The organism is Fulvimonas soli (assembly GCF_003148905.1).
Lineage (GTDB): Bacteria > Pseudomonadota > Gammaproteobacteria > Xanthomonadales > Rhodanobacteraceae > Fulvimonas > Fulvimonas soli.
On the sequence record NZ_QGHC01000013.1, the window covers coordinates 1155 to 55729 of the forward strand.

53 protein-coding genes, 1 tRNA gene and 2 pseudogenes (1 of these 56 only partly in view) are annotated in these 54575 nt (G+C 69.3%); 23 read left to right on the plus strand and 33 right to left on the minus strand.

Features of this window, described 5'->3' with window-relative positions; genetic code table 11:
• Nucleotides 1-213, plus strand: a pseudogene (locus tag C7456_RS14170) (DUF6094 domain-containing protein); the annotation flags it as partial.
• Nucleotides 214-380: 167 nt separating this feature from the next.
• On the opposite strand, the gene C7456_RS14180 reads toward C7456_RS14170, so the two are convergent.
• Both C7456_RS14180 and C7456_RS14185 read right to left on the minus strand, forming a co-directional pair.
• A complete protein-coding gene (locus C7456_RS14180) occupies nt 381-806 on the minus strand; it encodes a CopD family protein (RefSeq protein ID WP_201267304.1) in 426 nt (141 codons plus the stop codon).
• Nucleotides 806-1174: a DUF3817 domain-containing protein gene (locus tag C7456_RS14185; RefSeq protein ID WP_109724476.1), complete on the minus strand. Its 369-nt coding sequence runs from the start codon at nt 1172-1174 to the stop codon at nt 806-808. The genes C7456_RS14180 and C7456_RS14185 overlap by 1 nt, the downstream gene beginning before the upstream one ends.
• Before the next feature lie 157 nt (nt 1175-1331).
• Between C7456_RS14185 and C7456_RS14190 the strand changes: the two genes are divergently transcribed.
• Nucleotides 1332-2333, plus strand: a complete 1002-nt coding sequence (locus C7456_RS14190) for a GlxA family transcriptional regulator (protein ID WP_077181384.1) — start codon at nt 1332-1334, stop codon at nt 2331-2333.
• Between the two features lie 275 nt (nt 2334-2608).
• Here the strand turns inward: C7456_RS14190 and C7456_RS14195 are convergent, their stop codons facing one another.
• The gene (locus C7456_RS14195) at nt 2609-3223 is read right to left on the minus strand and encodes an MFS transporter (protein ID WP_211306330.1); all 615 of its coding nucleotides are present in this window, start codon (nt 3221-3223) and stop codon (nt 2609-2611) included.
• Between C7456_RS14195 and C7456_RS17580 the strand changes: the two are divergent.
• Nucleotides 3149-3487: pseudogene (locus C7456_RS17580) on the plus strand (alpha/beta fold hydrolase); the annotation flags it as partial. The gene C7456_RS14195 and the pseudogene C7456_RS17580 overlap by 75 nt on opposite strands.
• A gap of 209 nt (nt 3488-3696) precedes the next feature.
• Here the strand turns inward: C7456_RS17580 and C7456_RS14205 are convergent.
• The gene (locus C7456_RS14205) at nt 3697-4485 is read right to left on the minus strand and encodes an alpha/beta fold hydrolase (RefSeq protein WP_009618129.1); all 789 of its coding nucleotides are present in this window, start codon (nt 4483-4485) and stop codon (nt 3697-3699) included.
• Between the two features lie 147 nt (nt 4486-4632).
• Here C7456_RS14205 and C7456_RS14210 point away from each other — a divergent pair, with 147 nt between their 5' ends.
• The gene (locus tag C7456_RS14210; RefSeq protein WP_238603214.1) at nt 4633-5541 is read left to right on the plus strand and encodes a LysR family transcriptional regulator; all 909 of its coding nucleotides are present in this window, start codon (nt 4633-4635) and stop codon (nt 5539-5541) included.
• 141 nt (nt 5542-5682) lie between these two features.
• Here C7456_RS14210 and C7456_RS17660 read toward each other — a convergent pair whose 3' ends face one another.
• The 3 genes from C7456_RS17660 to C7456_RS17590 all read right to left on the minus strand — a co-directional run bounded on the left by C7456_RS17660 (nt 5683) and on the right by C7456_RS17590 (nt 7877).
• Nucleotides 5683-6258 carry a TetR/AcrR family transcriptional regulator gene (locus C7456_RS17660; RefSeq protein ID WP_024128187.1) on the minus strand — a complete coding sequence of 192 codons (576 nt, stop codon included), beginning with the start codon at nt 6256-6258 and terminating at the stop codon, nt 5683-5685.
• An 83-nt stretch (nt 6259-6341) separates the two neighbouring features.
• The gene (locus C7456_RS14220; protein WP_245889884.1) at nt 6342-7046 is read right to left on the minus strand and encodes a glutathione S-transferase; all 705 of its coding nucleotides are present in this window, start codon (nt 7044-7046) and stop codon (nt 6342-6344) included.
• Nucleotides 7047-7535: 489 nt separating this feature from the next.
• Complete coding sequence (locus C7456_RS17590; protein ID WP_245889885.1) at nt 7536-7877, minus strand: LysR substrate-binding domain-containing protein; 342 nt, start codon at nt 7875-7877, stop codon at nt 7536-7538.
• On the opposite strand from C7456_RS17590, the gene C7456_RS14230 reads away from it, so the two are divergent.
• Genes C7456_RS14230 through C7456_RS14240 form a run of 3 tightly spaced genes read left to right on the plus strand, consistent with a single transcriptional unit; the run spans nt 7869 to nt 11018 of the window.
• Nucleotides 7869-9140 carry an integrating conjugative element protein gene (locus tag C7456_RS14230; protein WP_425454639.1) on the plus strand — a complete coding sequence of 424 codons (1272 nt, stop codon included), beginning with the start codon at nt 7869-7871 and terminating at the stop codon, nt 9138-9140. The two genes, C7456_RS17590 and C7456_RS14230, sit on opposite strands and share 9 nt — an antisense overlap.
• The gene (locus C7456_RS14235) at nt 9137-9487 is read left to right on the plus strand and encodes a hypothetical protein (RefSeq protein ID WP_086071292.1); all 351 of its coding nucleotides are present in this window, start codon (nt 9137-9139) and stop codon (nt 9485-9487) included. The genes C7456_RS14230 and C7456_RS14235 overlap by 4 nt, the downstream gene beginning before the upstream one ends.
• A 13-nt stretch (nt 9488-9500) precedes the next feature.
• Nucleotides 9501-11018 (plus strand): conjugal transfer protein TraG N-terminal domain-containing protein, encoded by a 1518-nt coding sequence (locus tag C7456_RS14240; RefSeq protein ID WP_086071291.1) that lies wholly within the window; start codon nt 9501-9503, stop codon nt 11016-11018.
• A 17-nt stretch (nt 11019-11035) separates the two neighbouring features.
• On the opposite strand, the gene C7456_RS14245 is transcribed toward C7456_RS14240, so the two are convergent.
• The 3 genes from C7456_RS14245 to C7456_RS14255 are packed head-to-tail and all read right to left on the minus strand — an operon-like array spanning nt 11036 to nt 12101.
• Nucleotides 11036-11413: a DUF3742 family protein gene (locus C7456_RS14245; protein WP_062737770.1), complete on the minus strand. Its 378-nt coding sequence runs from the start codon at nt 11411-11413 to the stop codon at nt 11036-11038.
• 56 nt (nt 11414-11469) lie between these two features.
• Complete coding sequence (locus C7456_RS14250; protein ID WP_236081376.1) at nt 11470-11871, minus strand: putative toxin-antitoxin system toxin component, PIN family; 402 nt, start codon at nt 11869-11871, stop codon at nt 11470-11472.
• Between the two features lie 11 nt (nt 11872-11882).
• Complete coding sequence (locus tag C7456_RS14255; RefSeq protein WP_006489017.1) at nt 11883-12101, minus strand: AbrB/MazE/SpoVT family DNA-binding domain-containing protein; 219 nt, start codon at nt 12099-12101, stop codon at nt 11883-11885.
• 334 nt (nt 12102-12435) lie between these two features.
• Here C7456_RS14255 and mobH point away from each other — a divergent pair, with 334 nt between their 5' ends.
• A complete protein-coding gene (gene mobH / locus C7456_RS14260; protein WP_109724478.1) occupies nt 12436-14232 on the plus strand; it encodes a MobH family relaxase in 1797 nt (598 codons plus the stop codon).
• A 65-nt stretch (nt 14233-14297) separates the two neighbouring features.
• Here mobH and C7456_RS14265 read toward each other — a convergent pair whose 3' ends face one another.
• From C7456_RS14265 to C7456_RS14280, 4 genes are all read right to left on the minus strand, one after another.
• The gene (locus C7456_RS14265) at nt 14298-14972 is read right to left on the minus strand and encodes a class I SAM-dependent methyltransferase (RefSeq protein WP_109724479.1); all 675 of its coding nucleotides are present in this window, start codon (nt 14970-14972) and stop codon (nt 14298-14300) included.
• Nucleotides 14969-15892, minus strand: a complete 924-nt coding sequence (locus tag C7456_RS14270) for an NAD(P)/FAD-dependent oxidoreductase (protein WP_032958332.1) — start codon at nt 15890-15892, stop codon at nt 14969-14971. The genes C7456_RS14265 and C7456_RS14270 overlap by 4 nt, the downstream gene beginning before the upstream one ends.
• Complete coding sequence (locus tag C7456_RS14275; protein ID WP_109724529.1) at nt 15889-16338, minus strand: Rrf2 family transcriptional regulator; 450 nt, start codon at nt 16336-16338, stop codon at nt 15889-15891. The genes C7456_RS14270 and C7456_RS14275 overlap by 4 nt, the downstream gene beginning before the upstream one ends.
• Before the next feature lie 120 nt (nt 16339-16458).
• Nucleotides 16459-16758: a helix-turn-helix domain-containing protein gene (locus C7456_RS14280; protein ID WP_109724530.1), complete on the minus strand. Its 300-nt coding sequence runs from the start codon at nt 16756-16758 to the stop codon at nt 16459-16461.
• A 104-nt stretch (nt 16759-16862) separates the two neighbouring features.
• Between C7456_RS14280 and C7456_RS14285 the strand changes: the two genes are divergently transcribed.
• A complete protein-coding gene (locus C7456_RS14285) occupies nt 16863-17486 on the plus strand; it encodes a LysR family substrate-binding domain-containing protein (RefSeq protein ID WP_109724480.1) in 624 nt (207 codons plus the stop codon).
• A 27-nt stretch (nt 17487-17513) separates the two neighbouring features.
• Here C7456_RS14285 and C7456_RS14290 read toward each other — a convergent pair whose 3' ends face one another.
• Both C7456_RS14290 and C7456_RS14295 read right to left on the minus strand, forming a co-directional pair.
• Nucleotides 17514-19439 (minus strand): tyrosine-type recombinase/integrase, encoded by a 1926-nt coding sequence (locus C7456_RS14290; protein WP_109724481.1) that lies wholly within the window; start codon nt 19437-19439, stop codon nt 17514-17516.
• A gap of 239 nt (nt 19440-19678) precedes the next feature.
• Nucleotides 19679-19752 (minus strand) — tRNA-Gly (locus C7456_RS14295).
• Between the two features lie 227 nt (nt 19753-19979).
• Between C7456_RS14295 and C7456_RS14300 the strand changes: the two genes are divergently transcribed.
• The 5 genes from C7456_RS14300 (at nt 19980) to C7456_RS14320 (ending at nt 26632) form a co-directional block, all read left to right on the plus strand.
• Nucleotides 19980-22163, plus strand: a complete 2184-nt coding sequence (locus tag C7456_RS14300) for a FecR family protein (protein ID WP_109724482.1) — start codon at nt 19980-19982, stop codon at nt 22161-22163.
• Nucleotides 22164-22235: 72 nt separating this feature from the next.
• Nucleotides 22236-22436: a sulfur carrier protein ThiS gene (thiS, locus tag C7456_RS14305; protein WP_109724483.1), complete on the plus strand. Its 201-nt coding sequence runs from the start codon at nt 22236-22238 to the stop codon at nt 22434-22436.
• A gap of 45 nt (nt 22437-22481) precedes the next feature.
• On the plus strand, nt 22482-23282 hold the full coding sequence (locus C7456_RS14310) for a thiazole synthase (protein ID WP_109724484.1): 801 nt from the start codon (nt 22482-22484) through the stop codon (nt 23280-23282).
• Nucleotides 23283-23481: 199 nt separating this feature from the next.
• Nucleotides 23482-24177 (plus strand): tRNA (guanosine(46)-N7)-methyltransferase TrmB, encoded by a 696-nt coding sequence (trmB, locus tag C7456_RS14315; RefSeq protein ID WP_109724485.1) that lies wholly within the window; start codon nt 23482-23484, stop codon nt 24175-24177.
• Nucleotides 24178-24814: 637 nt separating this feature from the next.
• Nucleotides 24815-26632, plus strand: coding sequence for an SLC13 family permease (locus C7456_RS14320; RefSeq protein ID WP_109724486.1), 1818 nt, complete (start codon nt 24815-24817; stop codon nt 26630-26632).
• On the opposite strand, the gene C7456_RS14325 is transcribed toward C7456_RS14320, so the two are convergent.
• On the minus strand, nt 26613-26987 hold the full coding sequence (locus C7456_RS14325; protein WP_109724487.1) for a Rieske (2Fe-2S) protein: 375 nt from the start codon (nt 26985-26987) through the stop codon (nt 26613-26615). The two genes, C7456_RS14320 and C7456_RS14325, sit on opposite strands and share 20 nt — an antisense overlap.
• A 76-nt stretch (nt 26988-27063) precedes the next feature.
• Between C7456_RS14325 and C7456_RS14330 the strand changes: the two genes are divergently transcribed.
• The 4 genes from C7456_RS14330 to C7456_RS14345 all read left to right on the plus strand — a co-directional run bounded on the left by C7456_RS14330 (nt 27064) and on the right by C7456_RS14345 (nt 31083).
• Nucleotides 27064-27330: a hypothetical protein gene (locus tag C7456_RS14330; protein WP_109724488.1), complete on the plus strand. Its 267-nt coding sequence runs from the start codon at nt 27064-27066 to the stop codon at nt 27328-27330.
• A gap of 98 nt (nt 27331-27428) precedes the next feature.
• Nucleotides 27429-28322, plus strand: a complete 894-nt coding sequence (locus C7456_RS14335) for a methylated-DNA--[protein]-cysteine S-methyltransferase (protein WP_109724489.1) — start codon at nt 27429-27431, stop codon at nt 28320-28322.
• Nucleotides 28323-28431: 109 nt separating this feature from the next.
• On the plus strand, nt 28432-29349 hold the full coding sequence (gene yedA, locus C7456_RS14340) for a drug/metabolite exporter YedA (protein WP_109724490.1): 918 nt from the start codon (nt 28432-28434) through the stop codon (nt 29347-29349).
• Between the two features lie 318 nt (nt 29350-29667).
• The gene (locus C7456_RS14345; RefSeq protein ID WP_211306332.1) at nt 29668-31083 is read left to right on the plus strand and encodes a short-chain fatty acid transporter; all 1416 of its coding nucleotides are present in this window, start codon (nt 29668-29670) and stop codon (nt 31081-31083) included.
• A gap of 232 nt (nt 31084-31315) precedes the next feature.
• Here the strand turns inward: C7456_RS14345 and C7456_RS14350 are convergent, their stop codons facing one another.
• The 4 genes from C7456_RS14350 to C7456_RS14365 all read right to left on the minus strand — a co-directional run bounded on the left by C7456_RS14350 (nt 31316) and on the right by C7456_RS14365 (nt 35978).
• Nucleotides 31316-32632, minus strand: coding sequence for an ABC transporter permease (locus tag C7456_RS14350; RefSeq protein ID WP_109724532.1), 1317 nt, complete (start codon nt 32630-32632; stop codon nt 31316-31318).
• A gap of 10 nt (nt 32633-32642) precedes the next feature.
• Complete coding sequence (locus C7456_RS14355) at nt 32643-33809, minus strand: ABC transporter permease (RefSeq protein WP_109724491.1); 1167 nt, start codon at nt 33807-33809, stop codon at nt 32643-32645.
• Nucleotides 33810-33996: 187 nt separating this feature from the next.
• Nucleotides 33997-34683, minus strand: a complete 687-nt coding sequence (locus C7456_RS14360) for an ABC transporter ATP-binding protein (protein ID WP_109724492.1) — start codon at nt 34681-34683, stop codon at nt 33997-33999.
• A 50-nt stretch (nt 34684-34733) separates the two neighbouring features.
• The gene (locus tag C7456_RS14365) at nt 34734-35978 is read right to left on the minus strand and encodes an efflux RND transporter periplasmic adaptor subunit (RefSeq protein WP_109724493.1); all 1245 of its coding nucleotides are present in this window, start codon (nt 35976-35978) and stop codon (nt 34734-34736) included.
• Between the two features lie 203 nt (nt 35979-36181).
• Here C7456_RS14365 and C7456_RS14370 point away from each other — a divergent pair, with 203 nt between their 5' ends.
• From C7456_RS14370 to C7456_RS14385, 4 genes are all read left to right on the plus strand, one after another.
• Entirely contained in the window at nt 36182-36712 is a 531-nt protein-coding gene (locus C7456_RS14370; protein WP_139942949.1) for a hypothetical protein, read from the plus strand.
• Between the two features lie 74 nt (nt 36713-36786).
• Entirely contained in the window at nt 36787-37473 is a 687-nt protein-coding gene (locus C7456_RS14375; RefSeq protein ID WP_109724495.1) for a fumarylacetoacetate hydrolase family protein, read from the plus strand.
• 176 nt (nt 37474-37649) lie between these two features.
• Nucleotides 37650-38060 carry a large-conductance mechanosensitive channel protein MscL gene (mscL, locus tag C7456_RS14380; protein ID WP_109724496.1) on the plus strand — a complete coding sequence of 137 codons (411 nt, stop codon included), beginning with the start codon at nt 37650-37652 and terminating at the stop codon, nt 38058-38060.
• 109 nt (nt 38061-38169) lie between these two features.
• Nucleotides 38170-39606: a M20/M25/M40 family metallo-hydrolase gene (locus C7456_RS14385; RefSeq protein ID WP_109724497.1), complete on the plus strand. Its 1437-nt coding sequence runs from the start codon at nt 38170-38172 to the stop codon at nt 39604-39606.
• 120 nt (nt 39607-39726) lie between these two features.
• Here the strand turns inward: C7456_RS14385 and C7456_RS14390 are convergent, their stop codons facing one another.
• The 4 genes from C7456_RS14390 to C7456_RS14405 all read right to left on the minus strand — a co-directional run bounded on the left by C7456_RS14390 (nt 39727) and on the right by C7456_RS14405 (nt 45077).
• The gene (locus tag C7456_RS14390) at nt 39727-40116 is read right to left on the minus strand and encodes a hypothetical protein (RefSeq protein ID WP_109724498.1); all 390 of its coding nucleotides are present in this window, start codon (nt 40114-40116) and stop codon (nt 39727-39729) included.
• 71 nt (nt 40117-40187) lie between these two features.
• Nucleotides 40188-43295, minus strand: a complete 3108-nt coding sequence (locus tag C7456_RS14395) for an efflux RND transporter permease subunit (protein WP_109724499.1) — start codon at nt 43293-43295, stop codon at nt 40188-40190.
• Nucleotides 43296-43298: 3 nt separating this feature from the next.
• Nucleotides 43299-44417, minus strand: a complete 1119-nt coding sequence (locus C7456_RS14400) for an efflux RND transporter periplasmic adaptor subunit (protein ID WP_109724533.1) — start codon at nt 44415-44417, stop codon at nt 43299-43301.
• Nucleotides 44418-44618: 201 nt separating this feature from the next.
• On the minus strand, nt 44619-45077 hold the full coding sequence (locus C7456_RS14405; RefSeq protein ID WP_109724500.1) for a MarR family winged helix-turn-helix transcriptional regulator: 459 nt from the start codon (nt 45075-45077) through the stop codon (nt 44619-44621).
• A gap of 285 nt (nt 45078-45362) precedes the next feature.
• Between C7456_RS14405 and C7456_RS14410 the strand changes: the two genes are divergently transcribed.
• Nucleotides 45363-45887 (plus strand): O-acetyl-ADP-ribose deacetylase, encoded by a 525-nt coding sequence (locus C7456_RS14410; RefSeq protein ID WP_109724501.1) that lies wholly within the window; start codon nt 45363-45365, stop codon nt 45885-45887.
• Here C7456_RS14410 and C7456_RS14415 read toward each other — a convergent pair.
• From C7456_RS14415 to C7456_RS14450, 8 genes are all read right to left on the minus strand, one after another.
• The gene (locus tag C7456_RS14415) at nt 45874-47592 is read right to left on the minus strand and encodes a BatD family protein (protein WP_109724502.1); all 1719 of its coding nucleotides are present in this window, start codon (nt 47590-47592) and stop codon (nt 45874-45876) included. The genes C7456_RS14410 and C7456_RS14415 overlap by 14 nt on opposite strands.
• Nucleotides 47589-49481, minus strand: coding sequence for a tetratricopeptide repeat protein (locus C7456_RS14420; protein WP_109724503.1), 1893 nt, complete (start codon nt 49479-49481; stop codon nt 47589-47591). Before C7456_RS14420 ends, C7456_RS14415 begins: the two co-directional genes overlap by 4 nt.
• Nucleotides 49478-50461: a VWA domain-containing protein gene (locus C7456_RS14425; RefSeq protein ID WP_109724504.1), complete on the minus strand. Its 984-nt coding sequence runs from the start codon at nt 50459-50461 to the stop codon at nt 49478-49480. The genes C7456_RS14420 and C7456_RS14425 overlap by 4 nt, the downstream gene beginning before the upstream one ends.
• On the minus strand, nt 50454-50972 hold the full coding sequence (locus C7456_RS14430; RefSeq protein WP_109724505.1) for a DUF4381 family protein: 519 nt from the start codon (nt 50970-50972) through the stop codon (nt 50454-50456). The genes C7456_RS14425 and C7456_RS14430 overlap by 8 nt, the downstream gene beginning before the upstream one ends.
• Nucleotides 50969-51901, minus strand: coding sequence for a DUF58 domain-containing protein (locus C7456_RS14435; RefSeq protein ID WP_109724506.1), 933 nt, complete (start codon nt 51899-51901; stop codon nt 50969-50971). Before C7456_RS14435 ends, C7456_RS14430 begins: the two co-directional genes overlap by 4 nt.
• A complete protein-coding gene (locus C7456_RS14440; RefSeq protein ID WP_109724507.1) occupies nt 51898-52893 on the minus strand; it encodes an AAA family ATPase in 996 nt (331 codons plus the stop codon). Before C7456_RS14440 ends, C7456_RS14435 begins: the two co-directional genes overlap by 4 nt.
• A 119-nt stretch (nt 52894-53012) precedes the next feature.
• Nucleotides 53013-53450, minus strand: a complete 438-nt coding sequence (locus C7456_RS14445; protein WP_109724508.1) for a hypothetical protein — start codon at nt 53448-53450, stop codon at nt 53013-53015.
• A gap of 45 nt (nt 53451-53495) precedes the next feature.
• Nucleotides 53496-54575 carry the 3' portion of a type IV pilus secretin PilQ gene (locus C7456_RS14450; protein WP_109724509.1) on the minus strand. Its footprint extends 1065 nt past the window's final position, so the window shows 1080 of its 2145 coding nt (coding positions 1066-2145); the start codon falls outside the window, past its right edge — the gene reads right to left on this strand; its stop codon occupies nt 53496-53498.

Below are 54575 nucleotides of genomic sequence, written 5' to 3' on the forward strand. Positions count from 1 at the left end.
GCGCCTGGCGCGCAATTTCATCCGTAACGGCTACTTCCCCACCGACGAGCGACGCTGGAGCGGGCCTTGTCCGCACTGGCGCCGTCTCCCGGCGCCATGTCCATCCTCGATCCCTGCGCCGGCGAAGGCGTGGCGATCGCCGAAGCCGCCCACGCCCTCGGGCGCGAGCAGGTCAAGGCCTTCGCCGTCGAGTACGACGCCGAGCGTGGCCGTTTCCAGGTACCCGACTCTGATGGCCTGGATCGATGCCCATCCCGAGACCAGCCTGCGATGGCATCACCTGCCACTGGCGATGCACGATCTCGCCCCGCGTCCTGCTGGCCTGTGCCGGCAGACAGGTTCGCCACGTCCGGGGACATGAAGGACTTTCCGCTATCGTGCTAGACCGGCTTCACAAATGCCAACACAGCTATGGTTAGCATCGCAATCACGATGCCGAGATCAGCACCGGGAATTCTTCTTATAGCTGCTCCAGTTCGAATGCAATGACGTATTCGCCCGGAACGGAACCCATGCAAAGCCGAGAGCGCGACGACGAAAGCCAGCTTGACCAGCAACCATCGTGACGACAGCCATCCTGCGCTGAGCGCTAGTGATAACCCGAAGATCCAGGTCAACAACAATGCAGGTGTCGTGACAAGGAGATCAAAGCGCTGCAATGCAGCCAGCATCCCTGCTTGTTCTTCCGGTGGGGACTGCGAAATGGCATTTACTATCCTTTCTTGCGCAAGCAAGCCGCCTACCAGAAACACCACCGCTGTCACGTGCGTCGCCACCAAATAGGGATAGAGCGCCGCAATCATCATCAGGCCTGTCCGATATCGTTGAATATTCTCGCCCGTTCACGTAGCCACCGGATATTGAGATAGCCGCCGAATGGCAGGAACGCAACTGCGAACAATCGAAGCATTTCACGTTTATGCCAGCCGCCGCCGGCTACAGTTTGCAAGGCAGTCCATAGGTACGCCAAGAATGCGATCCCATGTATTGGCCCAAGTATCTTCGAGCCATACGGCCAATCCCCGAAATGCCTGAGAGGTGCCGCAACGAACACTAGCAGGATCAGAGTTGTCGCCTCGACGATCGACGCCTTCTCCAGGCGCCTCAGTTGTTTGGATTCAATACTTCTGATTTGATCGAGTGAGTTCTTTTCTGCCTGTGCGCTTGTGGTCATGACTCATCCGCTGGGTGGCTCAATATGTCAGAACAATCCAGGCGCCTGATTGATGCAGGCATGCCTCGACCTTGTTCAATGGTTATGTTTTCAGCGACTTTCCTCTCGCCGGAAGCGCAAGTATGTCGACATGTCGGAAGTTCGCCAATTGGCTAGAATGCCGTCTATCGAAGGATTCTCGCCAATCAAGGGAGCGAGTTCTGTGAAGCAAAGTGCAGTACACAGGGTAGCCATCCTGGCGTTTGATGGCGTTGTGCCGTTTGACCTGACGATGGCCTGCGAGATGTTCGGGCGCGCGCCCCTCCCGCCGGGGAAGATCCCATACGAGGTTCTCGTATGCGCCCAGTCGAATCGTATTCGAACAAAGTTGTTCGACATGCGTATCCGCTGGGGCTTGAGCCATGCCGTGAATGCCCAGACTGTCATCATTCCGGGGCTCGACGATGTCCTTTCCCCTATCCCCAACACCCTGCTGGAAGCCATCCGAGCAGCGGAAAAGAATGGTGCGAGGATCGCATCGTTGTGCAGTGGCGCCTTCATCCTGGCACGCACGGGGCTGCTAGATGGCATGCGTGCCACCACCCACTGGCGTGGTGTACAACTTCTGGCAGATCTCTTCCCACAGGTCACAGTCGACCCCAATGTTCTTTTCGTGGACAACGGTCGGATACTCACCTCGGCAGGCGCGTGCGCCGGAATGGATCTGTGCCTACACATGATTCGACAAGACTGCGGCAATGCCGTTGCAGCAGACACAGCACGATGTGCCGTCATGCCTCTTGCACGAGATGGCGGGCAGGCGCAGTTCATCGCTTACGATCCCCCAGACGCATCTTCCAATCTCAGCCCATTGCTGCAATGGATCGAAGAGCGGCTAGATCAAGATTTAACCCTGAAGGACATGGCTGGGCGGGCTGCGATGAGTAGCCGCACCTTGAATCGACGGTTTCAGGAACAACTGAACACTAGCCCTCTCCAGTGGCTTCTAAGGGCGCGTGTCAGGCGTGCGCAGACTTTGCTAGAAACGACAAACCTACCCGTTGAGCACATCGCTAGTGCAGTGGGCTTTGGAAGCCCCACCTCCCTGCGGGAACATTTCGGCCGGATCGTGGGAGTCAGCCCAACGGCCTATCGAAAATCCTTTAATCCTGTGCGCTGAACTGTCTGGACGAGTTCTCACTTGAACTCCGCACTGAACTTCCTTCGCTTCGACATGAACACTCCTCAGGGCCTTCATCGGCCTCCTTGTAAGTGTCCGTGATATCGGGGGTGAACCCGATCGGACGCGTCTTCGGACACGTCGAGCAGTTGGCCGATCACTCGGAAAGCGGCAGCCAACCGCAGGAACTTGGGCGGTCGCGCTATCGCCAGCTCATCAAGCCGCCTTGCTGTGTCCTCTATCGCTTCGATGGGTACGCAGTCCGGTGAAAATGGTCAGCGCGGCCACCAGCAGTACATCGTCGCGGCGAGACACACGCCACGCGCCCCGCTCGCGTCGAACACTGCGCCACCCGCCGCCGCACCCACCGCGATCGACAGTTGAATTATCGCTACCAGCAGGCCGCCGCCGCTCTCGGCTTCGTCCGGCACGGTGACTGTGATCCAGGTGGACCAGGTCACCGGCACTGTGCCGAAGGCCATGCCCCACAGCGCCACCAGCAGCCCGTCCGCCAGCGGCGCCTGGCCTAGGGCGACGAAGGCCAGCCCCATCAGCCCCATTGCCAATGGCATCAGCAGCAGGGTCAGCCGCAGGTTCCGCTGCAGCAGTGCGCCGGCCAGCGATGTGCCCGCGAAGTTGGCCACGCCGAAGCCCAGCAGGATCGCCGACAACCCGTTCACGCCCACTCCGGCCACGTGCTCGAGGAACGGCCGCAGGTAGGTGAAGAAGGTGAAGTGGCCGACGAACACCAGCAGCACCGCCATCATGCCGCGCGCCATCTGCGGCCGCCGCATCACTTCCAGTAGCGTGCCCAGGCTGCCCCCGATGGAGTGGTGCTGGCCGTCCAGGAAGCTGGTGATCCCGAGGGTTCTCCCATCATTTTCATTCATGGCCTGCTGGGTAGCCGGCTGAACTGGACTAAGCAATTACAGGACCCTCGACTCCAGCATTACCGATTGATCACTTACGACCTGCGCGGGCACGGCCTGTCGGGCAAGCCGGCCGAGGCCAGCTCCTACACCGACGGACGCCGCTGGGCCGATGACCTGGCCGCGATCATCGAATCGACACACGCGCGCAAGCCGGTGCTCGTGGGATGGTCGCTGGGCGGTGCCGTGATATCGAACTACCTGGCGGCCTATGGCGACAAAGGTACCCATCTGCGTGCCTGCAACTGGACCTCATCCTGACCGGCATGGCGAACGGCCGGGGCCACGAAGCGCAGCCCGCTGTGCAGGTGCTCGTGGTTGTACCAGTGCACGAACTGCGCCGCCCACGTCCGTGCAACGCCCTTCGGGGGGCGAGCTTTTCGCCGCGTATTAGCTGCGAGGCGCTTCGATTGCGCACCGCCGCGATGTCCGCTTCACCCCTTCCCTGGCAGTGAACGGCAGAAATTCTCAATCAATGGAGTCAATGCATCCGGTGTTTCTAACATAGGCAAATGCCCTGCATCTGGTACTACGGTCATGACGGCTTGCGATACGCGGGGAAGTAATTCTTTCCTCAGTACCTCGGGCGAATCCACGCGATCCCGCTCGCCTGCAATAACAAGCGTAGGTACGTCGATGGCACCTACCTGTCCAGTGATGTCTTCCAAGCTGGTCGCTCTGGGCCAAGCTAGCTTGGCCGCTGGCGCGCCACGCAAGCTGTCCGCGATCACTTGTTCGCGATCCTCCGCTGACAGTGGGAGGGCCGTCAGCACGTTGTCGATAGTCGCCTCCACTGTTTCGCGATTTGCGTAGGCTCCTGCCATCATTTCGCGTGCCTCTTTCGGCAAGATCATTGGCGATGGCGGTGAAGGAGCGATGAGAACCAGCCCGACCAGTCCGACAGGCCGCCGCGACGCCATAAGCTGAGCAACCTTGCCTCCCATAGAGTGACCGATCAGAACGTAGCGCTTCGGGTGCAGCGCTGCGATCACGCCCTCCGCATCGGCTGCAAGGTCTGCCAGCCCGTAGCCCATCGAAGGCGCGTCGGATTGACCCCAGCCGCGATGATCGAGAGCAAGCGTATGGAAGTTCGGCGCCAGCCTGGAGCAGACATGCTTCCAAGTGCGAGACGAGCCGCCCCAGTAATGCAGAAAAACGAGTGACGGATCGCCTTGCCCTTGTTCCTCGACATGGATCTCTATGCCGTTCGATTCGACCTTCATTGGAACATCCTTTTGCTAAAGCCCACCGGGGATCGGCTGGCTACAGTGCTAGGCTAGACCCATTCCGTTCGGCCGATAATTGGCCTAGATTTATTACCACCTGATAATCAGGATATCGAATGAGGTGGTATGGATAGATTGCTCAGCATGGCGGTGTTCGTCTCCGCAGTCGAAGAAGGCAGCTTGGTAAGCGCCGCTCGGCGGTTTGGCCTGTCACCCTCGATGGCGGGCAAGCACGTTTCCGCGATCGAGGGGCAGTTGAAAGTTCGGTTGCTTCAACGCAGTACGCGCAAGTTGACGCTAACAGATGTAGGGCGGTCCTACTACACGCGATGCAAGCGCTTACTGGAAGAGTACGAGGACGCGAATCGCGAAGCCCAGGACGCGCAACAGAGTGTGCGTGGAATGTTGCGCGTGGCTGCGCCGACAACCTTTGGGGCACTGCATCTTGGTCGCGTTGTATCGAATTATCTGGCTGAATACCCCGATGTCTCGATCGAGACCACGCTGAGCGATCGCTATGTCGATCTACTGGCAGATGGCATCGACATTGCTATCCGCATCGGCCGTCTGCAAGACTCCGATCTCGTTGCTCGGCGGCTCGCCTCGTGTCGCATGATGTTCTGCGCAGCGCCATCCTTTTTGGCACGACATGGCGAGCCGAAAACCGTCGAACAGCTCCGCCAGGCACCTCGGCTCGCTTTCTCCCAGGCGGTTTCAGCCGGAGACTGGAGCGTCACGGATGCTAACGGCCAGACCCATCACATTGATGGTGCGATCCGGCTCGCTGCAAACAACATGCAGATGCTGCTAGCGGCAGCGCTGACAGGGGCGGGGGTGGTCTACGGCCCCAGCTTCGTGTTCGAGCAGTCCATCGCCAGCGGTGCGCTTCGTGTCCTGCTGGCCGACCACAAAACAACTGATTTGGCGATTCATGCCATCTATCCGAGCAAGCGGCATGTGTCGTTGAAAGTTCGCCGCTTCATCGAGCATCTGAGCATGAGCTTCGGCGACACGCAGCCATGGGATCTCATGCATAGGAGCACTACGGCTTGAGGTTGCCCCTGAGCCCTGGAATGCATAGCCCCAGCCCTGAGAATGCCGGGCGTTGGACGCGCCCCAAACGTAGCGTGGCGGTTGCCTTGCTCAAACAGCAGTCGAGCGCTTGTCTTCGTGGTGCGTCCGCTGGCCTCGCCTCTAGGCCGGCAGAAGCCCGGTTGCCCTGTAGCTCGTGATCAACGTATCGAAAAGACTTAAGTCGGAACGCCCACGTGCCATCAGCTGCGCTCCTGTGATTGCAGCATAGATGGCCTGCGCGCGTTCTTTCGCGATGTTCGGATTGACAATCCCGGCGCTCGCCAAAACCTTAGCCAGCCATGTGATATGCACATCAGAGAATGTTCGAACTTCTTGCCTCACATTCTCGGGAAGGTCATCGTATTCAGCCGTCATGAAACTGCACAGGCAGATGCGGTTGTCGTTCTCCAGCGCCTTCCTGAACATATTGGGATATCTGCGCAAGCAATCTGTGGGGTCCGGAAGCCTATTCAACAGTTCTTCCAATTGCGTCGACGAATTTTCCCAGTATCGCCTGGCAACTGCAGCAGCGAGAGCCGCCTTGCTCGGGAAATGATGGTAAAGACTTGCAGGTTTGACACCGACTTCTTCGGCCAAGCGGCGAACGCTCAAGCCACCGTAACCGTGCGCCTGGGCGATTCGTGTTGCAATGGACAAGATCTTGTCACTGGAGTTCGTGTTTCTCTGACTCTCCACGGCTGTCGCCCTCGACTTGTGTAATGACGCTCCACTGCGGTATCTTGTCTTGCGACCGTCTGGTTACGAGTACGTCGAACGGCCTACCTGCGAGCAAATGCGGGTTGGCTCTTTACGCTGGGGCGCATTTTCATCCTTTCGTACCATGCCAAGAGCGCCGTGCATTCGGCGGGTACCGCCAAGTCGACGATATCAGCGAATATCAGTCCGGCGATGACCGTAATGTCGGCCATGGAGAACGCGTCGCCGGCAACATAAGCTCGCTTGCGAAGCACATCGTCGAAATAATGCATGCCTCGCAAGGCCTTGTCGCGCTGCCTGAGTCCCCATTCCCTGTTCTGGTATTGCTCCACCAGTGGCCCCAAACCCGGCGTTCCATGGTGGAAGTAAACACTGATGGCGTCAAGCAGCTCCAGTTCGGCGCGCTTGCTCATCATGTGAATCATTCCCCTCTCGAACGCTGTGGAGCCCGTCAAAACCGGACCGCCGACAAGCGCATCGAGATACTCCGTGATGGCGGTGCACTCGGCAATGCACGTTCCATCCGCAAGCTCAAGCACCGGAACCGTTCCGGAGTAGTTTTTATCCGAGATGAACCTGGGATCCTTGTGCTCCCCCTTGCGGAGATCAACCATCACGAACTCCACGCGTGACTGGAGGTTTTTTTCTGCTAGGGCGATCCGGACACGCGTCGGGTAAGGGCCCCGAGGGAAGTCGTAGATCTTCAGCGGAAATCCCGCCTCACCATCGACTGGTCCTGCAACCGCACTCATTCGAGAACTCTCCATGTGGTGAATTCGTATCGGTCAACAACCGATAACGATCCGAGAATACCTAACGATCGTTAGTTAGAATGCTATTCCGTAGCAATGGCGATGTCAACTGCATCGCCGTCGCACCTGCCGGTCAAGCCATGTGATCGTTTGCACTCCCCAGCGACACCTCATTCGCCTCCGACCGCTGGGTTGCATTCATGCGTGACCAAGCGCGCCGGGATGAGGTTCGTCAACGAGATTGTGCGCATCACAAATGAAGCACTGAAGTCCGTTGCCGCGGCTGTTGCTGGACTCTGGCGGCGCACCCTCGGCGAGGGCTCAAGCGCGATCTCGCCCAGCGCAGTCTGCTGCCGGGGATGGTGGAATCGGCGTTGTTGATGGGGCATTGCAACAGTGCCGATGTGTGATCCGCCTGGCATCGGCCTCTCGAGTGCGTGATCGCCTTTGGCGTCACGATGACTCCTCCCCTGGAAATGCTTATTGCTGCCTTTTGATGGCGTTTCAACTCGTCGCCAAGTATTTTGCCGTGAAGTCAAGAAACGCGCGCACTTTGGCGGACGACACCTCGCTGCGTTCCAGGTAGGTCGCGTAGATGTCGGCGTTGGGTAGCTTCCAATCCCCCAGCAATGGAATCAGTTCGCCCCGGGCCAGGTAGGGTGCGATTTCCCATGCTGAGCGGATGGCGATGCCATGGCCGTCCAGCGTCCAGCGCAGCACGGCGTTGCCATCGTTGCTCGATAGCACATTGTCGACTTTGACCGTCTCGGTGGACTTTCCGCGGCGGAAATGCCAAGCGCCGTAGGCCGCATCGTTTTCCCGAACGATCAAGCAGGCGTGACGCACCAAGTCGTGCGGAACGTTCGGCTTGGGGGCGGCCGCGCGGTATCCATGAGCGGTGCGGCCAACATGCACTCCATCGGTGTTGGCGTCGGCTGGAACAGCAACCTGATCTGTGGCGACATGAGCATCACCACCACGCTGCAGAACCAGTTGAACGGCATCACCAACGGCTTCCAGGCCATCATGTCCTCGGTGATCCAGAACGCCACCGCTGCCGTGGCGTCGCTGCCCGCGCTGATCATCCAGCGCGCCGATCCAGGGCTGTATAACCTGCTGACCAATGGGGTGCTGCAAGCCAGGCTGGATTTCGATCGCAGCAAGCTGACCTGCCGTGCCATCGCCAACCGCATGGCCGACATGGCGGGTGGGCAGCTCGGCTGGGGCCAACTCGCCGAAGGCATGGCGCTGAAGCAGGCCGTCGCGAGCACCGATGCGGTCTCGGCCATCGACGACGCCGAGGCGAACCGTGGCAACAATGGCGTACCGTGGGTCGGCGGAGACAACGCCGGCGGCGCGGGCCAACGTCCGGTGCGCGTGGTCGGCGACGTGACCCGCGCCGGCTACAACCTGCTCAATGGCCGTGGCGTCGGCGATGCCAGTTCGATTCCGCAAGCCAGTTGCGGCGGCAACATGGCCTGCCAGACCTGGAGTTCGCCCGATGCCGCCGCGGCCTGGGCCGTTCGCGTGCTAGGCGAGCAGGAACAGCGCACCTGCGATGCATGCACCAAGACCGTCACCACGCCGGGCGTTGGCCTGACCCCGCTGATCCAGGAGGAATACGAGGACAAGCTGCAGGCCCTGCAGGAGTTGGTCGCCGGCAGCCGTCCAACCACGGCGCAGAACCTGCAGGCTGCGGGCAGCGCGTCGCTGCCCATCACCCGTGGCGTGATCGAGGCGCTGCGCGACGAGACGGACCAGGACATCCTGGCTCGGCGCCTGGCCTCGGAGGTTGCGCTGGCCAGCGTGCTGGAGAAGGCGCTGCTGCTGCAACGCACGCTGCTGACCGGGCGCAAGGAGCCCAACGTGGCCGCCAACGAACTGGCCCAGAAGGCCGTCACCCACGAAAGCGACATCCTCGATCGCGAGATTCACAACCTGAAGGCAGAGCTGGAGCTGCGCCGCGAACTGGCCAGCAACTCGCCGATGGCGATCATCCAGCGCCACAGCACCCGCGCCGCCGGTGCGCGTGGCATCTACGAGGGCGACCCGGTACGCAATCGGGTCGATGAATTGCAGCGGCCGCCGTCCGGCGGAAGCCATCCATGAGTGCCGCAGGGCGGTGCCCGCGCTGGCTGTCCAGCCGGCGTGCCATCCGGGTACTGGTGTGGGCGGTGTCGCTGCTGATCGCCGCGACCGCCGTCAATGTGGTCGGCATCCGCATCGCGGGCAGCATCGAGGGCTGGCAGCGCTGGATGGCGGCGCAATCCGGGGCCTTCCTGGTCTGGCGGTTGTTGCTCTACGCCATCACTGCCTGGGGTTGGCTCTGGATGCGCCGTCGCCTGCGCACGCGGGAACCGGAGCGCGCTGCCGGGCAGCGACTGCTGCGCGCGGAGGTTGCGTCCATCGTCGCCGTGATCGCGCTGGAAGCCAGCCTGCTGATGCAGGCACGGTAGCGCGAGGTTCGCCATGACGCTGTTCACCACCGACTACCTGGAGTACTACCTGACGCTGGTGTCCTGGGTGGTCCACAACGGCATCTGGTCGGTGCTGGTCGCCAGCGGCATGTTCGCCGTCCCGTTCCTGGCGATCATCATCCAGGAATGGCTGAAGGCCCGCGCGGAAGGCGCGGACGAGGGCAACAAGGGGGTGCTGTCCTCGGCTCGCATCGAGAACCGCGTCTTCGTCGCCATCGTGGTGATCATGTTCGCGGGCATCCCCTTCATCGACGTCGATTTCAACACCATCAAGTACGACCGTTCGCGTTCGACCCAATGCCAAGTAAATGTGCCAGAGCCGACCGATACGGGCTGGTCGCAATCGTTCAGCACGATCAACAACCAGTCGGCCAAGGTGCCGGTGTGGTGGTTCGCCATGCACGCGATCTCGCGCGCGATCACCGGCGCCTCGGTCGCGGCCATTCCCTGCGGCACCGACCTGCGGCAGATCCGCATGGACATCGACGCGACCCGCATCGACGACCCGGTACTGGCCCAGGAGATCAGCGACTTCACCCGAGACTGCTACGGCCCCGCCCGCGCCAAGCTGTTCATGACCCGGCCCAGCCTGAGCGAGGAGCAGATGCACGACGTCACCTGGATCGGTTCCAGCTACTTCGTCGGCACCGCAGGCTTCTACGACAGCTACCGCTCCAGGACACCGCGCGATGCCTGGCCGTTCGACGCCACGCGCGACGCCGGCCTGGCCCAGGTGCCCGGCGGGGGCGGCTACCCGACCTGCCGGCAGTGGTGGGCCGACGGCAGCCAGGGCCTGCGGGCACGACTGCTGGCCCAGGTCGATCCCAGCCTGCTGACACGACTGGCCGGCTGGGCGGGCTTCCTGAGCCAGGCCGAGGTCAACGACTCGGTGATCCGCGCCGTCGCGAGCCCTCGGCAACAGAAGCTCAACCGGGGGGCGGTCTACACGGACTACGGTGGCCAGATCGACATGACGCTGCCCAACATCGTCACGCGCGCCGCCAGCGACGTGGGGCTGACCGTCGGATCACTGGGCTATTTCCCGGCGATGGACGTGGTGCGGCAGGCGCTGCCGATGGTGCTGTCCCTGCTCAAGATGGCGCTGGTCATCTGCATCCCGCTGGCGCTGCTGATCGGCACCTATGACCTCAAGACCGTGGTCACGGTGAGCGTGGTGCAGTTCGCGCTGTTCTTCACCGAATTCTGGTTCCAGCTCGCCCGCTGGATCGACTCGACGATCCTCGATGCGCTCTACGGCTGGGGGTGGGGCTGGAACCGGCCGCACACGAACTTCGATCCGCTGGTGGGCCTCAACAACACCTTCGGAGACATGCTGCTGAACTTCGTGATGGCGACGATGTTCCTAGTGCTCCCGGCATTCTGGATTGGCGCATTGACTTGGGCTGGGATTCGGGCCGGAACTGTCGCAAATGCTTTCTCGGCAGGCACCAAAGACGCGGGCAACGCGGGCGGCAAGGGGCCAGGCGTCATGTCGAGGAAGCTGAAATGACTCAGCGATGAACGGCTTCAATCTTCTTCGCTGTACATCACGTGAGAGGTGTCGTTGTAAAGGTTTGGATCGTAGCCAGGCGTTTGACGTAGTTCATCCAGACTCGCAGGAAATTGCAGGTCAAAATCGTCGTCGCCCCCCGGCGTCTGCTCCGCCATCCTGGCTGCCACAACGAGAGCGACCAGTATCAGCGCCACCCAGAATGCGACGTACAGCAACACCCCGAGGACCGCCAGCTTGATCACCCAGATCAGCACCGCTGCACCGCCCGCCGGCAGTGCCTGCGCCACCAGCCACCGATGCGCCCGACGCTCCGCGCGCAGGCAAACGCCCCATACACCGCCCAGCCAGCGGCCGAGTCGCGCTGCGGTGGTCATGCGTGCGGTGTGCTTCATGGTTGGCTACCTCATGGTCGTTCCACGGTCGTTGGGCTAGGCGGTGCCGTTCTCCTTCATGCCTGCCGCGCCGCGAATGCTTCGGCGGTCATGATCAAGCCGGGAAAGTCCTCTCGCATGGCGAGAATGTCCGCATCGCCTGTGATCAATGCATCCGCCTTGCCGACATGCGCGAGCACCAGGAACACCTGGTCCTTCTCGTCGCGGCAGGCCGGCAGGTCGGGCCATGGCATCGGCAGTTCCACCACATCGGCGTAGGGCAGGAAGTCCGCCAGCAACTCCTGCTGTTCCGAGGTCGACAGCTTGAACTTGGGAAAGGCCAGGACGCGCAGGAGTTCACTGGCCGTCTCCCGGCAGACCAGCGGCTGCAACTGCTGTTGCTGCCAGGCATGGCGTATCCAGGCCAGGCGTCCTGCATTGAAGACCAGCGCCGACAGCACGATGTTGGTGTCGAGCACGACCCTGCGCATCAGCGCCGCGCCCAGGCCACGGCATCCTCGACGTCCTGCTCGGTGATCCCGAGTTGCTCCAGCTTCTCGCGCACGGCCTGGGCCTTCTGGACCCGCACGGGGGTCAGGACGATCCGACCGCCTTCGACGGTCACGTCGAAGTACTCCGCCGCATCCACGCCGGACACGGCCGCCTTGGGCAGCGTGATCTGGTTTTTCGAAGTGAGCTTGGCAAGCATGGGAAGCCTCCGTAAGTTTCAAAGGAAATCTTACTTCCTTACTTCATTCCCGACAAGCATGCCTTCGGGCGCATGGATTTCAGGACCTGCCGTGCTTTCAGCGCCGGTTGAAGCGGCCTGATCCGGTGAAAACACAGCGCCTGTTCCGATCCCCGATCCTGGAGCGCATGGGCTCCGCATTGATTGCGGCACACGAAGCCAACTGCCCCTATACCAAAGGGCTTGTCGAAGGCCAAAGGGCTGGGGAAGGGGCAAGGGAATGGCCTCAAGGGGAAAGGCCCTACCCGAAAAGGCCAAAAGGCTCCTCCGGCCAGCCCATCACCAGGATGTCGCCATGCTTTCGCTGTTCCAGCGCAAACGGGTGCCGCTGGCCAACGCCGCGGCGCCGCCTCCCGTCGAGCCTGCCAAAGGGTTGACCCGGCCGCAGTCGGCCACATCGCTGCTGGCGGAGCCGCGCCGGCAGCGATTGCTGGAACACATCTGGCAGCGCACCTCGCTGTCGCGTCGGCAGTTCCGCTCGCTGTACCTGGCGCCACTGGAGCGCTACGCCGAGCTGGTCCAGCAGTTCCCGGCCTCGGAGGCGCATCACCATGCCTGGCCGGGCGGCATGCTGGACCACGGCCTGGAGATCGTGGCCTACGCGCTCAAACTGAGGCAGTCCCACTTGCTCCCGGCCGGCGCCTCGCCCGAGGCCCAGGCCGCGCAAGCCGAGGCCTGGACCGCCGGTACCGCCTACGCCGCGCTGCTGCACGACATTGGCAAGATCGCGGTCGACCTGCACGTCGAGCAGGCCGATGGCCTGGTCTGGCACCCCTGGCACGGGCCGCTGCGGCAGCCGTACCGCTTTCGTTACCGGACGGATCGCGAGTACCGGCTGCATGGCGCCGCCACGGGGCTGCTCTACACCCGTGTGCTCGATGCCGGCATCCTCGACTGGCTGAGCGACTACCAGGACCTGTGGTCGGCGCTGCTCTACGTCCTGGCGGGCCAGTACGAGCATGCCGGCACGCTGGGCGAGCTGGTCGTCAAGGCCGACCAGGCATCGGTGGCCCTGGCGCTCGGCGGTGATCCGGCCAGGGCCATGGCGGCGCCGAAGCATGCGCTGCAGCGCAAGCTGCTGGATGGCCTGCGCTACCTGCTGCGCGAGGAGTTCAAGCTGAACCAGCCCGGCGGCCCGTCGGATGGATGGCTGACCCAGGACGCACTCTGGCTCGTCAGCAAGACGGTCAGCGACAAACTGCGCGCGCATCTCCTGTCGCAGGGCATCGAAGGCATCCCATCGAACAACACCGCCGTCTTCTCGGTGCTCCAGGACCATGGCATCGTGCAGCCCGCCCCGGATGGGAAGGCGATCTGGCGGGCGACCGTCACGAGCGGCACCGGCTGGTCGCACAGCTTTACCTTCCTGCGCCTGTCGCCGGCCTTGATCTGGGAGTCGGGCGAGCGTCCCGCACCGTTCGCCGGCACGGTCACGACGGAAGAGCCCCTCCCTGGCGATGAGGCAGCGCCGGGCTCCGACGGCATCCCGGCCACCTCACCGCCCCCTGGGGTGGCGGATTCCCCGGCCGGGCTCGCGGACCCGGTCTCCGATCTGCTGTCGATGCTCGATGCGTCCGACGTAGCCACCGCCGGTGCATCGTCCGCCGGCGCGGAACCGCCGTCACCATCCGCCGCAGCAACCGCAGCAATTACTCATTTGGTGTCGACCGGTCCTGCCACCATGCCGGCTCCCGCGAAGGCCATGCCGTCCGGGGAAGACTTCATCGCCTGGCTCAGGCAAGGCATCGAGTCGCGCAAGCTCATCATCAACGACGCGAAGGCACTGGTGCATACCGTCGATGGCACGGCGTACCTGGTCAGCCCCGGCGTCTTCCAGCGCTACGTGCAGGAACATCCGGAGATCCAGGTGCTGGCCCGGCAGGACAATCTGCACGACTGGCAGTGGGTGCAGAAGCGCTTCGAGAAGCTGGGGCTGCACCGCAAACAGGGCAGCGGCCTGAACATCTGGACCTGCGAGGTCACCGGGCCGCGCAAGTCGCGGCGATTGCACGGCTATCTGTTGGCGGCGCCTTCGGCATTGTTCGCGGAAGTCCCCCCGGACAACCCCTACCTATCCTTGGCGCACGGCTAGGAGCCTCCTCGCTACACACGGACAGCGCACCAGCCGACCCTATGTCTTGCATCGTCGATACCCCTTCATGCTCGATGGGCGACCCAACCCTTGAAGGTGAACGCGCAATAGAAAAGGTCGATGTCCGTGAATCCAGCCTCGCGGAGCAGATCGACATCCTGCGCGGGCGAAAGCACGGGCAGCCGTTCCTTGATCGCCGCGATGCTGCCTTCGGCTTGACGCACGGGTACGCCGGAAATAGCCGCGAACACCGCATTGCGCGAGAGCCATCTGTCCCGACCGGGATCTTCGCCGGGAAAGCTGTGATGCGCGACGACAAGGGGCGCACCGGGCTTGAGTCGCAGGTGCATCTGCTGCAGCGTCTTCAGGCGCTCGGCTGGAGGCAGGAAATGCAGTGTCAGCAGGCAGGTCGCGCCATCGAAGGGCCCCTTGGGGGCGCTGTCGATATAGCCCTCGTGCAAGCGCACGTGAGGCGCCATCGGGCCCAGGATCGTGCGGGCGAGTTCGAGCATCTCTGCGGAAGGATCGACGCCGTCGAACTGCCAGCCGGGCTGCATTTCAGCGAGGGCCTTCAGTTCCAGCCCGCCGCCGGCGCCGAGCACCAGGATGCGCGCGTCGGCCGGTGCGCGTTCGGCCAGCAGCACGCCCGCCATCCGGTGCAGGTCGCACAGGCCCGGCACGATCCTCGCGGTTCTTTCCGCATAGCCCGATACAGCCGCCGGGTCGGAGAACGACGTCATAGAGCGCGGCTTTCCGCTTGCGCTGGCTCGATCGTCTCGGGCCAAAGCAGTGATCGGTGAATGTGAAATCCCGTCATGGCCCCGTTGCCCACGGCCAGCGACACCGAATGAGGAAACCGTGCCGCGTCGCCGCAGGCAAAGACCCCAGGCACCGAGGTCTTGCTCTCGGCATCCGTGCGGATCTGGATGCCCATGGGCGTTTCTTCCAGTGCACAACCGATTGTCTCGGCCAAAGGGCTGGAGGGGGCGGTTCGCGTTACAACAAACAGGCCCGCAAAGCTCAGTCGCCTCCCATCCACCATCGTCACGTCGGCATGTCCCTCGATCCTGTCGATGCGGGCCTCGTCGATGACCACGCCTCGGCGTTCCAAAGTGGACCTGATTTCCTCGTTGAGTTCCAATGCACCGTTGACGAGCAAGGTGACATCCCCCCAATCCGTCAGCAGCTCAGCCTGATGGATGGACATCGGGCTGGCACCGACGATGCCGATGCGTCCCTGTCCAAGTTCATAGCCATGGCAGTACGGGCAGTGAAAAACCGTCTTCCCCCAGCGTTGCGCGAGTCCGTCGATGGCTGGAAGCTGGTCGGTCACCCCCGTCGCCAATAGAATGCGTCGCCCCAGGTGCGACTCGCCATCGGCCGTCGTGACGGTGAATTCGTCCGCCTGCCCGGCGACCGCTTCCACCCGACCTTCAAGCCAGGTCAGCGTTGGATAGGCCTCGAGCTGGCGGCGTGCGTTTGCAGCGATTTCACCTGGCGGCACACCATCCTGGCCGAGAAATCCGTGTGAATGGCTGGCGAAGCGGTTGCGCCGCTGGCCCGCATCGATCACCAGCACTGACCTGCGTGCGCGCACCAGTTGCAGGGTCGCGGCCATGCCTGAGTAGCTTCCGCCGACGACGATCACGTCGTGATTCATGATTTATTCCTTGAGTGTCGTAAGGCCGAATGCCGGCGTGCGAAGTCAGAGGCCAGATCGGCAAGGGTGATTTCCGAAAACCGCGTGAGCAGCAGCGCCTCGGCTTCGGCAAACGTGCCTTCGAGTGCCGCATTGACCGTCTGCTCGACCAGACACTCCGGTGTCTCGTTGCGGTTGCCGATGGCAAACGTCGCCGGCTCTCCCAGGGCTTCGTGCAACTGACGCAGGGTGACGCTGCCAAGGTCGGCGTGGATACGCCATCCTCCTGCGTGGCCTCGTTCGGAGGTGACGATTCCCGCTTGCCGCAGGTATCCCATCGTGCGTCGAACGACGACCGGGTTGGTTCCCAGGCACAGCGCCAAGGTTTCCGAGGTAACGGGTCCATCCTGCTCGGCCATGTGCAGCAGCGCATGCAGGACAGACGAGAGGCGGCTGTCTCTTTTCATGAAACAAATGATGTTACGAAAAAGGCCGCGTGTCAAATGCGAGGTGGCAATGAACACCTGGCAAGTCACAGCCTTGACGTACAAGAACGTTGTTGACACCTCACCGCCATGACGGCATGGCTATTCGGTGCCGCTCTCTTCCTCGGACAGTTGCGCCTCGGTCGCGGCCATCAGCGTCGCGGCCGAGCACCCCAGCCCCTTCGCGATCCACAGGATCAACACCAGCGTGGGCATGTGCTCGCCGCGCTCGATTTTGCCCATGTGCGACCGGGCGATGCCCGCCTGTTCCGCGAGCACCTCCTGCGCCAGCCCCTGCGCGGACCGGGCCTCGCGCACGGCAACGCCGAAAGCGCGCGCTGGCTCGCTTTCATAGGTTCTTGTCCCTGCGGGTCTCCCGCGTTGCACCGATCGCTTCTGCATCAACAGAAGCGTCACGCGCAAAGCGAATCTAAACCACGTTAAACTTATCTCATCGACCGGTCGCGCCCGGTTTTTTCCAGTGTCGGCGTTGTGCAGGTGACACGATGATCGCTCCCGATCCCTTGAACATTGCCCTGTCGGACTGCCTGGCCTATCCCCGGTTGTCGGTGCCGATGGCGGAACATCGCCGGCGCCATCCGAACCACCCCATTCGCCTTCATGAAGAACGCCTGGAGGATCTGCATCGAGGACTGCTCACGGGGGCCTTCGAGGCAGGCCTCTGCCAGTCGCCCGCAGCACCTGAAGGCATCGATGTCCGCCCCGTCTGGCGCGACGCGCTGGCATTGGCCGTGTCGGCCCATCACCCCTTGCTGGCCTTTGCGTCAGTGTCCCTGGAGCAGGCGGCCGACCACCCTTGGATCGCCCTGGATGGGCGCGGCTGTGTGGGCTACTGCGGGCAGATCGACTCACTGCTGACGGCGGCCGGCGTCGTTCCCTCGGCCGTCACGACGGCCACATCGTTCGGGTTGATGATGACCTTGGTGGCCGCCGGCTACGGCGTCTGCCTCGCACCCGCCGCCCGCATCGAGGGTCATCGTTCCCTTGGCGTTGTCCAGCGTCCCTTGCAAGAGGGCGCGCTGACGCTCACCACGTACTTCCTGAGCCGTCGTAGTACGGACAGCACCCGCCTGGAGCCGTTTTTCCAAGCGCTCCGGGCAAGCGCCTGACCGAACCTCGGCGCGACCCTGGCTTGATCAATCTCCGGCCGTCGCTTCGGCGGCATCGGCAGCGACGGCTTCGCGCACCAGCCGCTGCACGCTTTGCCGGACCGGCTCAGGGAACTCGGTCGTCACGACTGGCTCGCTCGCCTGCATGCACTGTGCGGCCACCAGCCGCGCGGCAAGGTGCAGGTTCGTTGGGTTGACGGCTTCGATGGCCGGCCGTGTCCCGAGCGCCTCGTACGAGCGCAGGAGTGCGTGGTAGATGTCCCAGGTGTCGATGCCCCGTGGCAGTTGCTTCAGCACGGACTGGACCAGCCTGCGCTTGAGCGGATCGAGCTGCCAGTCCGGCACCCGCTGCCCGCGATGCCCCATGTGGATCGACAGCAGGTTGCCGGCCTGGATCTCGTAGGTGATCCAGCGGCGCGACTTGCCCGCGAGCCTGGCGTAGTCCGCCACTGAGAGGTTGTGCGGCGCCTCGAAGGTCTCCAGCACTTGCTGGCGTTCGCGCTGCGCCTCCGACAGGCGCGGCCGTGCGTACTCGGGCATGCGCACGGCCGACAGCCGCTGCACCGATGCCGGCGCTTCGGGTTGGCCGGGCGTCGGCGCGGTCACGATCAGTTGCGGCGCGGTGAGGTCGACCACCGGCGGCTGCACAGCCGCCTGGCCGGCGATGGTCGGCAGACCCTGGAGCGTGATGGTCAGATGCCGGCTGGCAACCTCGACCTGGTTCTGCTCGAACAGGTCCAGGCGATCGGCCCAGTCCTGCATCATGACGCGGCGCTGCTCGACGTATTCGGCATGGTTGTAGGTCGCGCTGATCCTGTCCGGGTCGGCATGCGAGAGCTGGGCGTCCACCCATTTCTTCGGGTACCCGAGTTCGTTCAGCGCCGTCGAGATCGTGGCACGGATGCCATGCCCCGTGAGTTGGTCCTCGTAGCCCATGCGCTTGAGCGCGGCGTTGAGCGTGTTCTCGCTGATCGGGTTCTTCAGGCACCAGTCGCCGGGGATGAGATAAACCTGGGCCGGCTTGAAGTTGTCGAGCAGGTGGCGAACGATCTCCTGCGCCTGCACCGACAGCGGCACGATGTAGGGCGGGATGTCGATCAGGCGCTTGCGCTTCTTCCTGGTGAGCAGCTTGCGCTGCTTGAGCCTGGCCACCGGGATGATCCACAGGCCCCGGTCGAGGTCGAACTGATCGGGCGTGGCGAAGCGAAGCTCGCCGGTACGCACACCGGTGAGCATCAGCAGCCGGACGCCCAACTGCGTGTTCAGGCGCCCGCGGTACTTGCGCAGTGTCTGCAGCATGACTGGCAGCTCGTGCATGCGCAGGAACGGGTTGTGTTCGACCGGCGGCAATGGCAGCGCGACCACTTCCAGGTCCCTGGACGGGTTATCGCCCATGTTGGGAATCGCCACCGTGGCGTAGGTGAACAACTGGGTGAACCAGGTCCTCAGCTTCTCGGCCACCGACAGCGAGCCGCGCTTTTCCACCTTGCCGATGATGTCCAGCAGGTGTGCGCGGGTGATCTCGTAGATGGTCAGGTGCCGCAGCGAGGGGAACACGTCTTTCTTGAAGACGCGCCCGATCTGTTCAAGGCTGGTCTGCCGTCCTTCCTCCAGCGAGAGCCGGCGATGGGCCAGCCATTGCTCGTAGACGGCCATGAAGGTGTGCTCGCCGGCCAGGACGATCGCGTGCCGCTTGCGCTTGCGTTCGCTGTGCGGATTGACGCCCTTGGCGAGCAGCGAGCGGGCTTCATCGCGAAGCGCACGGGCGTCCTTCAGCGAGAGCGCTGGATACGTGCCGAAGGACATGCGGTCGCGCTTGCCGCCCCACGAGAAGCGGAAGTGCCACGCCTTTGCACCGGTGGCTGAAACAAAGAGGGAAAGGCCGTCTGTGTCGGCCAGGGTGTACGGTTTGCCGGTCGCCTTGGCCTGGCGAACCGTGAGGTCCGAAAGCATGATCCCAACTCCTTGAAAGCGAGTTGAGTGCCATGTTTCCCATCGGGCCCCGGCTCCCCCAGCAACAATGCGGAACTGGGAAGCTCCGCATTGCGATGTACCACCTAATGTACCGGTTTTGACCGGCTGTCAGTGGATTTCGCTGGACGTCACTGGATCGAAGATTCTTAAAAAATCGAACCGTGACAATGACTTGCAACACTCCATGGACGTCCCTGGAACACCATGGAAAGTTGAAGTGGAGCGGGTGAAGGGAATCGAACCCTCGTCAGTAGCTTGGGAAGCTACAGCTCTACCATTGAGCTACACCCGCATCGCCGGACGATGGTAACCCGCGCTGCGGCGGCTTGGGAATCACCCGCCGCCGAACGCCGGATGAACCGCGCATGGCGGTCAGCTGAACCGCCCGCGGGTGCGGGCGTCCGCCGCACCGCCGATGAACGGGGCGCGTGCCAATAATGCGACGCAGGTCATCCTGCCGGGAACCGGGACCGTTCTCCGCTCCCGGCAACCGTCGCCCATCACGCCGCGAGGAACCCCATGTCCAGACTCCGCCCCGTCCCGCGCATGCTCGCCGCCGGCTGGCGGCTGGCGTTGCCGCTGCTGCTGTGCGCCTGCGCGACGCTGGCGCACGCGCAGTCCGCGCCCGCGGGCGCGGACGACGCGGCGGCCGATCCGCCCGACCGCGTCGCGCGCCTGTCCTACCTGGCCGGCGACGTGGCCCTGCTGCCCGCCGGCGCGCAGGACTGGAACGACGCCGTGCTCAACCGGCCGCTGACCGGCGGCGACAAGCTCTCCACCACGCCCGGCGCGCGCGCCGAGCTGGAGCTGGACGGCGGCGCGCTGCGCCTCGCCGGCGGCACCGACCTCGGCCTGCTCGACCTGGGCGACCACCTGGCCCAGGTCGAGCTGACCCGGGGCGCGCTCAGCCTCTCGGTGCGCTCGCTGGACCCGGGCGAGAGCTACGAGATCGACACTCCCACCGTGGCGCTGGTGGTGGACCGGCCCGGCACGTTCCGCGTGGACGTGGACCGCGACAGCGGCGCCACCACCGTGGGCGTGCTGGCCGGCAACGCCACCGTCTACGGCGAGAACGACGCGCAGCGGGACATCGTTGCCGGCCGCAGCTACCGCTTCGACGACTCCGCGCTGGCCCGCGTGACCGTGGAGGACCTGGCCGGCGGCGACGAGTTCGACCAGTGGAGCGCCGACCGCGACCGCCGCTACGCCGCCGCGACCGCCACCCGGTACGTGGACGAGGACGTGGTCGGCTACCAGGACCTCGACCAGTACGGCAGCTGGCAGGCCGACGACGAGTACGGCGAGGTCTGGTATCCCGCCGTGACGGCGGCGGACTGGGCGCCGTACCGCTACGGCCACTGGGCCTGGATCGGCCCCTGGGGCTGGACCTGGGTGGACGACCTGCCGTGGGGCTTCGCGCCGTATCACTACGGCCGCTGGGTGTACCGCCCGCGCGGCTGGTGCTGGATCCCCGGCCCGCGCGGCGTGCGCCCGGTCTACGCGCCGGCGCTGGTGGCCTTCGTCGGCGGCGGGCGCTGGAGCGCGTCGGCCGGCATCCGCCACGGCGCCCCGGTGGGCTGGTTCCCGCTCGGCCCCGGCGAGATCTACAACCCCTGGTACCGCGCCAGCCATGGCTACTACGCGCGGGTCAACGCGAGCAACCTGCGCTGGCGCGGCAATGAACGCGCCCGCGAGATGGCGCGCATCGACGAGCACTACCGCTACTACCGCGCCGGCGCCGTGCCGCCGAACGCGCGCTACGCGAACCGCCAGGCGCCGCGCGGCTTCACCGCGGTGGCCGGCCAGCACTTCGCCGACGCGCAGCGCGTGCAGCGCCACCTGCTGCCGGTCGACGGCCGCCAGCTCGGCGTGGCGCCGGTGCTGGCGCGCGGCAACGGCCTGCCCCCGACCCGCGCGGGCAACCCGGCGGCGCGCGGCCCCGGCCGGCCGCCGGCCGCGGACTTCCGCCGCGAAGTGGTCGCGCGCCACGACCCGGCTTCCCGCATCGCGGCGGCCGGCCACGCGCCCGCGGGCGCGGTGCGGGCCGAACGGCCGACGAACGTGCGCCTGCTCGGCGACCACCGCGCCCCGCCATCGCCCGCGGCCGCCGCCCCGCGCGCGACCGCGGCGACGCCACGCCCGCCGGACATGCGGGCGCCGGCGGCGGCTCCTTCCTTCCGCGGCGAACCGTCCACCCCGCGCCCCGGCGAGCTGCCCTCGGCGCACTTCGCCCACCGCCCGCCGTTCGAGCACGACCGCGCGCCTGCGACACAGCCCGCCGCGCCGCGCCCGGATGCGACGCCGCGCGCCGCGCCGGACCGCACGCTGCCGCAACCGCCGCGCCTCCAGCGCCTGCCCCCGGCGGAAGCGCGGCCGCGCGAGCGGGCGGGCGGATCGCCCGCCACGCTGCCGACCCCGCCGCGCTTCGAGCGGCCGGCGCCGGCGCGTGAAACGGCGCCGAGGGAATTCCGCTCGCCGCCTGGACCGCGCCTCGAGCGCGCGCCATCGTCCGAGCGCGCCGCGCCGCGCAGCGAGAGCCGCGGCTTCGCGCCGCCGCGCGAGGCGCCGCGGCCGATGCCGTCCTACCGGCCGCCCGAACCGCACGCCGCGCCCGCGGCGCGCGAGCACGGCGGCGGGAACGGCGACCATCCGCACGCCACCGCCGCCCCGCACGGCAGGAACGACGACCATCGGCATCCTTGAGTCCGCCCCGCCGGACGGGCGAGCGCGCACGGCGCGCCGACCGTCCCGGCGGGGGCACGCTACAATGGCGCCATGCAGATCACGCTCAACGGCCGCCCGCTCGACGTGGCGGCGTCCACCACCGTCGCCCAGTTGCTGACGCAGGCCGGCTACGCCGGCCGCCGCGTGGCGGTGGAGGTGAACCAGGAGATCGTCCCGCGCAGCCGGCACGAGCAGCACCCGCTGGCCGAAGGCGACCGGGTGGAGATCGTCCACGCGATCGGCGGCGGCTGAGCGCTCCCGTTTCCGCCGCCGCGCCGTTCCCCCAGCAGGATTCCCATGAACGACCCCAAGCTCGCTCCCCTCGACCCGCTCGTCATCGCCGGCCGCAGCTACGGCTCGCGCCTGCTCACCGGCACCGGCAAGTACAAGGACTTCGACGAGACCCGCCGCGCCACCCTGGCCGCCGGCGCGCAGATCGTCACGGTGGCGATCCGCCGCGTGAACATCGGCCAGGACGCCGGCGCGCCCAGCCTGCTCGACGCGCTGCCGCCGCACGAGTTCACCCTGCTGCCCAACACCGCCGGCTGCTACAACGCCGCCGACGCCGTGCGCACCTGCCGCCTCGCGCGCGAGCTGCTGGACGGCCACGCGCTGGTGAAGCTGGAAGTGCTGGGCGACGAGAAGACCCTGTTCCCCGACGTGGTGGAGACGCTGAAGGCCGCCGAGCAACTGGTCGCCGACGGCTTCGACGTGATGGTCTACACCAGCGACGACCCGATCCTCGCCCGGCGGCTGGAGGAGATCGGCTGCGTGGCGGTGATGCCGCTGGCCGCGCCGATCGGCTCGGGCTTAGGGATACAGAACAGGTACAACCTGCTGGAGATCGTGGAGAACGCCAAGGTGCCGGTGATCGTCGACGCCGGCGTGGGCACCGCCTCCGACGCGGCGATCGCGATGGAGCTTGGCTGCGACGGCGTGCTGATGAACACCGCGATCGCCGGCGCGCGCGACCCGGTGCTGATGGCGCACGCGATGAAGCTGGCGGTCGAGGCCGGCCGCGCCGCCTTCAAGGCCGGGCGCATCCCGCGCAAGCGCTACGCCTCGGCGTCCAGCCCGCTCGACGGCACCATCGGCTGAGCCGGTTTTCCTTTTCTCCCCTCTCCCGCCGGGAGAGGGGCCGGGTGAGGGTCCGATCGAGGCGCGACATCGGCCTCCCGCGCAGACAGGCGCCCATCCGCTCCGCCCGCACCCTCACCCGCCCCGGATCGAGTCCGGGGCAGGCTCTGCCGGCACCCTCCCCCGGCGGGAGAGGGATTCACTTGATACGCTCCCGTCCATGACCGACCACGCCCCACCCAGACACCTGCGCCGCATCCGCAGCTTCGTGCTGCGCGAGGGCCGCATGACGCCGGCGCAGCAGCGCGCCTTCGACGCGCACTGGGCGCGCTTCGGCATCGACTACACCGGCACGCCGCAGGACTACGCCGCGCGCTTCGGCCGGCGCGCGCCGCTGGTGCTGGAGATCGGCTTCGGCAACGGCGAGGCGCTGGCCTGGGCCAGCGAGCACGATCCCGGACGCGACTACCTCGGCGTCGAGGTGCACGGCCCCGGCGTGGGCCGGCTGATGAACGCGCTGGCCGCGCGCGACGCCGCCAACGTGCGCCTCTACAAGCACGACGCGGTGGAGGTGCTGGAACACGAGATCCCGCCCGGCGCGCTGGCCGAGGCGCGCATCTGGTTCCCCGACCCGTGGCACAAGAAGCGCCACAACAAGCGCCGCATCATCCAGCCCGATTTCGTCGCCCTGCTCGCCTCGCGCGTGGCCCCCGACGGCCTGTTGCACCTGGCCACCGACTGGCAGCCCTACGCCGAGCACATGCTGGAGGTGATGGAGGCCGCGCCCGGCTGGCGCAACGCCGTCGGCCCCGGCCAGTACGCCGAGAAGCCGGCGTGGCGCATCGAGACCCACTTCGAGCGCCGCGGCCTGAAGCTCGGCCACGGCGTGTGGGACCTGCTCTACCACCGCCGCTGATCCGCCGAACGTACTCTCCCTTCCGGGGCGTGGGGCCAACCTGGCGAGCTCGTCCGGCGCTGCCCTCCTGCTCTTACCGCCCAACGCTGCCGCCGGGTCCGAAAGCAAGCCCGGCAAGAACGAGCGCCTGCCGCACACCCGCCCCCTCACCCTGCCCTCTGGAGAGGGATCAAGCCGGCGATGCCGTTCGTTCCGGCTCGATAGCGCGGCCCCTATTGATCGACCCTTATCGAAGGAACTGCGGCACGCAATTGCCGCTGCAATCCCCACCGGCACGAGTCTCTCCCTCTCCCCTCCGGGGAGAGGGTCGGGGTGAGGGGCCAACCTCGCGATCGCTCCCGCACAAGCGGTAATCCCTCCGGATGCCACGGACCATCCGCCTGGACGGCTCGCCAGGCAACCCATGAACCGACGGCTTTCCACGCGCCGACCAAGGAACGATGGACGGCCCAAAAGCGTCATCCGCCCATCCCGGCGATGACGCTCCGGTTCACCAGCCCGCCGCGCGATCCGCCTATACTTCCGGCAAGCAGGGACGAGTCATCCAGCGCGTGAAGCTTCCACGGCCCATCCACCTCCGTCGCCACGACGCCCGGCCAGGGGACGCGCGCTAGTGGGCCTGTCGCTCACCCCCGAAATGATCCTGGTGCTGGGGCTGGTGGGCTTCACCATGCTGATGCTGGTGCTGGAGTGGATCCGCGCCGACATGGTGGCCCTGCTGGTGGTGGTGGTGATCGGCCTCACCGGCCTGATCCCCTCCGACCGCGTGTTCAACGGCTTCGCCGGCAACGCGGTGATCGCGATCATCGCGATCATGATCATGGGCGCGGGGCTCGACCGCGCCGGCGTGCTCGCCCTCACCGCCAACTTCGTGATGCGCATGGCGCGCGGCGTGGAGTCGCGCCTGGGCGTGGTGATCAACTCGGTCACCAGCCTGTTCAGCGCGGTGATCCCCAGCCAGGCGCTGGCCGCGCTGATGATCCCGGTGACCAGCCGCCTGTCCGCGCGCACCGGCGTGCCGCTGTCGCGGCTGCTGCTGCCGATGGCGTTCTGCATCCTCACCGCCACCAACACCACGCTGATCGCCAACTCGCCGCTGATCGTCCTCAACGACCTGATCGCCAGCGCCAACGCCAACCTGCCGCCCGGCGCGCACACCATCCCCAAGTTCGGCCTGTTCAGCGTGACGCCGGTGGGCCTGGCGCTGGCGGTGCTCGGCGTGCTGTTCTTCTACCTGTTCGGCAAGAAGCTGCTGCCCGAGCGCGAGGACGAGCGCCTGAAGGTGACGCCCGGCCGCACCGAGAGCTACTTCGCCGACACCTACGGCATCGTCGGCGAGACCGCCGAGCTGACCGTGACCGCGGAGAGCCCGCTGGTCGGCATGAGCATCGGCGAGGTGGAGCAGCTGCACGGCGCGCCGCTGATCCTGGCGATCAAGAGCGGCAACGACGCGCGCATGGCGCCGCCGGCGGACCAGGTGATCTGGGTCGGCTCGGTGCTGGGCGTGCTGGGCCCGCGCGAGCAGGTGGCGCAGTTCGCCAACAACCAGCTGTGCCGCGTGTCGCCGCGCATGCGCCAGCTGGGCGAGCTGTTCAACCCCAGCCGCGCCGGCATCTCCGAGGCGGTGATCCCGCCCAGCTCGCGCTTCATCAAGCAGACCCTGAGCGACCTGCGCCTGCGCAAGCGCTACGGCATCTCGGTGCTGGCCGTGCACCGCGGCGACAAGGTGCTGCGCGAGGACGTGCGCTCGGTGAGCCTGCGCGCCGGCGACACCCTGGTGCTGCATTCCAGCTGGCGCGACCTCTCGCTGGCCGCCGAGGACAAGGACCTCGTCGTGGTCACCGACATCCCGCGCGAGGAGCAGCGTCCCAACAAGATCTGGCAGGCGGTCGGCTTCTTCCTGCTGGCCAAGGGCCTGGCGCTGTTCACCAACCTCGACCTCTCGGTGGCGATGATGACCGGCGCCATCGGCATGCTGCTCACCGGCGTGCTGAACATGGACGAGGCCTACGAGGCGATCAACTGGAAGACCATCTTCGTCACCGCCTGCCTGATCCCGCTGGGCTGGTCGATGGACGCCACCGGCGCCGCCGCCTGGCTGGCGCAGGAAGTGCTGCAGCACCTCGGCCACGCCTCGCACTGGATCCTGCAGCTGGCGCTGGCGGTGCTGACCCTGCTGTTCTCGCAGGTGATGTCCAACGTGGGCGCCACGGTGATGATGGTGCCCATCGCCATCAGCGTGGCGGTCGCCACCGGCGGCAACCCGTCGGCCTACGCGCTGGTGGTGGCGGTGTCCTCCTCCAACACCTTCCTGCTCAGCTCCGGCCACCCCGCCCTGATGATGGTGACCGGCCCCGGCGGCTACCGCGGCCGCGACTTCCTGCGCGTGGGCCTGCCGCTGACGCTGGCGGTGCTGGTGGTCACGCTGATCGGAATCAACCTGCTGTACCACTGAGCCGCGCGGCCGGCTCCGTCGCCAGGCGCACCTCGCCGTTTTCCACCGACAGCGGCACCGCGCGCAGGCGGTCGCCGCGGCAGGGGCCGCCGACGCATTCGCCGTCGTCGGTGCGGAAGCTGGCGCCGTGCGCGGCGCAGACCAGGGTGCCGCGGCTGATCAGGAACTTGCCCGGCGCCCAGTCGAGCCGCCGGCCGGCGTGCGGGCAGATGTTGAGCCAGGCGCGGACGGCGTCGCCCTGGCGCAGCACGATCAGCGATTCCTCGCCGTCCGGCAGCAGGGCGTCGAGCGCAGTGGCCTCGCCGTCGACCAGGTCGTCGAGGCGGCACAGCGGGCGGGCGGCGGGGCTATCCATCGGCACTTGTCTCGCGGGCCGAAAGGGCCCATTGTTGCGCACGTAAGTCCTTGATTTTACCACACGGATTTTTAACATGCGCTTCGTCCTGCCCGCCCTGCCCCGTCATCGCCATCCGCTGGTGCGCGCGCTGTCGCTGCTGGTCGGCATGGCCGTGGTCGCCGTGCTGCTGGTCTGCGGGCTGGTGGTGGCGGGCGTGCTGCTGGTCGGTGGCGGCCTGCTGCTGGCGCTGCGCCAGTGGCGCCGTGCGCGCACGGTGGCGCGGCCGGCGCCGCGCGGCGGTCAGCGCCCGCAGGTGCTGGACGGCGAGTTCGTGGTGATCAGCCAGGGCCGGGCCCGCTGAATCCCCCCGCGCCGCAGCGGCGGCGCACGCGCAAGATACGGATGGCCGTCACGGCGGCGGGGTCCTAGGCTGCCGGCATCCTCTTCGTGGACCTCGCCATGAACGCCCGTATCGCTCCCGCCATGCACCGGCTCGAACGCGCCCGCCAGCTGCTCGACGAGGCCGAGACCGCGCCCAGCCTGGAGCAGCTCGCCGCGGCGGTGTCGCTGAGCCCCAGCCACCTGCAGCGCAGCTTCCGCCGCCGCTTCGGCATGAGCCCGGCCGAGTACCACCGCGCGCGCCGCTTCGGCCAGTTCAAGGCCGCGCTGCGCGGGGGCGCGCCGGTGACCGCCGCGGTGTACGGGGCCGGCTTCGGCTCCGGCAGCCGCGTCTACGAGCACAGCGACCGCCTGCTCGGCATGACCCCGGCCAGCTACCGCGCCGGCGGCGCCGGCGCGGACATCCGCTACACCACCACCGGCACGCCGCTGGGCCGCCTGCTGGTGGCGGCCACCCGCCGCGGCATCTGCGCGGTGACGCTGGGCAAGGACGACGCGGAACTGGAGCGCCGCCTGGCCGAGGAATTCCCGCGCGCCACGCGCGAGCGCGTGGACGCCGGCCGCGAGGAATGGCTGGACGCGGTGATCGCGCGCATCGCCAGCGAGCTCGGCTGGAGCGACGCCGCCGCGCCCGCGCTGCCGCCGCTGGACGTGGCCGCCACGGCTTTCCAGTGGCGCGTGTGGAACGCGCTCACGCGGATTCCCGCCGGCGAGACGCGCAGCTACGGCGAGCTCGCCGCCGAGATCGGCAGCCCCAGGGCCGCGCGCGCGATCGGCAACGCCTGCGGCAGCAACCGCCTGGCGCTGATCGTGCCCTGCCACCGCGTGGTGCGCGAGGACGGCTCGCCCGGCGGCTGGCGCTGGGGCGTGGAGCGCAAGCGCGAGCTGCTGGCGCAGGAACGGCGCGCGCGCGCCGGGCAGCGCGGGGACGGCGCGCCGCGCGACCCGCGTTGAGCGGCGTTCAAGGCTGCCTTGCACGGGGCGCGCTACCGCCCGCGCGCGGCGCGAAGTAGCCTATGGCGCCCGGCCGCGCGGCCGGCGTTTCCCCACGGCAAGCATCCCCATGAACGATTCGACTGCCGGCGCCGCCCGGGCGGCGCCTTCCCCGTCCTTCGCCGAGCCGCGCACGCTGGTGCCGCTGTCGCTGTTCGCGCTGTACGTGATCTGGGGCTCGACCTACCTCGGCATCCGCATCGCGCTGGAAAGCTGGCCGCCGTTCCTGCTCGCCGGCGTGCGCTTCCTGTGCGCGGGCGTGGCGCTGTACGGCTTCCTGCGCTGGCGCGGCGTGGCGGCTCCGACGCGGCGGCAGTGGCGCAACGCCGCGGTCACCGGCGTGCTGCTGCTCGGCTTCGGCAACGGCCTGGTGTGCTACGCCGAGCAGCGGGTGAGCTCGGGCATCGCCGCGGTGGCGGTGGCCAGCATGCCGCTGTTCGCCGCGCTGTTCTCCGGCCTGTACGGCCACTGGTCGACCCGGCGCGAGACGCTGGGCCTGCTGATCGGCTTCGCCGGCGTGGTGGTGCTGAACCTGGGCAGCGGCCTGGCCGGCTCGCGCCTGGGCGCGGTCGCGCTGCTGGTGGCGGCGGCGAGCTGGGCGTTCGGCTCGGTGTGGAGCAAGCGCCAGGACATGCCCGCCGGGCCGATGAACACCGCGGCGCAGATGCTGTGCGCCAGCCTCGCGCTGCTCGTCGCGGGCTTCGCCGGCGGCGAGCGGCTGCCCGCGCATCCCAGCCTGCACGCCAACCTGGCGCTGGCCTACCTGGCGGTGTTCGGCTCGCTGGTCGCCTTCAGCGCCTACCTCTACGTGCTCAGGCACGCCCGGCCGGCGCTGGCCACCAGCTACGCCTACGTCAACCCGCCGGTGGCGGTGCTGTTCGGCGTGCTGCTGGCGGGCGAGCACGTCGGCCCTTACGACCTGGCCGGCATGGCGGTGATCCTGCTCGGCGTGGGGGTGATCACGCTTGCGCGGCAACGCGGCGGTTAGTTGACAGGTTGCCGCGACGGCGAGGGCCGTGTGCCCGGATCGGTGGGCGTCTTTCTTCCTCTCCCCTCCGGGGAGAGGACCGAGGTGAGGGGTGGGGCTCGCGGCAACCTCTCACCGGAGATGATTCGCCCATGCGCGCCTTGTCGCAAGAGCGGCCCCTCACCCCAGCCCTCTCCCTGAAGGGGAGAGGGAGCAAGGCGGTGCGTCATGGCGTGCCGGTGGCAGATCGAGCGGGGTGGCCGCTTCGACCTTGGTCGGCTTGCCCGCGCGGCGCGGCGCGCGCCAACATGCCACGGTTCCGTCACCGGGGGCATTGCGATGAACGCAGCGAAAGAAGGCGTGCTGGCCCGCGCGGCCCTGCGCAGCGCGGCCTGGTCCGAACGCTGGTTTCCCGACGCCTGGGTGTTCGCCGCGCTGGGCGTGGTGATCGTGGCGGTCGCCGCGCTGGCCTTCGGCGCCACGCCCAAGGTCGCGGTGGGCGCGTTCGGCGACGGCTTCTGGAGCCTGATCCCCTTCACCATGCAGATGGCCTTCGTGGTGATCGGCGGCTACGTGGTGGCCACCGCGCCGGCGGTGGCGCGCTTCATCGAGCTGCTGGCGCGCGCGCCGCGCAGCGGGCGCGGCGCGGTGTGCTACGTGGGCCTGGTCAGCATGCTGGCCTCGCTGCTGTCGTGGGGCTTCTCGCTGGTGTTCGGCGGCCTGCTGGTGCGCGCGCTGGCGCGCCGCGCCGACCTGCGCATGGACTACCGTGCCGCCGCCGCGGCCGCCTACCTGGGCCTCGGCGCGGTGTGGGCGATGGGCCTGTCCTCCTCCGCCGCGCAGTTGCAGGCCAACCCCAGGAGCATGCCGCCGGGGCTGCTGAACATCACCGGCGTGCTGCCGTTCACCGAGACGATCTTCCTGTGGCAGTCGATCGCGCTGACCGCGGCGCTGATCGTGGTCTCGCTGCTGATCTGCTGGTTCACCGCGCCTTCCGACGCCAACGCGCGCACCGCGCAGGACTTCGGCGTGGCCGAGGACGGCTCGACGCCCGCCCTGCCGCCGCGCACGCGGCCCGGCGAATGGCTGGAATACAGCCCGCTGCTGTCGGTGCTGATCGGCCTGCTCGGCCTGGGCTGGCTGGGCTGGCAGTTCGCCGGCAAGCCGGCGACCACGGTGGTGGCCGACCTCAACACCTACAACTTCCTGTTCCTCACCGTGGGCCTGCTGCTGCACTGGCGGCCGCGCAGCTTCCTCAACGCGGTGGCGCGCGCGGTGCCGAGCACGGCGGGCGTGCTGATCCAGTTCCCGCTGTACGGCGGCATCGCCGCGCTGCTCACCCACGCGCCCGGCGCCGGCGGCGAGACGCTGGCGCACCACCTGTCGCAGCTGTTCGTGCGCATCGCCTCCACCGACAGCTTCCCGGCGGTGATGGGCGCCTACTCGGCGATCCTCGGCTTCTTCGTGCCCTCCGGCGGCGGCAAGTGGCTGGTGGAGGCGCCCTACGTGATGCAGGCGGCCAACGACCTGCACGTGCACCTGGGCTGGGCGGTGCAGGTGTACAACGCCGCCGAGGCGCTGCCCAACCTGATCAACCCGTTCTGGATGCTGCCGCTCTTGGGCGTGCTGGGGCTGAAGGCGCGCGACGTGGTGGGCTACACCTTCATCCAGTTGCTGGTGCACGTGCCGCTGGTGCTCGGCCTGCTGTGGCTGCTCGGGCTCACCCTGCAGTACGTGCCGCCGGTGATGCCCTGAGCCGGAGCACCCCATGGGTGCATCCCTCTCCCTTCGGGAGAGGGTGGCGGCTGCCGGGTGAGGGTACGGGCGGAGCGTGACGTTTCCGCAAGGCCGAACCCGCAAGGCCGAACCCTCACCCCCAACCCCTCTCCCAGTGGGAGAGGGGCTTTCGGGGTACGGCCGCGCGAGGCGCCACTGCACTGCCGGACCCTCACCCCAGCCCCTCTCCCGGCGGGAGAGGAGTTCAGGGTCACAGCTCGCGCAGGGCGGTGGTCACCGGCAGGCGCGCGGCGCGCACGGCGGGGAACAGGCCGCCGATGAAGCCGATCGCCAGCGCCCACTTCAGGCCGGTCCACAGCAGCGCGGGCGAGACCTTCAGCTCGAAGCTCAGCTTGCCGACGGTGCCCGAGGCCAGCGTGGAAGCGCTGTAGCCGTTGAAGACCAGCCACGCGAGCAGCCCGCCGAGCAGGCCGCCGACGAGCGCCAGCAGCATCGTCTCCAGCATCACGGCGACCACCACCGGCAGCCCGCGGAAGCCGATGGCGCGCAACGTGGCGATCTCGCGGGCGCGCGCGGCGACGGCCGCGAACATGGTGTTGAGCGCGCCGAACATCGCGCCGATCGCCATGATGATGCCGACGGTGATGCCCATGATGCGGATCACCTTGGCCATGCCCTCCGACTGCTTGCTGAAGTAGTCGAGCGTGGTGTCCACGTCCACCTTGAGCTGCGGGTTGGATTCCAGGCCCGCCTTGAACGACTCGTAGGCCTTCGGGTCGGCCAGCTTCACCGTGACCGAGGCACGGCTGCCGCCGCGCCGGTAGGTGTCCGCCACCACGTTGGCGTCGGCCCAGATCTCCGAGTCCATCGCGTCGCCGGAGGCGAACACGCCGACCACCTTCCACTGCTGGTTGCCGAGCCTGACCTCGTCGCCCGGCTCGACGCCCGCGAACTGGCGCTCGGCGCCGGCGCCGACGATCAGCTCGCGCATGCCCGGCCGGAAATTGCGCCCCTTGACGATCTTCACGTTGGGGCGCACCGCCCAGGCCTGCTCGCCCACGCCGCGCAGCTGCACGCTGCTCTCCTCGTCCGGCGCGCCGCCGCGGACCGGCAGGTTGGCCGCCACCACCAGCTCGGGCGAGGCGATCGGCCGCCCCTGGGCGTCCTTGGCGATGCCGGGCGCCTGCGGGATCAGCGTCACGCTGTCGCGCTCGAGCACCGACATCACTTCCGACGCGGACGAGCCGCGCATCACGATGGCGGTGTCGGCGCTGCCGGTCTTGCGCAGCGTCTCGCTGTAGCCGTCGGCCATCGCCAGCAGCGCCACCAGCACGCCGACCACGCCGGCGATGCCGACCACGATCACCGCGGACGAGCCCAGGCGCTGGCGCAGCGTGCTGATGCCCACGCCGGTCACCGAGGCGGCCTGGCGCCCGCGCCGCGTCAGCAGCATCCAGGCGGCGAAGAGCGCGGCGACCGCCAGCGCGAGCCACCACGGCGCGGCGACCCACAGCGCCAGCACGACGACGACCAGCAGCAACAGCAGGATGTTGATCAATGCAGCCATGTCGTTCTCCTCAGCGCCCGGCGAGCGCATCGACGATGTTCAGGCGCATCGCCCGCAGCGCCGGCAGGGCGCCGACCAGCAGGCCGATCGCCACCATCAGCAGCAGGCCCAGCAGCCAGCTGCCGGCGCCCACGCCCGGCAGGTTCAGCATGCCGCCGCTGCCCGCGCTCACCGCGGGGATGATCAGCGCCGCCAGCCCCAGGCCGATCAGCCCGCCGAGCAGGAGCAGCAGCACCGACTCGGCCAGCACCATCGCCAGCACGCTGGCGCTGGAGAAGCCGATGGTCTTGAGCACGGCCAGCTCGCTGGTGCGCTCGCGCACCGCCTGCATCATGGTGTTGCCCGACAGGAGCACCAGGGTGAAGAACACCGCGCCCATGATCGAGCCCACGATGAGGCCGATGTCGGCCAGCTGCTTCATCCAGCTGGCGGTCGCGGCCTGCTCGGTCTGCGTGCGGGTCTCGTGGTCGGAATTGGCCGAGATCGCGTCGATCGCCCTGGCCACGCGGTCGGCCTGGTTCACGTCGGCGACGCGGGTGACGTACCAGCCCACCTGGCCGCGGTTGTAGGGCGTGGTCTCGTCGAAGTACTTCCAGTGCAGCAGGAACATCTGGTCGTAGAAGCCGCCCGCCTTCTTGTCCTTCGAGTGCATGATGCCGACGATGTCGAAGGTCCAGTTCTTGCTGCCCTCGCGGTTGGGGAAGATGGTCGACTGCATCGGGATCTTGTCGCCCACCTTCCAGTGGAAGCGCTGGGCCAGCTTTTCGCCCACCAGCGCGCCGGTGCGGGTCTCGTCGAAGGCCTTGCGCTCGGCGGGGCTCACCTCGATCTCCGGGTAGAGGTCGATGTAGTTGGGTTCCACCGCGAAGCTGAAGACCTGGTTGTGCGGGTCCTGGTAGGCGCCGCCGAACCAGTTGGCGTAGGTGACCATCTTCACGCCCGGCACCTGCGCGATCTGCGCCTCCAGCGACTGCGGCAGGGTCTGGATGAAGGACAGCCTCGAGCCGGTCTGCAGGCGCTGCGCGCCGTTGGCGCTCTGCCCGGCCTGGTCGAAGGAGGTGCGCACCGCGTCGAGCATGCCGAACAGCAGGAACGCGGCGACGATAGAGACGAGCGTGAGGATGGTGCGGGCCTTGCGCCGGAACAGCGCGGCCCAGATCAGGTGGAGGTATTTCATGGCAGAAGCTCCACGGCATGATTCCTTCTCCCCGCCGGGGAGAAGGCGGCCCAAAGGGCCGGATGAGGGGACGGGGCTTGCCCAGGCGCATGGGTGGAACGCGCATGGGCGCCGCGTGGCCGCCAGTGCGGCCCCTCGCCCCGGCCCTCTCCCCGGAGGGGAGAAGAGGGAGGATGGGCGGCGGCGTTCATGCGGCGGCCTGCTCGACCAGGGTGCCCTTGTCCAGGTGCAGCGTGTGGTTGGCGTACTCGGCCGCCTTGGGGTCGTGGGTGACCATCACGATGGTCTTGCCGTGCTCGCGGTTGAGCGTGCGCAGCAGGCCCAGCACCTCCTCGGCGGACTGGCGGTCGAGGTCGCCGGTGGGCTCGTCGCACACCAGCAGGGTCGGGTCGGAGACGATCGCGCGGGCGATCGCCACGCGCTGCTGCTGGCCGCCGGAGAGCTCGCCGGGCTTGTGCGAGGCGCGGTCGGCCAGGCCCACCAGCTGCAGCGCGATCGTCGCGTTCTTCTTCCGCTGCGCGGCGGAGAGCTTGGTGAGCAGCAGCGGCAGCTCCACGTTGCGCTGCGCCGAGAGCATCGGCATCAGGTTGTAGAACTGGAACACGAAGCCGACGTGCGACGCGCGCCAGCGGGCCAGCGCCCCGGCGCCCATCTGGTCCAGCCGCTGGCCGGCCACGCCGATGCTGCCGCCGGTGGGCGTGTCCAGCCCGCCGATCAGGTTGAGCAGGGTGGTCTTGCCCGAGCCGGACGGCCCCATCAGGGCGAGGAAGTCGCCCTGGGCGATGTCCAGGTTGATGTGGTGCAGCACTTCCACCTTCTGCCTGCCGCGCTCGTACACCTTGGACAGGTCGCGGATCTCGATCAGCGTGTTCATGCCTTCGTCCTCGTCTTAAGGACCGCCGCGGCGCGGCGGTCGCGGATGTCTCATTGCGCCTTCGGCTGCGCCACGCGCACCGCCGAGCCGTCACGCAGTTCGGCGGGCGGGTCCAGCACCACGCTGTCGCCGGGATTCACCCCGGTCGGCAGGCGCTTCATCTCGCCAAAGTCCACGGGCTGCACCGCGCGCTGGCGCACGCGCTCGCCCTCCACCACGAACACCACGCCATGACCGTCGCGCCGCGCGATCGCCGCGGCCGGCACCAGCGCGCCCGCCGGCGCCTGCGCGGCGGCGGCGTCCAGCTTCTGCTCCAGGAAGGACACGCGCACGCCCATGTCCGGCACGATGCGCGCGTCCTTCCGCTCCAGCGCCACGCGCACCTTCACCGTGGCCTTGCCGCGGTCGGCGGCGGGCACGATGGCGATCACGTGCGCGGGGATCTTCCAGTCCGGGTAGGCGTCGAGCACGGCCTCGGCGGGCATGTCCGGCTTCACGCGGCCGATGTAGGCCTCGTTGACGTCCACGTCCACCTCCAGCGAGTCCATGTCGACGATGGTGCCCACGCCGGTGCGGGTGAAGCCGCCGCCGGCCGACAGCGGCGAGACGATCTCGCCGACCTGCGCGGCCTTGTCGGTGACCACGCCGTCGAACGGCGCGCGCACCACGGTGTAGTCGAAGTTGACCTGCGCCTGCGCCACCTGTGCCTGCGCGGCCTCGGCGGCGCGCCGCTGCGCCTCGAGCTGGGCGGCATAGCTGGCGACCGCGGTGCGCGCCTGCTCGGCGGCCTGCCGGGACACCAGCCCGCGCGCGACCAGCGCGTCCTCGCGGCGCGCGTCGGCCCGCGCCTGCGCGAGCTGGGCCTGCAGCTGCACGACCTGCGCCTGCGCGGCCCGCGCGCTGGCCTTGGCCGCGTCCAGGTTGGCGCGGTAGGCGCTGTCCTCCAGCCGCGCCAGCACCTGGCCGGCCTTGACGCGGTCGCCCTCCTCGATCAGCACCTCGGTGAGCGTGCCGGTGATCTGCGCCGACACCGTGGCCTGCCGGCGCGCGGTGACGTAGCCGGTGGCCTGCAGCACCGCGCCGGCGCCGGCGTCCTTCGCGGGCGAGACCGCCACCGCCGTGCGCACTTCGAGCGGACGCTGGCCGGACAGCCACCAGGCCCCGGCCGCCAGCAGGGCGAGCAACAGCAGCGCCGCGCCGGCGATCCACGGCCAGCGCGCGGGCCCGCCGCCGCCGTGGTCCTCGCGCTGGTGGCGCTCGATGCGCAGTTCCTTCAGCAGATCGGCGTTGCTCACCGTCGTCCCCATCGTCCCCAGGATGCGGCCGATGGTACGGGCCTGCGCTCCGCGCGGCCACCGGCGCCTATCAATCGTCGTCGATGACAGATGTCACCTCCGGCCGGCGCGACCGCGGATCGCGTTGCGGTCGGGGCATCGTCGTGCCAAGGTGGCGCCGCAGGCCCTCCGGCTTCCTCCCCACGTCGTCGTGGAGCGCTTCCATGCCCAGGCATCTTCCCGCCGCCGTCCTCGCCACGCTGTTGTCCGTCGCCGCCGCGCCTACGCACGCCGCCGGCGCGACGGACAAGCCCGCCGCCTGCAGCGCCCCGGCGCACCGCCAGTTCGACTTCTGGCTGGGCGACTGGGACGCCTACCGCGTGGGCGAGCCGGGCAAGCCGCCGGCCGCGCGCAACCACGTCACCCGCATGCTGGACGGTTGCGCGCGGCGCGAGGTCTACCGCCGCGCGGACGGCTATGTCGGCGAGAGCTTCACCACCTACGACGAGGCGCGCAGGGTCTGGCACCAGAGCTGGGTCACCAACCGGGGCGAGCTGGCGGTGCTGGAGGGCACGCGGCAGGCCGACGGCGGCATCGTGCTGCAGGGGCCGAGCAGCGACGCCGGCGGCGTGGTGCGGGTGCGCGCGGCGTGGAAGCCGCAGGGCGACGGCGTGCGCGAGACGGCCGAGCAGTCGCGCGACGGCGGCAGGACCTGGACGCCGGCGTTCGACCTCCTGTTCCGCCCGCATCGCTGACCGCGCCGCCGCACGCCATGTCCGCCGCCCCGGCCGCGTCGCGCCGGGCCGCCGGTTTTTGCTAGGGTTGGGCCATGCGCTACGTCATCGACCCTCCCGTTCCGCCGAGCCTGCCGGTCGTCGGCAGCGGGCTGCGCTTCCCGGTCCGCCGCATCTTCTGCATCGGCCGCAACTACGCCGAGCACGCCCGCGAGATGGGCGCGGCGGTGGACAGGGAGACGCCGCTGTTCTTCTGCAAGCCCGCCGACGCGGTGGTGGCCGACGGCGCCGACGTGCCCTACCCGCAGGCCACCGCCGAGCTGCACCACGAGGTGGAGATGGTGGTGGCGCTGGGCCGCGGCGGCCGCGACCTGGCGCCGGCCGAGGCGCCGGCGCTGGTGTTCGGCTACGGCGTCGGGCTGGACCTCACCCGCCGCGACCTGCAGGCGCAGGCCAAGGCGAAGAACCACCCGTGGGACGTGGCCAAGGCCTTCGACCACTCCGCGCCCGTCTCGGCATTGCGCCCGGCGGCCGAGGCGCGGCCGGACGCCGACACCCGGCTCAGCCTCGACGTCAACGGCGAACGGCGCCAGCAGGGGCGGCTGGGCGACATGGTCCACGACGTGCCGGCGATCCTCGCCGCGCTGTCGCGGCTGTTCGAGCTGAAGGCCGGCGACCTGGTGTTCACCGGCACCCCGGCCGGCGTCGCCGCGCTCGCGCGCGGGGACCGCTTCCACGCCGAGCTGGAAGGCATCGCCACGCTGGACGGCCGGATCGTCTGAACGCCGGCCGCCGCGCGGGCGGGCGGCCGCTTCCCGCCGCCGCATCGGCGGCCGTTCTTCCGCGCGCGCCCGGGCCAGCGTTCCCGCCTCACTCCCGCGCTTCCGCCCGCCACGCGCCCGCATCCGAAATGCTCTAAAGTCGCCCTGCCCTACCGGCCCATCGAGGAGACCACGACATGAGCATGCTCAAGGAGTTCAAGGAATTCGCAATGCGCGGCAACGTGCTCGACCTCGCCGTCGGCGTGGTGATCGGCGGCGCCTTCGGCAAGATCGTTACCTCGCTGGTCGACCAGGTGATCATGCCGCCGATCGGCTGGCTCACCGGCGGCATCGACTTCTCGCAGCTGAAGTGGGTGCTCAAGCCCGCCGACAATTCCGATCCCGCGCACAAGGTGGCCGAGGTGTCGATCCAGTACGGCGCCTTCATCAACACGGTGATCCAGTTCGTGATCATCGCCTTCGCGATCTTCCTGATGGTCAAGGCGATCAACCGGCTGGTCCGCAAGCAGGAGGCCGCGCCGGCCGCGCCGCCGGCCGACGTGGTGCTGCTCACCGAGATCCGCGACCTGCTCAAGAACAGGCCGTGACGCCCGCGCGCCGGGCGGCGCGGCCGCCCGGCCACCCGTGACTTCCGGCCTAGACGGCCCGCGCGGGCGGCGCGAATAATCGGGGACCATCCTCCGCGGAGTCTCCCCGATGCGCCGTCTGCCCCTCGCCCCGCTCGCCGCCGCCCTGCTGCTCGCCGCCGGCGCCGCCAGCGCCGCCGACACCACCATCCCCGCCGCGGCCGTAAAGACGGCCGAACAGCTGCGCGACAGGGCGCTGCAGGACGACACCGGCTACCGCATCGTGGCCTCGCTCACCACCGAGGTGGGCCCGCGCATCGCCGGCGGCCCGGCCGACCAGCGCGCGCGCGACTGGGCGGTGGCCAAGTTCAAGGAGCTGGGCTTCGACAAGGTCTACACCGAGCCGGTCACCTATCCGCTGTGGCAGCGCCGCGGCGAGCACGGCGCCATCGTGGCGCCGTTCCCGCAGCCGCTGGTGCTCACTGCGCTGGGCTACTCGGCCGGCACGCCCAGGGGCGGCCTCGCCGCCGAGGTGGTGAAGTTCGACAGCCTCGACGCGCTCAAGGCCGCCGACCCGGCCAGGGTGAAGGGCAAGATCGTCTACATCGGCTACCGCATGCAGCGGAAGAAGGACGGCGCCGACTACGGCATGGGTTCGGCGGTGCGCACCATGGGCCCGCCGATCGCCGCGTCCAAGGGCGCCGCCGGCTACCTGCTGCGCTCGGCCGGCACCGACCCGGACAGCCGCACGCCGCACACCGGCGTCACCGGCTTCCGCGACCCGGCCAAGGCGATCCCCGCCGCGGCGCTGTCCAACCCCGACGCCGACCAGCTCGAGCGCGTGCTGGCCTACGGCAAGCCGGTCACGGTGAAGCTCGACCTCGACTGCGGCATCGTCGGCCAGTACACCGGCGCCAACGTGATCGGCGAGGTCACCGGCCGCAGGCATCCGGACCAGGTGGTCGCCATCGGCGGCCATCTCGACTCCTGGGACCCGGGCACCGGCGCGATCGACGACGGCGCCGGCGTGGCGATCGCGATGGCCGCGGCCAAGCTGATCCGCGACCTGCCGCAGCGCCCCGACCGCACCATCCGCGTGATCGCCTTCGCCAACGAGGAGATGGGCCTGTGGGGCGGCCGCGCCTATGCGGAGAAGCACGCGGGCGAGGTGGCGAAGTTCCAGCTCGGCACCGAGTCCGACTTCGGCGCCGGCCCGGTATGGCGGATGAGCGCCAGCGTGAAGCCGGAGGCGCGCGGCGCGATCGCGCAGATCGCCAGGGTGCTCGAACCTATCGGCGTGGCCTACGACGCCCGGCGTCCCGGCGGCGGCGGCTCGGACCTGTCGCAGATGCACGCCAAGGGCATGGCCGCGCTCACCCTGACCCAGGACGGCACGCGCTACTTCGACTGGCACCACAACGCCAACGACACGCTGGACAAGATCGACCCGAAGGAGCTGGCGCAGAACGTGGCGGTGTACGCGGCGTTCTCGTACATGGCGGCGCAGGCCGACGGCGATTTCGGCTCGGCGCCGGGGGCGTTCGCGGGGGATGGGGCGGAGGATTGAGGCTTCGCGGGCCGAGGGCGCTCTCACCGAGCCGCACGCAGTGGCTCTTGGGGGAGCATCGTGGCCGGAGGCGATTGCCCCATGGCCCACGCGGGACCCCACCAACTACCCCGGCCCGCCTCAGCGCACGTAGTGCAGCTTCGCCTCCACCAGCACCTTCGGGAAGCAGAAGGTGCGGGTCATCATCGCGATCGCCACCGGCACGCCCACCGCCTGCTCCACGCCGCCGGCCGAGCGGCAGTCCGCGCCGGCGGGCAGCTCGTAGTGGATGATCCGCACCGTGTACTGCGGGCACACGTCCGAACAGGGGAACTCGGCCACCACCGGCACGCCGTGGTGGGTGCCGAGCCGCACGGTGGTGTTCATCAGCTTCGCCTTGTCCCACGGCCTGGCCGCGTAGGCGCGCAGCGCCGCGTCGTCGAGCGCGCCGGCGTCGGCCGCGCGCGTGGCGCAGCCGGCGGCGAGGACGAGGGCCAGCGCGGCGAGCGCGGAAGAACGGAGCGTCAGCATGGTCGTGCCTCCGTGTGGAACCCGCGCCCAGCATACCCGCCGCGCCGCGCGATGCCCATGCGGCCCGGCCGTCAGCGCTCCGCTTCGGCCACCGTCCCGCCCGTCCGCGACGGGCGCGCGAAGCGCTGCTGCAGCCGGTCCATGTACACGTAGATCACCGGGGTGAGGTACAGGGTGAGCACCTGCGAGACCACCAGGCCGCCCACCACCGCCAGGCCCAGCGGGCGGCGCGTCTCGGCGCCGGCGCCCAGGCCCAGCGCGATCGGCAGCGTGCCGGCGAAGGCGGCCATGGTGGTCATCATGATCGGGCGGAAGCGCACCAGGCAGGCGTCGTAGATCGCCGCCGCCGGCTTCATGCCCTCCACGCGCTGCCGCTCCAGCGCGAAGTCGATCATCATGATCGCGTTCTTCTTCACGATGCCGATCAGCATCACGATGCCGACGAAGGCGAACAGGTCCAGCGAGGCGCGGAACACCACCAGGGTGAGCAGCGCGCCCACCGCCGCCGCCGGCAGGCCGGAGAGGATGGTGAGCGGGTGGATGAAGCTCTCGTAGAGGATGCCCAGCACCAGGTAGATCACGAACACCGCGAGCAGCAGCAGCAGGCCCATGCCCTGCATCGAGTCCTGGAACGCCTGCGCGGTGCCCTGGATGCTGCCGCTGATGGTGGCCGGCAGGCCCATCTTCGCCATCGCGCCGTCGATCTCCGCCACCGCCTGGCTCAGCGACACGCCCGGCGCCAGGTTGAACGACACCGTCACCGCCGGCAGCTGGCCCTGGTGGTTCACCGTGAGCACCTGCGGCTTGCGCTCGAAGCGCGCCACCGTGTCCAGCGGCACCAGCGCGCCGGTGTTCGAGGTGACGTACAGCCGCGACAGCACCGCCGGATCGTTCTGCAGCGGGCGCTCCACCTGCATGATCACCCAGTACTGGGTGGAGGTGCCGTAGATGGTGGAGATCTGGTTCTGCCCGAACGCGGTGCCCAGCGCGGTCTGCACCTGCGCCATGGTCAGGCCCAGCGGCGCCAGGCGGTCGCGGTCCACCTGCACCACGATCGAGGGGCTGTTGAGGTCGAGGTCGTTGGTGACGTCCTGGAAGCCGGGCAGCCCGGCGAAGGCCTGGGTCACCTTGCCGGCCCAGTCGTACAGCGCGTCGAGGTCGATCGACTGCAGCGTGTACTGGTACTGCGCCTTGCTCTGCCGCCCGCCGACCTGGATCGCCGGCGGGTTCTGGATGTAGGTGCGCACGCCCTCGACCTGGGCGAACTTCCGGCGCAGCTCCTGGATGATCCCGTCCGGCCCCAGGCGGCGCTGCCCGGCCGGCTTGAGCAGCAGCAGGATCGAGCCGTTGTTGATCGTGCTGCGCGAGCCGCCGGCGCCCACGCTGGACATGTAGCCGGCCAGGTTCGGGTCCCGCGCGGCGATCTCGGCCAGGCGCTGCTGGCGCGCCACCATCGCGTCGAAGGAGACGTCCTCCGGCCCCTCGGTGGTGACGCGCAGCTGGCCGGTGTCGCCGGCGGGGATGAAGTCCTTGGGCGTCACCACGAACAGCAGCGCGGTCACCGCCAGGCTCAGCGCGAACGCGGCCAGCACCAGCCGCGGCCGGTCCATGCACCAGCGCAGGCTGCGCGCGTAGCCGCGCTGCACGGCGCCGAAGCCGCGGTCGAAGCCGCCGACCAGCCAGTTCCTGTTCCCGTGGTCGTGCGCCTTGACGAAGCGGCTGCACAGCATCGGCGTGAGCGTGATGGCGACGACGCCGGAGATCAGGATCGCCACGCTGATGGTCACCGCGAACTCGTGGAACAGCCGCCCCACGATGCCGCCCATGAACATCACCGGGATGAACACCGCGATCAGCGAGAGCGTCATCGAGAAGATGGTGAAGCCGATCTCGCCGGAGCCCTTCACCGCGGCGTCGTACGGCGACTCGCCCGCCTCCATGTGGCGCACGATGTTCTCCAGCATCACGATGGCGTCGTCCACCACGAAGCCGACCGCCAGGGTGAGCGCGAGCAGCGAGAGGTTGTCCAGGCTGTAGCCAAGCGCGTACATCACGCCGAAGGTGCCGATCACCGAGATCGGCAGCGCCACCGCGGGGATCAGCGTGGCCGAGAGGTTGCCGAGGAACAGGTAGATCACCAGCACCACCAGCACGCCGGCCAGCAGCAGGGTGAACTGCACGTCGTCCACCGAGGCGCGGATCGACTGCGAGCGGTCGTACAGCACGTCCAGCTTCACCGAGGGCGGCAGGCCGGCCTGGAAGCCGGGCAGCACCGCCCTGATGCGGTCCACCGTCTCCACCGTGTTGGCGCCGGGCTGGCGCTGGATCGCCAGCACGATGGCGCGCTCGCCGTTGTACCAGCTGGCCACCTGGTCGTTCTGCACGCTGTCGTCGGCGTGGCCCACGTCGCCCAGCCGCACCGTGGCGCCGTTGCGGTAGGCCACCACCACGTCGTTGTAGTCGGCCGCGCGCTGCAGCTGGCCGTCGTTGCGGATCGCCAGCTGCTGGCGGTGGCCGTACAGCGTGCCGGTGGGCTGGTTGACGTTGGCGTCGGCGATCGCCGCCTGCACCTGGTCGATGCCGATGCCGGCGGCGGCCAGCTTGTCCGGGTCGACGCTGACGCGCACCGCGTACTTCTGCGAGCCGTACACGTTCACCTGCGCCACGCCATCGACCATCGACAGCTGCTGCGCCAGCTCGGTCTCGGCGTAGTTGTCCACCTGCGAGAGCGGCAGCGTGGCCGAGTGCATCGCCAGGTACAGGATCGGCGCGTCCGCCGGGTTCACCTTGCGGAAGGTGGGCGGCGTGGTCATCTCCTTGGGCAGCTGGCGCAGCGCGGCGGAGATCGCCGCCTGCACGTCCTGCGCGGCGGCGTCGATGTTGCGGTCCAGCTCGAAGGTCAGCGTGATCGAGGTGGAGCCCAGCGCGCTGGTCGAGCTCATCGAGCTGATGCCGGCGATGGTGGACAGCTGCGCCTCGATCGGGGTGGCCACCGCCGAGGCCATCGTCTCCGGCGAGGCGCCGGGCAGGCTGGCGCTGATGCTGATGGTGGGGAAGTCGACGTTGGGCAGCTCGTTCACCGGCAGCCGCGGGTAGGCGACCACGCCGAACACCAGCAGCGCCGCCATCAGCAGCGTGGTCATCACCGGCCGGCGGATGCACAGTTGCGGCAGGTTCATCGCTCAGCCGCCCTGCCGGACCTGCACGCGGCTGCCGTCCACCAGCAGCATCTGGCCCTCGGTCACCACCTGCTCGCCGGCGCTCACGCCCTGTTCGATCACCGTGCGCCCGCCCGTGCTCGGCCCCGGCGTGACGTAGCGCTGCGCCACCGTGCCGTCCGCCTTCAGCACGAACACGAAGCTGCCCCTGGCCGAGCTCTGCACCGCCTGCACCGGCACGCTGAGCGCGCGCGCGATGCGCGCGGTGGGCAGGCTCACCTGCACGAACTGGCCCGGCGTGAGGCGCATGTCGGGGTTGTCGAAGCGCGCCTTGAGCAGGATCGTGCCGGTGCTGTTGTCCACCGCGTTGTCGACGAACTCCAGCGTGCCCTGCAGCGGCTGCGGATCGCCGGGGATCGCCGCGCGCACGGGCACCGGCCCGCGCGCCAGCGCGGCGCGCACCGCCGCCAGGCTGCCCTCGGGCACGTTGAAGTCCACCCGGATCGGCTCGACCTGGTTGAGCACCACCAGGTCGGTGCTCTGCGCGGTCACCTGCGCGCCCGGCCACGCCAGCGGCGCGCCGGCGATGCCGTCGAACGGCGCGGTGACGCGCGTGTAGTCGAGCTGGGTCTGCGCCAGCTCCTGCGCGGCCAGGTCGCTCTGCAGCGCGGCGCGCGCCACCTCGAGGTTGGCCTGGTAGGCGTCGTAGTCGGCGCGGGAGACGAAGCCCCTGGCCAGCATCGCGGCGTAGCGGCGCTGGTCGGCCTGCGCCTTCTGCAGCTCGGCGCGGTCCTTGGCCACCGCGCCGCGCGCCTGGTCGAGCTGCGCCTTGAGCAGGCGCGGGTCGAGCTGCACCAGCAGCTGGCCCTTCTTCACCCGGCTGCCGGGCTGGAAGCCGAGCGCCTGCAGCTGCGCCGAGACCTGCGCGCGCAGCGTCACCGTGGACCAGGCCTCGGCGCGGCCGACCACCTGCAGCGAGAGATCGACGTCGCCGGCGGCGACCGGCGCCACCTGCACCGGCACCGCGGCGACCGCATGGCCGGCGCCGGCCGTGCCCTTGCCGGACGGATGCCCCAGGAAATGCACGCCCGCCGCCGCCAGCAGCAGGACCACGAGGATGAGCAGGATTTTCTTTGCGGACATGCGCTGGCTTCGTTGCAGGTCGCGGCCCGACGCCGGCCGGACGGAGCGAATCAGGCGGGCGGCCCGGCGGGCCGCCATGCGGAAATCATCATCAACGCGGCAGGCTGCAATCCGGTTTACCTGCCGCGGCCATTTCGCAACTATGCCGGGCCGCCCCCAGGCCGGGACCCTGACCTATGGCACTGGCAGCGGCACCACCCGTCAGGCCGGAGGCGCCTCGTCGGCCTGGTCCAGCGCCTGCAGGTTGTCCTTGATCCGGCCCAGCACCGCGAGCGTCTGCCGCAGCTCGTCCACGGTGAGCCCGAGCGTGGCGTCGCGGCGCAGGCCGCGGCTGATCTCCTCCATGTCGTCCACCACCGCGCGCGCCTGCGGCGTGAGGTGCAGGCGCCAGGCGCGGCGGTCCTTCGGGTCGGGCCGGCGCTCGACGAAGCCGGCCGCCTGCAGGCGGTCGATCACCCGGCCCACCGCGATCGGCTCCATCTCCAGCTGCTCGGCCAGCTCGTTCTGGCGCAGGTCCTCGCGGCGGTACAGCATCTTGATCGCGCGCCACTGCGCGCGGGTCAGCCCGAAGCGTTCGGCGCGGCGGTCGAAGTGCTTGCGGAACAGCAGCGTCACGTCGCTCAGCAGGTAACCGAACGAGATGTCTTCCGGCTTGGTCATGGCAGCGCGGGCCCTTCGGCGTCTTTCCGCCGAAGCATACGGCGGCGCGCCCGGCGAGGCCACGCGGCAGGATGACCCGGCCCCGGGCGCCGGCTCGCCCGCGCGCGGCCGGCCGAATCGCCACGGCGGCCCCCGCATGCCCGCGAACGGCGCAAAAGAGCAGGACGGACGCCCTCCCGCGCGAGACGGGGCCTGGCCGGTTCGCGGGCGGCGCCGCCGGACCGGCTGCGCTATCTTTGCTCCCTTGCAGCGCCGCGATCGCGCGCGACGGAGCGCAGCAGCCGCATGCCGCTTTCCATCGTCATCGACGACATCACCCGCCTGGCGGACGACGCCATCGTCAACGCCGCCAATCCCGCCCTGCTCGGCGGCGGCGGCGTGGACGGGGCGATCCACCGCGCCGCCGGCCCCGCACTGCTGCAGGCCTGCCGCGCGCTGCCCGAGGTGGCGCCGGGCGTGCGCTGCCCCACCGGCGAGGCACGCATCACGCCCGGCTTCGCGCTGGCCGCGCGCCACGTGATCCACACCGTCGGCCCGGTCTGGCGCGGCGGCGCGCACGGCGAGCCGCAGCTGCTCGCCGCCTGCCACCGCAACGCGCTGGCGCTGGCGCGCACGCACGGGCTGGCCAGCCTGGCCTTCCCGGCGATCAGCTGCGGCGTCTACGGCTATCCGCCGGAGCTGGCCGCGCCGGTGGCGGTCGCCGCGGTGCGCGAGGCGCTGGCGGAGCTCGAGGCCGCGATCGCGGTGCGCTTCTGCCTGCGCGACGCCGCGATGGCGGCGATCTGGCGCGCGGCGCTCAGCGCAGCTTGAACGGGTACAGCGGCGGCAGCGGCGGCTCGTCGCCGTCCTTGCCGGCCCCGTCGCGCCATGCGAAGCCGCGGACGAAGGCCGCGGCCAGCGCCGTGCCCGCCGTCGCCGGAGCGCCCGCGTAGCGCTGCCGCTGCAACGCCGCGATCGCCTCGCGCTGCGCGGGCGCGGCCAGCGCGTCGGCCAGCTCGCCGAGGTTGCGCAGCTGCGGCCGCTCGCTGCGCGCCCAGGCCAGCAGCGCCTGTTCCTGCGCCGCGGCGTCGGTGCCGCGCGCGGCCGCGAGGAAGGCCTCGCGCAGGCGCCGCGCCGGCGGCGCAACCACTGCCGTGGCGGATTCGCGGGGTGCCGCGCGGCGGCCGCCGCGCCGTCCCAGCCACCAGCCCAGCGCGCCGGCCAGCAGCAGCGCGGCCGCGCCGGCGAGCCACCACGGCCACGTGCCCGCGCCGGGCAGGCGTGCGGTCCATGCGCCCGACGAAGGAGCCGCCGTCGATGCCGGTGCCGCGGGCAAGGGCGCGGCGGACGATGATGCCGCCGCGGCCGGCGCCGCACCGGCGCCGGCCGCGGGCAGCACGTCCAGCTCGCGCGCGGGGATCGTCGCCGTCTCGGCGCGCCCGCTCTGCACGTTCCACCACTTGAGCGTGGTGGCGGGGATGCGCAGCCGGCCCGGCCGCTCCGGCACCACCGCGAAGGACTGCGTGCGGCTGCCCAGTAGCCACTGGCCGTCGGCGCGCGTGGCCTCGGCCGGCTTGTCCGGGTACACGGTGGCGCCGTCCAGCGGCGGCAGGCCGAGCGCGGGCAGCGCCTCGTACGGCAGCCCGGTGGCCTGCAGCGTCATGGTGAGGTTGAGCGGCTGGCCGACGCGCGCGCGGCCGTCGGCGGGCAGGCCGTCCAGCTTCAGCTCGAGCTGCCGCGCGGGCAGCCAGGCCGCGTTGCCCCAGTCGGCCGGCGCCGGCTGCACTTCCACCGCCGCCGCCGGCGCGGCCGCGCTGACCGGCGTGCCCATGCCGAAGAAGCTGTCCGGGTCGTTGGGATCGACCTGCTCGCCCTGGAAGCCCAGCGCGGGAATCTCCAGCCGGCCGGGCCGCTGCGGGATCAGCGCGTAGCGGCGCTCCACCACGTGGTAGTTGCGGCCGCCGCGCTCGGCGTCGTAGTCGAGGTCGCCGCCGAGCCGGCGCACGTCCACGCCGGGCAGCTGCGGGTCGGCCAGCGCGCCGTTGGTGAGCGTGGCGCGGTAGTACAGCTTCACCGTGTAGACCAGCTGCTGGCCCACGCGCACCGTGCCGGGCTCGACCGCCGACTCCATGAAGACGTCCTTGCCGCCGCGCGCGGCGGCCGCCGCGTCGGCCGGGCTCACCTGCAGCGACAGCGCCGCGGTGCGCTGCCCGTTCACCTCCAGCGGCGGGATCTCGAGCCGGCCCGCGCGCTTGGGGCGCAGCGCGATGCCGACGATGGTCTGCGCGCTGCGCTGGCCGTTGACGATGCTGACGCTGGTGTTGCTGGAGCTGCCGAGGATGTCGAAGTCGCGCTGCAGCGGCGAGAGGTCCGGCGTGCCGAGCGAACCGCCGCCGTCCGCGCGCAGGTTGAGGGTGACCGTCTCGCCGAGCTGCACGCTGTCGCGGTCGAGCGTGGCCTGCACCGCGGCGGTCTGCGCGAACGCGGGCAGCCACAGCAGCCAGGCCAGCAGGGCGAGCAGTCGGTGCGGCTTCATGGCGTGTCGTCCTCCCCCGGCGGCGCGCCGTGGCGCTGCCGGTATTCCAGCTCGAACTTGCGCCGCAGCAGCGCGCCCGGATCGTCGGGCACGCGCTGCAGCGCCTGGCGCAGCTCGGCGGGCAGCCGGGCCTCGGGGTCGTCCTGCGCGGCGACGCCGAGCTGGTGGCTGCCGTCGGCCTGCGCGGGCCTGCCGGATCGCAGCGCCCGGTCCATCTGCCGCTGCAGGGCCTGGCGCGCCTGCTCGGCCTGGGCGGCCTGCCGGGCCTGTTCGCCCGCGTCCGGCGGCGGCGCGGCGCCTTCCCGCTTCGCGTCCTGGCCGCTGGCGGATTCGCCCGGCTGGCCGTTCTGTCCGCCGCCCCGGCCGTTGTCGTCCGGCTGGCCGTCGGCCTGTTCGCCGCGGCGGTTGCCCTGGCTGTCCTGCTTGTGCCCGTCCTGCGCGTCTTTCGACGGAGCGTTCTTTCCCTGCTTGTCCTGGTCGCGCTGGTCCTGGCCGCCGCCCTGGCCGTCCTGCGCCTTCTGCGACGGCGGCGGCTGGCGGCGCAGCCAGTCCTCCACCGCCTGGCGGTTGGCGCGCGCGTCGGCATGGGCGGGATCGAGCCGCAGCGCCTCGTCGTAGGCGGCGATCGCCTCCCGGTAGCGGCCCATCCTGGCCAGCGCGTTGCCGAGGTTGTAGCGCGCGTCCGCGCCGGAAGCCCCGGCCAGCGCCTGCGCGGCGGCCGCGTAGTTGCCCGCGCGGTAGGCGGCTGCGCCGCGCAGCGCGGGATCACGCGCGAGCTGCGCCGCCTCCTTCGCGCGCCCCTCGCGCAGCGCCTGCGCGGCCTGCTGGTCGCGGCGCTGCCACAGGTCGCGCCAGCTCGCCGCCTCGGCGCGCCCGGGCAGCAGCGGGAGGGCCAGCAGCGGCAACACCAGCAGCCAGCCGCGGCGGAAGCCGCAGGCGGCGACCAGCAGCAACGGCAGCAGCAGCCAGGGGCCGCGGTCCTCCCACTGCGCGCTCTGCTCGCCGCTGGCCTGCGCCGTCCCCGCGCGCAATTCGGCGCGCAGCGCCTCGACGTCCGCGGCATCGTCGCGCAGCGGCACGTAGCGGCCGCCGCCGGCGGCGGCCAGCGCGGCGAGCCCGGCGTCGTCGCGCCGCGCCAGCTCGATGCGACCCTGCGCATCGTGCAGGAAGCCGCCGCCGTCCTGCGGCACCGGCCCGCCCTGCGCGCTGCCCACGCCGAGCACCGAGACGCGCACGCCCGCGGCCAGCGCCTTGCGCGCGGCCGCCTCCGCGCCGGCGTCCACGCGGTCGGCGAGCAGCACCAGCGAGCCGCCGCCGGCATGCGCGTGGTCGATCAGCTCGACGCCGCGCTCGATCGCCGCGGCGGCGTTGTCGCCGTCCACCGGCATGGTGTCGGGCGCGAGCGCGTCGAGCAGGTCGTCCAGGCTGTGCGCGTCGCTGGTCAGCGGCGCCACCGCGAAGGCCTCGCCGGCGTAGGCGACCAGCCCGTTGAGACCGTCGCGGTTGGCGTCGAACAGCGCGCGCGCCTTGTAGCGGGCGCGGTCGAGCCGGCTCGGCGCCACGTCGCGCGCGAGCATGCGCGGCGACAGCGCGACCGCCACCACCTGCGCGGCGCGGTCGGCGTACAGCGGCGTCTGCGCGCGGCTCCAGCTCGGGCCGGCCAGGGCCAGCACGGCCAGCAGCGCGCCGAGGCCGGCCAGCAGCAGTGGCAGGCGGCGGTCCGCGCCGCGGCCGCTGAGCAGGTGCGGCAGCAGCTCGGCATCGGCCAGCCGCGCCAGCTCGTGCCGCGCGTCGCCGCGGCGCGACAGCCACCACAGCAGCGGCGGCAGCAGCGCCAGCGCGAGCAGCCAGGCCGGCCGCAGGAAATGGAACTGCTGCAGCGCGCTCATCGGGCGGGCTCCGGCCCGGCCCGCCTGCCGGCGGGCAGCATGGCGAGGGCCGCCAGCGCCAGCGCGGCCAGCAGCGGCCAGCGGAACAGCTCGCGCCGCGGGCGCAGCGACGGCCCCTGCTGCGGCATCGGCTCCAGCGCGTCGATGGCGCGGTAGGCGGCGGCCAGCTCGCCGGTATCGGTGGCGCGGAAGTAGCGGCCGCCGGTCTGCTCGGCCAGCGCGCGCAGCATCGGCTCGTCCAGGTCGGCGGAAGGGTTCACCACGCGCGTGCCGAAGAAGTCCGGCACGCGCATGCGGGTGGCGCCGATGCCGATGGTGTAGACGCGCACGCCGGCCGCCTTGGCCGCCGCCGCGGCCTGCAGCGGCGCGATGCTGCCGGCGTTGTTGACGCCGTCGGTGAGCAGCACCAGCACGCGCGCCTGCTCGGGCAGGCCGGCCAGGCGCTTGACCGCCACCGCGATGGCGTCGCCGATCGCCGTCTCGGTGCCGGCCAGGCCCACCGTGGCGCCCTGCAGCTGCGCGCGCACCGCGTCGAGGTCGTAGGTGAGCGGGGTGACCAGGAAGGCGCGGCTGCCGAACAGCACCAGGCCCAGCTCGTCGCCGCCGCGGCGCGCGATGAAGTCGCTGGCGATCGCCTCCACCGCGGCGAAGCGGCTGACCGGCTGGCCGGCCAGCTCCATGTCGTCGGTGCGCATGCTGCCGGACAGGTCCACCGCCAGCATCAGCGCGCGGCCGCTGCGCTGCTGCGCCTGCGGCGGCCCCACCCATTGCGGCCGCGCCGCCGCGCCGAGCAGGCACAGCCAGGCCAGGGCGAGCCCCAGCATGCGGCCGCGCGGCGCGCGCTCGGCGACCGCGGCCAGCCGCAGGCCCGGATGCGGCAGGTGCAGCGCCTGCCCCGGCGCGGCCGGCGCCAGCCAGCGCCGCAGCAGCCAGGGCAACGGCAGCAGCACGAACACCCAGGGCCAGGCGAGCTCAGGCATGCGCGACCGGCTCCGCCTTGCGCGGCACGCGCTGGCGCAACGCCCGCGCGAGCCAGCGGCGCGCCGCCGCCAGCGCCGCGTCGCGGTCGAGCGGCAGCGGCCGGTACAAGGCCTGCTCCAGGCGTTCGAGCTGCGCCATGGTCCCGGCATCCACCGGCACCCGCGCCAGCAGCGCCCGCCACGCCTCGCCGTCCGCCGACGCGGCGCGCGCGTCGAGGCGCCGCGCCGCCCGGCGCAACAACTGGTGCAGGCCGGCGGCGAAGGCGCCATCGTCGGCATCCGCCGCGTGCCGCGCGGCCAGCGCGTCGACTTCGGCCAGCACGCGCCGCAGCGCGATGCGCGCGCGCCGGCGGCGGCACCAGGCCAGCAGCCCGATCGCGGCGAGCGCCAGCAGCAGCGCGGCCAGCAGCCACCAGCCCGGCGCGGGCGGCCACCAGGACGGCGCGGGCGGCAGGTGGATGTCGCGCAGCGCCGGCCCTGCCTGCGCCGGTGCGGGCAGCCGCGCGCTCATCGCGCCCCCTGTACGCCGAGCAGGGCCGATACCGCTGGCTGCGGATCGGCCGCGGTGTCGATGCTGCGGCAGGCCAGGCCGAGCGAGCGCGCCATCGCGGCCAGCCGCAGTCCGCCACCGCCCAGCGCCTGCTGGAACTCGCGCCGCTGGCGCTCGCCGTACAGCTCCACCTCGCGGCGCTCGCCGCCGTGCTCCAGCGGGTAGCGTCCGGGCGGCGGCAACGCCCGTTCGAGCGGATCGGCCACCAGCAGCACGCCCACCTGCGCGTGTCTGGACAGTTCCCACAGCAGCGGCCGCGCGGCCTCGTCGCAGCACAGGCCGTCGCTGAGCAGCAGCACGCGGCTGGCGCCGCGCGCCAGGCGGGCGGCGCGGCGCAAGGCTCCCGACAAGGCTTCGGCGGCCGCCTCGTCGCCCGGCGCGCGGTCCCATTCCGCCAGCACGCCGCACAGCGCCAGCGCGCCGTGCATGCCCGGCCGCGGCCGCAGCAGCTGGCGCTGCACGCCGAAGGCCAGCGCGCCGACCCGCTCGCCCGCGCGCGCGGCCTGCCACGCCGCCAGCGCGGCGGCGCGCGCGGCCTGCACCGACTTGAAGCGCGCGCGCGTGCCGAAGCGCATGCTGGCGTGGGTGTCCAGCAGCACCAGCAGCTGCGCCTCGCGCTCCTCCTCGAACAGCTTGGTGTGCAGGCGGCCGCTGCGCGCGGTGAGCCGCCAGTCCAGCCGGCGCACGTCGTCGCCGGGCTGGTAGGCGCGCGACTCGGCGTAGTCCATGCCGCGGCCATGCAGGCGGCTGGCCTGCTGGCCGGCTTGCGCCGCCTGGCGCGGCGCACGTGCCGGGGCCAACCGGCCCGTGCGCGCGCGCAGCGCGATCAGTTCGGCCAGCGAGACGCTGGCGCGTCCGTCGCCGTCGGCACTGCGCAGTCGGGCGCTCACGGCAACGGCACGAGGTCCAGCAGGCGGTCGATCACCTGGTCGCTGCGCACGCCCTCGGCCTCGGCTTCGTAGCTGAGCAGCACGCGGTGGCGCAGCACCTCGTGGGCGACCGCGTGCACGTCCTCCGGCAGCGCGTAGTCGCGCCCGGCCAGCCAGGCCCGCGCGCGCGCGCAGCGGTCCAGCGCGATGGTGGCGCGCGGGCTGGCGCCCCAGGCGATCCAGCGCTTGAGCTCCGGCCCGTAGCGCCCGGCGTCGCGGCTGGCCAGCACCAGCTGGGCCAGGTATTCCTCCAGCGCCGGCGCCAGGTGCACCGACAGCACCGCGTCGCGCGCGGCGAACACGTCGGCGGGCCTGAGCAGCGCCGCCGCCCGCGGCGCCGGGTGCAGGCTGCGCCGGGCCTGCTCGCGCGCCAGGCGCAGGATCGCCAGCTCGTTGGCGGCATCCGGGTAGCCGATGGTCACGTGCATCAGGAAGCGGTCGAGCTGCGCCTCGGGCAGGCTGAAGGTGCCCTCCTGCTCGATCGGGTTCTGCGTGGCCATCACCAGGAACAGCTCCGGCAGCGGCCAGGTGTTGCGGCCCACGGTGATCTGCCGCTCGGCCATCGCCTCCAGCAGCGCCGACTGCACCTTGGCCGGCGCGCGGTTGATCTCGTCGGCCAGCACGATGTTGTGGAACAGCGGGCCGCGCTCGAACTCGAAGCTGCCCGACTGCGGACGGAACACGTCGGTGCCGGTGAGGTCCGCCGGCAGCAGGTCGGGGGTGAACTGCACGCGGTGGAAGTCCGCCTCGATGCGCGCGGCCAGCGCCTTCACCGCGGTGGTCTTGGCCAGGCCCGGCGCGCCCTCCACCAGCAGGTGGCCGTCGGCGAGCAGCGCGACCAGCAGGCAGTCGATCAGCCGCGGCTGGCCGATGATCTCGCGCTGCAGTTCCTCGCGCAGGTGCGCGAAGGCCTGCTGCAGGCGGTCGGCGGAGGCGTTTTCCGGCATGTCCATCGTGGGTTCCTGGCTGTCACTGTCGTTTGACCGCGCAACTAAACGAAAGTTTCACTACCTGGAACTCTAAACAAAGAAAGGGATGGCCCTGCCATCCCTTTCTCAATCACCCATTCAAATCAACTGTCCCTGCGCAAAACAATGACCGTAGGATTTCCCTCTGGAGGAATGCCGCCAGGATGGTAACCGCATTTAGAGGTGTCATACCTATATTCGACTGGCGTCCATCCGATTGGCCACGTCCAACCATTCCAACACACCTGCATGACCGACCCAACAGGCATATCAAGAAAATAGGTCATCTCCCTCCAGTTTGGAGACGGCAACCCACCGGGCGGAGCGCACCAAATATTCCAAATTTCATTGGTTTCAATCCAGCCTGTAGTTATTTGCGGAGGAAATTTAACGGGCTGATGTGTTTGCTGATCATAAATACATCCAGATAAAGTTGGCGCGCCGTTTTGGCCAACACCAGGCGTCGGATCGGCCGCCCTCGTTTCCATCGAGACAAGGACGAGCGCAATTACTGCACAACTCATTAGGAATTTCTGTTTCATGACTACCTCCGTAGTGATGATTCATCTTCCCCCTTGAACTTTCCGTCATTGCAGAATATCGCTAAGAATTCGTGGAGTAACGAATATCAATAGCTCAGCCTTATCATTCTGACGAGTGGTTTTACGGAACAAGATTCCAACACCAGGAATATCACCCAATCCCGGAACCTTGGTTATGGAATTATTTTTCGTAATCTCATAGATACCACCCAGCACCACTGTCTGTCCATTATCGACTAATACTGATGTATTCAATTCGCGGGTACTGATTTGTGGCACCTGTCCACTGCCCGGAGCATCGACAAATTTTTCCAGCGCGTCTTTCTTCACGTTTATCTGCAGATAAACGCGATTATCGGCGGTGATTGTCGGCGTGACGCGCAGTTCAAGTACGGCGTCCTTGAACTGCACGGTGGCGGTGCCGCTACCTGCCGCGCCGGTGGCGCTGTTCTGGTAAGTGACGTAACCAATTTCGTCGCCCTGCCGAATCACCGCCTCCTGCTGGTTGGCGGTGATCACGCGTGGGCTGGACACCACCTCGCCGCGGCCTTCGGTCTGCGCCGCCGAGAGCTCCAGGTCCACGGCGTAGTTGGCGCCGAGGATGGCCAGGCCGAAGGAGCCGCCGGTCGCCGTGGCGGGGAGGTTGACGTTGAGCCCACTGCCGTCGGCGGGGAAGGCCACGCCCGTGGTCGTACCGTTGCCAAGGTCATGGCCGCCGGTGGAGATGACGTTGCCGCCGGAGGTCGTATGCCTGGCCTGGATGCCGAACTTGGCACCCAGGTCGCGGGTGAAGTCGTCGGTGGCGACCACGATGCGCGACTCGATCAGCACCTGCTGTACCGGCCTGTCGAGCACGGCGATCAGGTCGCGCAGCTGCTTGATCTTCTCCGGGTTGTCGTTGATCAGCAGGGTGTTGGTGCGGATGTCGTAGGACACGCTGCCGCGCGGAGAGAGGAAGCCGCGGCTGCCGTTGCTGCCGCCACCACCGTTGCCCTGCAGGCTGCCCTGGGTCAGCAGCTTGGCGATGTCGGCGGCCTTGCCGTAGCTGATCGGCACGTAGTCGGTGACCAGCTCGGCGTTGTCCTCGGCCTTGATGCGCGCGTCGGCCACGCTCTGCTCGTAGTC

Coding starts and splice junctions, on each gene's coding strand:
- C7456_RS14220 (WP_245889884.1), bottom strand. CDS start 7,046: ATGGAGAGTTCTCGAATGAGTGCGGTTGCAGGACCAGTCGATGGTGAG.
- C7456_RS14335 (WP_109724489.1), top strand. CDS start 27,429: ATGAACGCCCGTATCGCTCCCGCCATGCACCGGCTCGAACGCGCCCGC.
- C7456_RS14410 (WP_109724501.1), top strand. CDS start 45,363: ATGCCGCTTTCCATCGTCATCGACGACATCACCCGCCTGGCGGACGAC.
- C7456_RS14425 (WP_109724504.1), bottom strand. CDS start 50,461: ATGCCTGAGCTCGCCTGGCCCTGGGTGTTCGTGCTGCTGCCGTTGCCC.
- C7456_RS14205 (WP_009618129.1), bottom strand. CDS start 4,485: ATGAAGGTCGAATCGAACGGCATAGAGATCCATGTCGAGGAACAAGGG.
- yedA (WP_109724490.1), top strand. CDS start 28,432: ATGAACGATTCGACTGCCGGCGCCGCCCGGGCGGCGCCTTCCCCGTCC.
- C7456_RS14245 (WP_062737770.1), bottom strand. CDS start 11,413: ATGAAGCACACCGCACGCATGACCACCGCAGCGCGACTCGGCCGCTGG.
- C7456_RS14210 (WP_238603214.1), top strand. CDS start 4,633: ATGGCGGTGTTCGTCTCCGCAGTCGAAGAAGGCAGCTTGGTAAGCGCC.
- mscL (WP_109724496.1), top strand. CDS start 37,650: ATGAGCATGCTCAAGGAGTTCAAGGAATTCGCAATGCGCGGCAACGTG.
- C7456_RS14190 (WP_077181384.1), top strand. CDS start 1,332: ATGCCGTCTATCGAAGGATTCTCGCCAATCAAGGGAGCGAGTTCTGTG.
- C7456_RS14385 (WP_109724497.1), top strand. CDS start 38,170: ATGCGCCGTCTGCCCCTCGCCCCGCTCGCCGCCGCCCTGCTGCTCGCC.
- C7456_RS14395 (WP_109724499.1), bottom strand. CDS start 43,295: ATGAACCTGCCGCAACTGTGCATCCGCCGGCCGGTGATGACCACGCTG.
- C7456_RS14370 (WP_139942949.1), top strand. CDS start 36,182: ATGCCCAGGCATCTTCCCGCCGCCGTCCTCGCCACGCTGTTGTCCGTC.
- C7456_RS14180 (WP_201267304.1), bottom strand. CDS start 806: ATGATGATTGCGGCGCTCTATCCCTATTTGGTGGCGACGCACGTGACA.
- C7456_RS14440 (WP_109724507.1), bottom strand. CDS start 52,893: ATGGACATGCCGGAAAACGCCTCCGCCGACCGCCTGCAGCAGGCCTTC.
- C7456_RS14405 (WP_109724500.1), bottom strand. CDS start 45,077: ATGACCAAGCCGGAAGACATCTCGTTCGGTTACCTGCTGAGCGACGTG.
- C7456_RS14290 (WP_109724481.1), bottom strand. CDS start 19,439: ATGCTTTCGGACCTCACGGTTCGCCAGGCCAAGGCGACCGGCAAACCG.
- C7456_RS14415 (WP_109724502.1), bottom strand. CDS start 47,592: ATGAAGCCGCACCGACTGCTCGCCCTGCTGGCCTGGCTGCTGTGGCTG.
- C7456_RS14355 (WP_109724491.1), bottom strand. CDS start 33,809: ATGAAATACCTCCACCTGATCTGGGCCGCGCTGTTCCGGCGCAAGGCC.
- C7456_RS14195 (WP_211306330.1), bottom strand. CDS start 3,223: ATGAATGAAAATGATGGGAGAACCCTCGGGATCACCAGCTTCCTGGAC.
- C7456_RS14320 (WP_109724486.1), top strand. CDS start 24,815: ATGATCCTGGTGCTGGGGCTGGTGGGCTTCACCATGCTGATGCTGGTG.
- C7456_RS14360 (WP_109724492.1), bottom strand. CDS start 34,683: ATGAACACGCTGATCGAGATCCGCGACCTGTCCAAGGTGTACGAGCGC.
- C7456_RS14235 (WP_086071292.1), top strand. CDS start 9,137: ATGAGTGCCGCAGGGCGGTGCCCGCGCTGGCTGTCCAGCCGGCGTGCC.
- C7456_RS14330 (WP_109724488.1), top strand. CDS start 27,064: ATGCGCTTCGTCCTGCCCGCCCTGCCCCGTCATCGCCATCCGCTGGTG.
- C7456_RS14255 (WP_006489017.1), bottom strand. CDS start 12,101: ATGCTTGCCAAGCTCACTTCGAAAAACCAGATCACGCTGCCCAAGGCG.
- C7456_RS14270 (WP_032958332.1), bottom strand. CDS start 15,892: ATGAATCACGACGTGATCGTCGTCGGCGGAAGCTACTCAGGCATGGCC.
- C7456_RS14265 (WP_109724479.1), bottom strand. CDS start 14,972: ATGACGTCGTTCTCCGACCCGGCGGCTGTATCGGGCTATGCGGAAAGA.
- C7456_RS14275 (WP_109724529.1), bottom strand. CDS start 16,338: ATGAAAAGAGACAGCCGCCTCTCGTCTGTCCTGCATGCGCTGCTGCAC.
- thiS (WP_109724483.1), top strand. CDS start 22,236: ATGCAGATCACGCTCAACGGCCGCCCGCTCGACGTGGCGGCGTCCACC.
- C7456_RS14390 (WP_109724498.1), bottom strand. CDS start 40,116: ATGCTGACGCTCCGTTCTTCCGCGCTCGCCGCGCTGGCCCTCGTCCTC.
- C7456_RS14345 (WP_211306332.1), top strand. CDS start 29,668: ATGAACGCAGCGAAAGAAGGCGTGCTGGCCCGCGCGGCCCTGCGCAGC.
- C7456_RS14430 (WP_109724505.1), bottom strand. CDS start 50,972: ATGAGCGCGCGGCTGCCCGCACCGGCGCAGGCAGGGCCGGCGCTGCGC.
- C7456_RS14445 (WP_109724508.1), bottom strand. CDS start 53,450: ATGAAACAGAAATTCCTAATGAGTTGTGCAGTAATTGCGCTCGTCCTT.
- C7456_RS14285 (WP_109724480.1), top strand. CDS start 16,863: ATGATCGCTCCCGATCCCTTGAACATTGCCCTGTCGGACTGCCTGGCC.
- C7456_RS14300 (WP_109724482.1), top strand. CDS start 19,980: ATGTCCAGACTCCGCCCCGTCCCGCGCATGCTCGCCGCCGGCTGGCGG.
- mobH (WP_109724478.1), top strand. CDS start 12,436: ATGCTTTCGCTGTTCCAGCGCAAACGGGTGCCGCTGGCCAACGCCGCG.
- C7456_RS14280 (WP_109724530.1), bottom strand. CDS start 16,758: ATGCAGAAGCGATCGGTGCAACGCGGGAGACCCGCAGGGACAAGAACC.
- C7456_RS14350 (WP_109724532.1), bottom strand. CDS start 32,632: ATGGCTGCATTGATCAACATCCTGCTGTTGCTGCTGGTCGTCGTCGTG.
- C7456_RS14400 (WP_109724533.1), bottom strand. CDS start 44,417: ATGTCCGCAAAGAAAATCCTGCTCATCCTCGTGGTCCTGCTGCTGGCG.
- C7456_RS14240 (WP_086071291.1), top strand. CDS start 9,501: ATGACGCTGTTCACCACCGACTACCTGGAGTACTACCTGACGCTGGTG.
- C7456_RS14310 (WP_109724484.1), top strand. CDS start 22,482: ATGAACGACCCCAAGCTCGCTCCCCTCGACCCGCTCGTCATCGCCGGC.
- C7456_RS14185 (WP_109724476.1), bottom strand. CDS start 1,174: ATGACCACAAGCGCACAGGCAGAAAAGAACTCACTCGATCAAATCAGA.
- C7456_RS14420 (WP_109724503.1), bottom strand. CDS start 49,481: ATGAGCGCGCTGCAGCAGTTCCATTTCCTGCGGCCGGCCTGGCTGCTC.
- C7456_RS14325 (WP_109724487.1), bottom strand. CDS start 26,987: ATGGATAGCCCCGCCGCCCGCCCGCTGTGCCGCCTCGACGACCTGGTC.
- trmB (WP_109724485.1), top strand. CDS start 23,482: ATGACCGACCACGCCCCACCCAGACACCTGCGCCGCATCCGCAGCTTC.
- C7456_RS14375 (WP_109724495.1), top strand. CDS start 36,787: ATGCGCTACGTCATCGACCCTCCCGTTCCGCCGAGCCTGCCGGTCGTC.